The sequence below is a fragment of the Rossellomorea sp. NRS-1567 genome, from assembly GCF_050467885.1.
Classification (GTDB): domain Bacteria; phylum Bacillota; class Bacilli; order Bacillales; family Bacillaceae_B; genus Rossellomorea; species Rossellomorea aquimaris_C.
The window spans coordinates 1-55,764 of record NZ_JBITPL010000013.1; the positions used below are offsets into that span (position 1 = coordinate 1).

Annotated in this window: 67 protein-coding genes and 1 pseudogene (1 of these 68 only partly in view); 40 read left to right on the top strand and 28 right to left on the bottom strand. The window is 40.0% G+C overall.

Going from position 1 to position 55,764, the window contains the following annotated elements:
- Positions 1-699 precede the first annotated feature (699 nt).
- On the top strand, positions 700-1,026 hold the full coding sequence (locus tag ACIFOD_RS07410) for a YuzD family protein (protein WP_430314098.1): 327 nt from the start codon (positions 700-702) through the stop codon (positions 1,024-1,026).
- Between the two features lie 82 nt (positions 1,027-1,108).
- On the opposite strand, the gene ACIFOD_RS07415 is transcribed toward ACIFOD_RS07410, so the two are convergent.
- Positions 1,109-2,176 carry an NAD(P)/FAD-dependent oxidoreductase gene (locus ACIFOD_RS07415; protein ID WP_430314099.1) on the bottom strand — a complete coding sequence of 356 codons (1,068 nt, stop codon included), beginning with the start codon at positions 2,174-2,176 and terminating at the stop codon, positions 1,109-1,111.
- A gap of 309 nt (positions 2,177-2,485) precedes the next feature.
- On the opposite strand from ACIFOD_RS07415, the gene ACIFOD_RS07420 reads away from it, so the two are divergent.
- On the top strand, positions 2,486-2,743 hold the full coding sequence (locus ACIFOD_RS07420; protein WP_113969157.1) for a YuzB family protein: 258 nt from the start codon (positions 2,486-2,488) through the stop codon (positions 2,741-2,743).
- Between the two features lie 87 nt (positions 2,744-2,830).
- On the opposite strand, the gene ACIFOD_RS07425 is transcribed toward ACIFOD_RS07420, so the two are convergent.
- Positions 2,831-3,529, bottom strand: coding sequence for a DUF2225 domain-containing protein (locus tag ACIFOD_RS07425; RefSeq protein ID WP_430314100.1), 699 nt, complete (start codon positions 3,527-3,529; stop codon positions 2,831-2,833).
- Between the two features lie 218 nt (positions 3,530-3,747).
- Here ACIFOD_RS07425 and ACIFOD_RS07430 point away from each other — a divergent pair, with 218 nt between their 5' ends.
- The 4 genes from ACIFOD_RS07430 to ACIFOD_RS07445 all read left to right on the top strand — a co-directional run bounded on the left by ACIFOD_RS07430 (position 3,748) and on the right by ACIFOD_RS07445 (position 6,614).
- Entirely contained in the window at positions 3,748-4,110 is a 363-nt protein-coding gene (locus ACIFOD_RS07430) for a HesB/IscA family protein (protein ID WP_113968972.1), read from the top strand.
- Between the two features lie 230 nt (positions 4,111-4,340).
- The gene (locus tag ACIFOD_RS07435; protein ID WP_430314101.1) at positions 4,341-5,378 is read left to right on the top strand and encodes a tyrosine-type recombinase/integrase; all 1,038 of its coding nucleotides are present in this window, start codon (positions 4,341-4,343) and stop codon (positions 5,376-5,378) included.
- Position 5,379: 1 nt separating this feature from the next.
- On the top strand, positions 5,380-5,586 hold the full coding sequence (locus ACIFOD_RS07440) for a hypothetical protein (protein ID WP_430314102.1): 207 nt from the start codon (positions 5,380-5,382) through the stop codon (positions 5,584-5,586).
- Between the two features lie 209 nt (positions 5,587-5,795).
- On the top strand, positions 5,796-6,614 hold the full coding sequence (locus tag ACIFOD_RS07445) for a hypothetical protein (protein ID WP_430314103.1): 819 nt from the start codon (positions 5,796-5,798) through the stop codon (positions 6,612-6,614).
- A gap of 99 nt (positions 6,615-6,713) precedes the next feature.
- Here ACIFOD_RS07445 and ACIFOD_RS07450 read toward each other — a convergent pair whose 3' ends face one another.
- Complete coding sequence (locus ACIFOD_RS07450) at positions 6,714-7,412, bottom strand: hypothetical protein (protein WP_430314104.1); 699 nt, start codon at positions 7,410-7,412, stop codon at positions 6,714-6,716.
- 83 nt (positions 7,413-7,495) lie between these two features.
- On the opposite strand from ACIFOD_RS07450, the gene ACIFOD_RS07455 reads away from it, so the two are divergent.
- The gene (locus ACIFOD_RS07455) at positions 7,496-7,909 is read left to right on the top strand and encodes a hypothetical protein (RefSeq protein ID WP_430314105.1); all 414 of its coding nucleotides are present in this window, start codon (positions 7,496-7,498) and stop codon (positions 7,907-7,909) included.
- Between the two features lie 32 nt (positions 7,910-7,941).
- Complete coding sequence (locus tag ACIFOD_RS07460; protein ID WP_430314106.1) at positions 7,942-8,775, top strand: hypothetical protein; 834 nt, start codon at positions 7,942-7,944, stop codon at positions 8,773-8,775.
- A 128-nt stretch (positions 8,776-8,903) separates the two neighbouring features.
- On the opposite strand, the gene ACIFOD_RS07465 is transcribed toward ACIFOD_RS07460, so the two are convergent.
- The gene (locus ACIFOD_RS07465; RefSeq protein WP_430314107.1) at positions 8,904-9,215 is read right to left on the bottom strand and encodes a hypothetical protein; all 312 of its coding nucleotides are present in this window, start codon (positions 9,213-9,215) and stop codon (positions 8,904-8,906) included.
- 138 nt (positions 9,216-9,353) lie between these two features.
- Between ACIFOD_RS07465 and ACIFOD_RS07470 the strand changes: the two genes are divergently transcribed.
- Positions 9,354-9,647 (top strand): YjcQ family protein, encoded by a 294-nt coding sequence (locus tag ACIFOD_RS07470; protein WP_430314108.1) that lies wholly within the window; start codon positions 9,354-9,356, stop codon positions 9,645-9,647.
- A 22-nt stretch (positions 9,648-9,669) separates the two neighbouring features.
- Positions 9,670-10,347, top strand: coding sequence for a hypothetical protein (locus ACIFOD_RS07475; RefSeq protein ID WP_430314109.1), 678 nt, complete (start codon positions 9,670-9,672; stop codon positions 10,345-10,347).
- Between the two features lie 55 nt (positions 10,348-10,402).
- Here ACIFOD_RS07475 and ACIFOD_RS07480 read toward each other — a convergent pair whose 3' ends face one another.
- The 4 genes from ACIFOD_RS07480 to ACIFOD_RS07495 form a co-directional block, all read right to left on the bottom strand.
- A complete protein-coding gene (locus ACIFOD_RS07480) occupies positions 10,403-11,662 on the bottom strand; it encodes a hypothetical protein (protein WP_430314110.1) in 1,260 nt (419 codons plus the stop codon).
- 631 nt (positions 11,663-12,293) lie between these two features.
- Positions 12,294-12,563 (bottom strand): hypothetical protein, encoded by a 270-nt coding sequence (locus tag ACIFOD_RS07485; protein WP_430314111.1) that lies wholly within the window; start codon positions 12,561-12,563, stop codon positions 12,294-12,296.
- A gap of 81 nt (positions 12,564-12,644) precedes the next feature.
- Positions 12,645-13,196 carry a recombinase family protein gene (locus tag ACIFOD_RS07490; RefSeq protein ID WP_430314112.1) on the bottom strand — a complete coding sequence of 184 codons (552 nt, stop codon included), beginning with the start codon at positions 13,194-13,196 and terminating at the stop codon, positions 12,645-12,647.
- Positions 13,197-14,169: 973 nt separating this feature from the next.
- Complete coding sequence (locus ACIFOD_RS07495) at positions 14,170-14,343, bottom strand: hypothetical protein (RefSeq protein WP_430314113.1); 174 nt, start codon at positions 14,341-14,343, stop codon at positions 14,170-14,172.
- Positions 14,344-14,610: 267 nt separating this feature from the next.
- Here ACIFOD_RS07495 and ACIFOD_RS07500 point away from each other — a divergent pair, with 267 nt between their 5' ends.
- The 8 genes and pseudogenes from ACIFOD_RS07500 to ACIFOD_RS07535 form a co-directional block, all read left to right on the top strand.
- Entirely contained in the window at positions 14,611-14,853 is a 243-nt protein-coding gene (locus ACIFOD_RS07500; protein WP_430314114.1) for a helix-turn-helix domain-containing protein, read from the top strand.
- A gap of 118 nt (positions 14,854-14,971) precedes the next feature.
- Positions 14,972-15,283 carry a hypothetical protein gene (locus ACIFOD_RS07505; RefSeq protein WP_430314115.1) on the top strand — a complete coding sequence of 104 codons (312 nt, stop codon included), beginning with the start codon at positions 14,972-14,974 and terminating at the stop codon, positions 15,281-15,283.
- A gap of 18 nt (positions 15,284-15,301) precedes the next feature.
- A complete protein-coding gene (locus ACIFOD_RS07510) occupies positions 15,302-15,760 on the top strand; it encodes a phBC6A51 family helix-turn-helix protein (RefSeq protein WP_430314116.1) in 459 nt (152 codons plus the stop codon).
- 14 nt (positions 15,761-15,774) lie between these two features.
- On the top strand, positions 15,775-15,960 hold the full coding sequence (locus tag ACIFOD_RS07515; protein WP_430314117.1) for a hypothetical protein: 186 nt from the start codon (positions 15,775-15,777) through the stop codon (positions 15,958-15,960).
- A complete protein-coding gene (locus tag ACIFOD_RS07520; RefSeq protein ID WP_430314118.1) occupies positions 15,953-16,570 on the top strand; it encodes a hypothetical protein in 618 nt (205 codons plus the stop codon). Before ACIFOD_RS07515 ends, ACIFOD_RS07520 begins: the two co-directional genes overlap by 8 nt.
- Positions 16,571-16,666: 96 nt before the next feature.
- Positions 16,667-17,362, top strand: a complete 696-nt coding sequence (locus tag ACIFOD_RS07525) for a hypothetical protein (protein WP_430314119.1) — start codon at positions 16,667-16,669, stop codon at positions 17,360-17,362.
- 131 nt (positions 17,363-17,493) lie between these two features.
- The gene (locus tag ACIFOD_RS07530; protein ID WP_430314120.1) at positions 17,494-17,826 is read left to right on the top strand and encodes a hypothetical protein; all 333 of its coding nucleotides are present in this window, start codon (positions 17,494-17,496) and stop codon (positions 17,824-17,826) included.
- A gap of 199 nt (positions 17,827-18,025) precedes the next feature.
- Positions 18,026-18,121, top strand: a pseudogene (locus tag ACIFOD_RS07535) (iron-sulfur cluster assembly accessory protein); the annotation flags it as partial.
- A 50-nt stretch (positions 18,122-18,171) separates the two neighbouring features.
- Here ACIFOD_RS07535 and ACIFOD_RS07540 read toward each other — a convergent pair.
- Positions 18,172-18,816, bottom strand: a complete 645-nt coding sequence (locus ACIFOD_RS07540; RefSeq protein WP_430314121.1) for an SDR family oxidoreductase — start codon at positions 18,814-18,816, stop codon at positions 18,172-18,174.
- A gap of 545 nt (positions 18,817-19,361) precedes the next feature.
- A complete protein-coding gene (locus tag ACIFOD_RS07545) occupies positions 19,362-20,360 on the bottom strand; it encodes an NAD(P)/FAD-dependent oxidoreductase (RefSeq protein WP_430314122.1) in 999 nt (332 codons plus the stop codon).
- 881 nt (positions 20,361-21,241) lie between these two features.
- Here ACIFOD_RS07545 and ACIFOD_RS07550 point away from each other — a divergent pair.
- The 4 genes from ACIFOD_RS07550 to ACIFOD_RS07565 all read left to right on the top strand — a co-directional run bounded on the left by ACIFOD_RS07550 (position 21,242) and on the right by ACIFOD_RS07565 (position 24,351).
- Positions 21,242-22,459, top strand: a complete 1,218-nt coding sequence (locus ACIFOD_RS07550) for an NAD(P)/FAD-dependent oxidoreductase (RefSeq protein ID WP_428976300.1) — start codon at positions 21,242-21,244, stop codon at positions 22,457-22,459.
- Positions 22,460-22,727: 268 nt separating this feature from the next.
- Entirely contained in the window at positions 22,728-22,853 is a 126-nt protein-coding gene (locus ACIFOD_RS07555; RefSeq protein ID WP_172655674.1) for a YuiA family protein, read from the top strand.
- Positions 22,854-23,062: 209 nt separating this feature from the next.
- The gene (locus ACIFOD_RS07560; RefSeq protein WP_262371868.1) at positions 23,063-23,380 is read left to right on the top strand and encodes a YuiB family protein; all 318 of its coding nucleotides are present in this window, start codon (positions 23,063-23,065) and stop codon (positions 23,378-23,380) included.
- Positions 23,381-23,646: 266 nt separating this feature from the next.
- Positions 23,647-24,351, top strand: coding sequence for a 3D domain-containing protein (locus ACIFOD_RS07565; protein WP_430314123.1), 705 nt, complete (start codon positions 23,647-23,649; stop codon positions 24,349-24,351).
- Positions 24,352-24,392: 41 nt separating this feature from the next.
- Here ACIFOD_RS07565 and ACIFOD_RS07570 read toward each other — a convergent pair whose 3' ends face one another.
- Both ACIFOD_RS07570 and ACIFOD_RS07575 read right to left on the bottom strand, forming a co-directional pair.
- Entirely contained in the window at positions 24,393-25,187 is a 795-nt protein-coding gene (locus tag ACIFOD_RS07570; protein ID WP_430314124.1) for a cobalamin-binding protein, read from the bottom strand.
- A gap of 10 nt (positions 25,188-25,197) precedes the next feature.
- Complete coding sequence (locus ACIFOD_RS07575; RefSeq protein ID WP_149157587.1) at positions 25,198-25,677, bottom strand: divergent PAP2 family protein; 480 nt, start codon at positions 25,675-25,677, stop codon at positions 25,198-25,200.
- A gap of 157 nt (positions 25,678-25,834) precedes the next feature.
- Between ACIFOD_RS07575 and ACIFOD_RS07580 the strand changes: the two genes are divergently transcribed.
- Positions 25,835-27,340, top strand: a complete 1,506-nt coding sequence (locus ACIFOD_RS07580; RefSeq protein ID WP_430314125.1) for a leucyl aminopeptidase — start codon at positions 25,835-25,837, stop codon at positions 27,338-27,340.
- Positions 27,341-27,364: 24 nt separating this feature from the next.
- Here ACIFOD_RS07580 and ACIFOD_RS07585 read toward each other — a convergent pair whose 3' ends face one another.
- Entirely contained in the window at positions 27,365-27,730 is a 366-nt protein-coding gene (locus ACIFOD_RS07585) for a hypothetical protein (protein ID WP_430314126.1), read from the bottom strand.
- A 226-nt stretch (positions 27,731-27,956) separates the two neighbouring features.
- Between ACIFOD_RS07585 and ACIFOD_RS07590 the strand changes: the two genes are divergently transcribed.
- Complete coding sequence (locus ACIFOD_RS07590) at positions 27,957-29,273, top strand: Na+/H+ antiporter family protein (RefSeq protein WP_430314127.1); 1,317 nt, start codon at positions 27,957-27,959, stop codon at positions 29,271-29,273.
- A 246-nt stretch (positions 29,274-29,519) separates the two neighbouring features.
- Here the strand turns inward: ACIFOD_RS07590 and ACIFOD_RS07595 are convergent, their stop codons facing one another.
- The gene (locus tag ACIFOD_RS07595) at positions 29,520-29,900 is read right to left on the bottom strand and encodes a hypothetical protein (RefSeq protein ID WP_397554218.1); all 381 of its coding nucleotides are present in this window, start codon (positions 29,898-29,900) and stop codon (positions 29,520-29,522) included.
- Positions 29,901-30,074: 174 nt separating this feature from the next.
- On the opposite strand from ACIFOD_RS07595, the gene ACIFOD_RS07600 reads away from it, so the two are divergent.
- A complete protein-coding gene (locus ACIFOD_RS07600) occupies positions 30,075-30,458 on the top strand; it encodes a PaaI family thioesterase (RefSeq protein ID WP_044338131.1) in 384 nt (127 codons plus the stop codon).
- Positions 30,459-30,542: 84 nt separating this feature from the next.
- Positions 30,543-30,911, top strand: a complete 369-nt coding sequence (locus ACIFOD_RS07605; protein ID WP_430314128.1) for a DUF2188 domain-containing protein — start codon at positions 30,543-30,545, stop codon at positions 30,909-30,911.
- Between the two features lie 66 nt (positions 30,912-30,977).
- Here ACIFOD_RS07605 and mnhG read toward each other — a convergent pair whose 3' ends face one another.
- From mnhG to ACIFOD_RS07640, 7 genes are read right to left on the bottom strand one after another with little or no spacing between them, the layout of a single operon-like run.
- The gene (gene mnhG, locus ACIFOD_RS07610) at positions 30,978-31,340 is read right to left on the bottom strand and encodes a monovalent cation/H(+) antiporter subunit G (protein ID WP_428976223.1); all 363 of its coding nucleotides are present in this window, start codon (positions 31,338-31,340) and stop codon (positions 30,978-30,980) included.
- Positions 31,324-31,608, bottom strand: a complete 285-nt coding sequence (locus ACIFOD_RS07615; protein WP_113968950.1) for a Na(+)/H(+) antiporter subunit F1 — start codon at positions 31,606-31,608, stop codon at positions 31,324-31,326. Before ACIFOD_RS07615 ends, mnhG begins: the two co-directional genes overlap by 17 nt.
- Positions 31,608-32,084: a Na+/H+ antiporter subunit E gene (locus ACIFOD_RS07620; protein WP_113968948.1), complete on the bottom strand. Its 477-nt coding sequence runs from the start codon at positions 32,082-32,084 to the stop codon at positions 31,608-31,610. Before ACIFOD_RS07620 ends, ACIFOD_RS07615 begins: the two co-directional genes overlap by 1 nt.
- Before the next feature lie 6 nt (positions 32,085-32,090).
- On the bottom strand, positions 32,091-33,572 hold the full coding sequence (locus tag ACIFOD_RS07625) for a Na+/H+ antiporter subunit D (protein WP_430314129.1): 1,482 nt from the start codon (positions 33,570-33,572) through the stop codon (positions 32,091-32,093).
- Positions 33,565-33,906: a Na(+)/H(+) antiporter subunit C gene (locus tag ACIFOD_RS07630; RefSeq protein ID WP_044338125.1), complete on the bottom strand. Its 342-nt coding sequence runs from the start codon at positions 33,904-33,906 to the stop codon at positions 33,565-33,567. Before ACIFOD_RS07630 ends, ACIFOD_RS07625 begins: the two co-directional genes overlap by 8 nt.
- Positions 33,906-34,334, bottom strand: a complete 429-nt coding sequence (locus ACIFOD_RS07635) for a Na(+)/H(+) antiporter subunit B (RefSeq protein WP_324745210.1) — start codon at positions 34,332-34,334, stop codon at positions 33,906-33,908. The genes ACIFOD_RS07630 and ACIFOD_RS07635 overlap by 1 nt, the downstream gene beginning before the upstream one ends.
- Positions 34,331-36,736 (bottom strand): Na+/H+ antiporter subunit A, encoded by a 2,406-nt coding sequence (locus ACIFOD_RS07640; RefSeq protein WP_430314130.1) that lies wholly within the window; start codon positions 36,734-36,736, stop codon positions 34,331-34,333. Before ACIFOD_RS07640 ends, ACIFOD_RS07635 begins: the two co-directional genes overlap by 4 nt.
- 303 nt (positions 36,737-37,039) lie before the next feature.
- On the opposite strand from ACIFOD_RS07640, the gene ACIFOD_RS07645 reads away from it, so the two are divergent.
- Both ACIFOD_RS07645 and ACIFOD_RS07650 read left to right on the top strand, forming a co-directional pair.
- Positions 37,040-37,297, top strand: coding sequence for a hypothetical protein (locus tag ACIFOD_RS07645; protein WP_397554223.1), 258 nt, complete (start codon positions 37,040-37,042; stop codon positions 37,295-37,297).
- Positions 37,298-37,461: 164 nt separating this feature from the next.
- Complete coding sequence (locus tag ACIFOD_RS07650; RefSeq protein ID WP_430314131.1) at positions 37,462-38,037, top strand: DUF5366 family protein; 576 nt, start codon at positions 37,462-37,464, stop codon at positions 38,035-38,037.
- Between the two features lie 35 nt (positions 38,038-38,072).
- Here ACIFOD_RS07650 and ACIFOD_RS07655 read toward each other — a convergent pair whose 3' ends face one another.
- Positions 38,073-39,881: a transglycosylase domain-containing protein gene (locus ACIFOD_RS07655; RefSeq protein WP_430314132.1), complete on the bottom strand. Its 1,809-nt coding sequence runs from the start codon at positions 39,879-39,881 to the stop codon at positions 38,073-38,075.
- Positions 39,882-39,936: 55 nt separating this feature from the next.
- A complete protein-coding gene (locus ACIFOD_RS07660) occupies positions 39,937-41,148 on the bottom strand; it encodes an MFS transporter (RefSeq protein ID WP_430314178.1) in 1,212 nt (403 codons plus the stop codon).
- Between the two features lie 253 nt (positions 41,149-41,401).
- Here ACIFOD_RS07660 and kapD point away from each other — a divergent pair, with 253 nt between their 5' ends.
- On the top strand, positions 41,402-42,022 hold the full coding sequence (kapD, locus tag ACIFOD_RS07665) for a 3'-5' exonuclease KapD (protein ID WP_428976229.1): 621 nt from the start codon (positions 41,402-41,404) through the stop codon (positions 42,020-42,022).
- 45 nt (positions 42,023-42,067) lie between these two features.
- Here the strand turns inward: kapD and ACIFOD_RS07670 are convergent, their stop codons facing one another.
- Positions 42,068-42,466 carry a kinase-associated lipoprotein B gene (locus tag ACIFOD_RS07670; RefSeq protein ID WP_430314133.1) on the bottom strand — a complete coding sequence of 133 codons (399 nt, stop codon included), beginning with the start codon at positions 42,464-42,466 and terminating at the stop codon, positions 42,068-42,070.
- A 95-nt stretch (positions 42,467-42,561) separates the two neighbouring features.
- On the opposite strand from ACIFOD_RS07670, the gene ACIFOD_RS07675 reads away from it, so the two are divergent.
- The 3 genes from ACIFOD_RS07675 to ACIFOD_RS07685 all read left to right on the top strand — a co-directional run bounded on the left by ACIFOD_RS07675 (position 42,562) and on the right by ACIFOD_RS07685 (position 44,411).
- Complete coding sequence (locus ACIFOD_RS07675) at positions 42,562-43,302, top strand: peptidylprolyl isomerase (protein WP_430314134.1); 741 nt, start codon at positions 42,562-42,564, stop codon at positions 43,300-43,302.
- Positions 43,303-43,516: 214 nt separating this feature from the next.
- Positions 43,517-43,720 (top strand): hypothetical protein, encoded by a 204-nt coding sequence (locus ACIFOD_RS07680; protein ID WP_428976232.1) that lies wholly within the window; start codon positions 43,517-43,519, stop codon positions 43,718-43,720.
- 160 nt (positions 43,721-43,880) lie between these two features.
- The gene (locus tag ACIFOD_RS07685) at positions 43,881-44,411 is read left to right on the top strand and encodes a superoxide dismutase family protein (protein ID WP_430314135.1); all 531 of its coding nucleotides are present in this window, start codon (positions 43,881-43,883) and stop codon (positions 44,409-44,411) included.
- Between the two features lie 111 nt (positions 44,412-44,522).
- Here ACIFOD_RS07685 and ACIFOD_RS07690 read toward each other — a convergent pair whose 3' ends face one another.
- Both ACIFOD_RS07690 and ACIFOD_RS07695 read right to left on the bottom strand, forming a co-directional pair.
- The gene (locus ACIFOD_RS07690) at positions 44,523-45,686 is read right to left on the bottom strand and encodes a MalY/PatB family protein (RefSeq protein WP_430314136.1); all 1,164 of its coding nucleotides are present in this window, start codon (positions 45,684-45,686) and stop codon (positions 44,523-44,525) included.
- A 183-nt stretch (positions 45,687-45,869) separates the two neighbouring features.
- On the bottom strand, positions 45,870-46,778 hold the full coding sequence (locus tag ACIFOD_RS07695; protein WP_430314137.1) for an alpha/beta fold hydrolase: 909 nt from the start codon (positions 46,776-46,778) through the stop codon (positions 45,870-45,872).
- A 188-nt stretch (positions 46,779-46,966) separates the two neighbouring features.
- Between ACIFOD_RS07695 and ACIFOD_RS07700 the strand changes: the two genes are divergently transcribed.
- Positions 46,967-47,467, top strand: coding sequence for an Lrp/AsnC family transcriptional regulator (locus ACIFOD_RS07700; RefSeq protein WP_397554233.1), 501 nt, complete (start codon positions 46,967-46,969; stop codon positions 47,465-47,467).
- Positions 47,464-48,633, top strand: coding sequence for an aminotransferase (locus tag ACIFOD_RS07705; RefSeq protein ID WP_430314138.1), 1,170 nt, complete (start codon positions 47,464-47,466; stop codon positions 48,631-48,633). Before ACIFOD_RS07700 ends, ACIFOD_RS07705 begins: the two co-directional genes overlap by 4 nt.
- Before the next feature lie 180 nt (positions 48,634-48,813).
- Here ACIFOD_RS07705 and ACIFOD_RS07710 read toward each other — a convergent pair whose 3' ends face one another.
- Both ACIFOD_RS07710 and ACIFOD_RS07715 read right to left on the bottom strand, forming a co-directional pair.
- Entirely contained in the window at positions 48,814-49,185 is a 372-nt protein-coding gene (locus tag ACIFOD_RS07710; protein ID WP_430314139.1) for a helix-turn-helix domain-containing protein, read from the bottom strand.
- A gap of 130 nt (positions 49,186-49,315) precedes the next feature.
- Positions 49,316-50,644, bottom strand: coding sequence for a sodium-dependent transporter (locus tag ACIFOD_RS07715; protein ID WP_430314140.1), 1,329 nt, complete (start codon positions 50,642-50,644; stop codon positions 49,316-49,318).
- A gap of 344 nt (positions 50,645-50,988) precedes the next feature.
- Between ACIFOD_RS07715 and ACIFOD_RS07720 the strand changes: the two genes are divergently transcribed.
- The 6 genes from ACIFOD_RS07720 to adh all read left to right on the top strand — a co-directional run.
- Entirely contained in the window at positions 50,989-51,276 is a 288-nt protein-coding gene (locus ACIFOD_RS07720; RefSeq protein ID WP_428976239.1) for a spore morphogenesis/germination protein YwcE, read from the top strand.
- Between the two features lie 141 nt (positions 51,277-51,417).
- Positions 51,418-51,975 carry an RNA polymerase sigma factor gene (locus tag ACIFOD_RS07725; protein ID WP_430314141.1) on the top strand — a complete coding sequence of 186 codons (558 nt, stop codon included), beginning with the start codon at positions 51,418-51,420 and terminating at the stop codon, positions 51,973-51,975.
- Positions 51,968-53,221, top strand: a complete 1,254-nt coding sequence (locus ACIFOD_RS07730; protein WP_430314142.1) for a hypothetical protein — start codon at positions 51,968-51,970, stop codon at positions 53,219-53,221. Before ACIFOD_RS07725 ends, ACIFOD_RS07730 begins: the two co-directional genes overlap by 8 nt.
- Positions 53,222-53,430: 209 nt before the next feature.
- On the top strand, positions 53,431-53,847 hold the full coding sequence (gene yugI / locus ACIFOD_RS07735; protein ID WP_113968910.1) for a S1 domain-containing post-transcriptional regulator GSP13: 417 nt from the start codon (positions 53,431-53,433) through the stop codon (positions 53,845-53,847).
- Between the two features lie 103 nt (positions 53,848-53,950).
- Positions 53,951-54,544, top strand: coding sequence for an MEDS domain-containing protein (locus ACIFOD_RS07740; RefSeq protein ID WP_430314143.1), 594 nt, complete (start codon positions 53,951-53,953; stop codon positions 54,542-54,544).
- Between the two features lie 220 nt (positions 54,545-54,764).
- A protein-coding gene (gene adh, locus ACIFOD_RS07745; protein WP_113968905.1) for an aldehyde dehydrogenase crosses the window boundary here: on the top strand, positions 54,765-55,764 show its 5' portion. The gene runs 521 nt beyond the window's last position; the window shows 1,000 of its 1,521 coding nt (coding positions 1-1,000); it begins with the start codon at positions 54,765-54,767; the stop codon falls past the right edge of the window.

A 55,764-nucleotide genomic window follows, 5' to 3' on the forward strand; every position in this document is an offset into this window, starting at 1 on the left:
CTTTCCCCGGGGAGGAAGTCGAGCCTCCTCGGGCTTTGCCCTGCGGGGTCTCGACTTTTCCTCTACATCCCGCAGGAGTCAAGTGCCTTCCGCTACAATCCACTCTGTGCTTCTATTTCAGCCAATTTCAATCTCGGAAAACTTCACATCAAGCTTCCGCCAGTGTTACCCCAATAGATCTATGACATTCAATTCTCATCAGGGAAAAAAATCAATTTTTTAAACATGGGTTTGTACTTACTAACGAAATGAAAACTGAAATACATTTCCACGATTTTATAAGGGAGCAGTGTTGGATTTCCCCTTTGGTTCTAGAGAGGTGTAAAAAGCACTTGGAGAGAATTTTAATTAGACTGTTTTCTCTCTTATAAGCTCTGTCACAAAATCTTCAATAGATGGTGAGGGGAACTGCGGAGACTCCGGCGGATTTTGGGCGTGCCGAGATCCCGTTCGGCAAAAGCTGAGGAGGCTCGGCCGAACGCTAGCTGCATGCGGAGCGGTTCCCCTCACCATCTAGCACACACTGAATGACAGAGCTTAAAGCAGTTCTCATGATATAAAAAGGACAAACTTTATGAACATTGCATAAGAAATTTTCAAAATGTAATTTCCAGTACAGAAATTCACATATTATCGTTCCAACCCGGCTGCTTTTTTTGTAAAATAAACAAGAGAGGGAAACAAAGGGGAGAGAGTGACATGGAGAGAAAACCTGTTGAACTTTACGTATATGGGGCAGAAATACTTTGTCCAAGCTGCGTGAACTTACCGTCAGCGAAAGAAACGTACGAATGGCTTGAGGCTGCTGTCAGTCGGAAGTATCCAAACCAGCCCTTCGTGATTAAATATGTAGATATTCACAATCCTCCTGAAGATGAAGTCGTAAAGCAGTTTGCTTTAAGAGTGATTGAAGAGGATATGTTTTACCCAATTGTTCTGTTAGAAGGAAATATTGTAGGCGAAGGGAATCCCCGTTTAAAAACGATTTACTCTGAGCTTGAAAAGTATGGGTATAAAGCGGTTTAGTTCGTGGGGATGGTTAGCCTTTATGAATGGATCATTAGAGCTGAATCGAAAAAAAGAACCGCACATCGCGGTTCTTTTTTCATCATCCATTATGATACTTATACATCCACAACACACCGGATTTCAATAATCGAGCGACACGACCTGTGATAGAGCGCTCGTTTACCAGGCCGAAACCATGTTTCTTTCCGAGTGAACCGAGAATTCCTTTTAGTTTGATCTTAGGTAATTCTGCAGGGAGTTCCTCGTTTTTCCAACGTTTAAGTAGAACGGTCACGATTTGTTCTGCTTGCCCCTCAGCAAGCTGGGCACTTGGAGCTTGAGGAAGGCTTGCGCAGTCACCAACCACGTACACATTCTCATCCTGAGGCAGGTTATGATACTTTGTCAGAATGACGCGACCGCTTGCATCTTTTTCAACATCCATATCACGTACGACCTTGCTTGGTTGTATACCCGCCGTCCAAACGATGGCATCGCAGAATATCTGTTCTTCATGGTTATGAAGGGTGTTTGGCTCCACTTTTGTAATATTCGAGCCATTGACGATGTCTACGTCATTCTCGTCGAACCACCCGTGAACATAAGAGCTTAGACGCTCAGGGAAGGCGTTGAGAATACGGGGACCGCGATCGAATAATTTAATTTTCAGATCAGAACGGCTTTCACGAAGCTCACTCGCAAGCTCAATCCCGCTTAAACCAGCTCCAACGATTCCTACGATCGAACCAGCTGGAAGATTACATAAGGTTTGGTATGTCTTACGGGATTTTTCAATTGTTTGAATGGAGTAAGTATGTTCGTCAGCACCAGGAACATTATGATATTTATCCTCACAACCGAGTCCAATCACAAGGTCGTCATAAGGAACTGAATCTTGATCTTTCATCTTTACGAGTTTGTTTTCCATGTCCACTCCGGAGATATCTCCATACACATAGGATAAACGGGCATGTTCCGGGAATGATACGCGTACATGTTGATCTGAAATCGTACCAGCGGCTAAAGCATAGTATTCCGTCTTGAGACAGTGGTAAGGATTTCGATCAATCAGGGTAATCGATACATCTTCAGGTAATTGGTTGGGTAATAAGCGAAGAAGGACGCGCATATTCCCATATCCTCCGCCAAGCAGCACTAATTGTTTCATGAAAAATTTCCCCTTTTTTGCACTCTACATTATGAATGAAATAGTGTGTTTGTATATGATTTATATCCCATAAATTGTATGGGACAGGATTGAAAGCACAGTCACGCCGAAACGGCTCCTGAAAAAGTAAGCATTTTCAATATGAAGCATAATTCGAGCAATTATCATATTAGTAAACCTATTAACATTAAAAGTATATCGAAATAGTGGCGTTTTCACAACAGAAATAAGCGAAAATGTTCACAATCTGTTATACCATTACATGGAATCAAATGATTGACGATAATGATAAAAAAAGATAGCATAACAATGAGTAGTGAGGTGATAGAATTGAAACCTATTATAGAATTTTGTATAAGCAATCTTGCCAGTGGTGCGCAAAAAGCGCTTGAGATATTAGAGAGAGACCCAAACCTTGATGTCATTGAGTATGGATGCCTGGGTTACTGCGGGAAATGCGCCCAATCCTTTTATGCTCTCGTCAATGGTGAAGTCGTAACAGGGGATACACCTGAAGAACTGGTGGATCATATCTATCAATTTCTAGAAGATAATCCGATGTTCTAAAGAAAAGCTGGTCTTGTGACTGGCTTATTTTTTTGTTTTTAGACTGAGTTAATGTAAAAAACTAGTGGACTCCCCACTAGTTTTCTTTTAAATGGACTTGGTTTCTTTATAGAGCTCACGAATTTCGTACCAGCTCTCTCTGGCCATTTCAACGATCTTCGGTTCGGTGGAGAGGTGCTGTTTACTGATCACTTTAGATAAATAAACGACCGATTCCTCGATTTTATCCTGTCTTCTCAATAATTCCGCTATGATATACAATAGCTTCGTTTCGGACATCAAAGAACCTGATACGCCATCTGTCAAATAGGCATCAATGTATTCATGAGTAGCAAGGTTGATGAATCGTCTTTCCTGTTCTTTTTCTTGGGTCTTTCGATAAAGCCAGGCTGTCCGGAGATATAACCCTGCTATTGTCACCTTTTTTTCCTTTTTAATAAGGGCACAGTAGGCGGCCAATTTATATGTATTGATTCCATCTTCATATGACCTCAGTTTTCCATAATCCTGTGGCTGCCAGTGAAGGCTGATTTTCTTTTCCAAATCAGCTTTGAGAACAGGAGGTATGTATGCTGTGAAATCATCTGTATACGAAAATCCACATTTTGGGCATACAGAAACATTATAAAGTAAAGGATTTACATCCATTGACTCATAAAGGGGACAAAAGTCACTGTCATAACCTGCTACCTTCACAAAGCGGGACCTGATCCTTGTTGTACTGTACGAGTGTTTACACGAAAGACACTGTGTTTTTTTATCATAAAAGGGCGTCACTACCGTCATGAATACCACCTCGTAATCGGGACTATTTTCCTTATTATACCTTGATGGAAGGATAAAGGACCAGTGTTTTCTTAAAAGATGATAAGTAAAAAGTCATGGTTGATTAATATGAATATAAAGTTTCCTTCGAATCATTCACCAAAGCCCCTTTGGTTGAGTAGTAAAATAGAAAGGAGTATACTAAGAAGTAAGAAATGTAAAGGTTGGGGGTGTAATGAATGAGTGAAGTAGTCATTCTGACAGAAGCCGCGGCCCTTCAGATTAAAGAAATGATGAAGGAACATGACGAAACAGATGCCATGTTACGAGTAGCGGTAAAAGGGGGAGGCTGTAGCGGCCTTTCTTACGGTATGGGATTTGAACATGAGCTTCAAGATGGAGATACAACACTGGAACAGCATGGAATCAAGCTTGTTGTAGCCAAAAATGATGCTGCCATTTTGAACGGTACCAAAATAGACTACAAGCAGTCCATGATGGGCGGCGGGTTCACCATCGATAATCCAAACGCCATCGCTTCATGCGGATGCGGATCATCGTTCGTGACGGCGACGAATAAGGGTACGCCGGAGAATTGCTAATGATGAAGCTTGATATATCAGCGTTTTCAATGGAAAGTCAGATAATAAACATCTAACTTTTTCGGTATTAACGTTGGTTGAACTGTTGGGTTGTTAATTGCTGGTTGTGTATTGTCCAGTCGTTTGACTGTAAAACAATCTACACAACCCAATATTTGTTCTTAAAGAGTTGTTTATTTCGACCTCTCTTGACGGTGAATTAAAGTTCACTGTTAAGGGGGGTTTTTATTTTGTCATTAAAACGAAAGAAAAGAAAGCAAGTTGGTCAATTAGTCAGCACAAGACAGTATCCAGATTTGTCACTTGATGAAGCATTGAATATCGTAATTACTGGTAAAAAAGCTGAAGGTATAAGAGAAAGGACACTAGTTGACTACGTTAAAACATGGGGCTACTTCAAAGACTGGCTTAAGGAAAATTACCAAGATGTTGAACATATAAGCCAAGTTACAACTGAAATGATAAGGAATTACGTGAATTACTTAAAGTATGATGCAGTTCGATACAGTGGACATACATTAATTGATTCTTCAAATCAACGTGTTGGATTAGCAGATACAACAATTAATATTCGACTTCGTGTATATCGTGCTTTGTTTAATTTCTTGGAAAGAGAAGAACTACTTGAAGTTAACCCAATGGATAAGGTCAAATTGCTTAAACAGGACATTGACCTAACGAATTGTTTATCAGAAAAAGAAGTAAAAGCTATTCTTCAACAACCGAACCAGCGTGATTATGTTGGTTATAGGGATTTTGTTGCAATCAATTTATTACTGGATAGTGGATTAAGAATAAGTGAATTAGTGAGTTTGTATGCCAAGGACATAGACTTTTCAACAAGGTTTATCACCTTAGATAGTAAAAAAAGTAAGAACAGGAATTCTAGAATTGTTCCAATTTCATCATATGTAATGAAATTACTCCTTCAATTAATAACGGAAAATCAGAAGCACTTTAGAACTGAAAGGGTATTTCTCTCAACATATGGTGAACCACTTTCAGCAAATCACCTGAACAAAAGGCTAAAATACCATGCAGAAAAAGCTGGTGTGGAAAAGAAGAAAGTAACTGCACACGTGTACAGACATACATGGGCGAAAAACATGATTTTAAATGGATGTGATGCATTTACTCTTCAAAAAATGGGTGGATGGTCAGATATTAGGACAATGAGAAGATACATACAAATGGATGTTTCTGATATGCGTTCTAGACATGATGACTTCTCTCCAATAAACAGTATTAGAAAGAAAAAGGAGATTTAAGATGAATTACGACTTTCCTGATTTAACCAAAGTAACAACTATAGAAGCTATATGCTGGTACACAAAACAAGTTGTGGTAATAAGTAAGGTGAAAAATCAAAGTGGTGGAACCTATTCAAAAGAGTACAGAGAAGCATTGTTGAGTTGGAAAGAAGAACTGAATGTAAAAGCATTGGAAGAAAGAAAAAGCTTCTACAACGCAATTTAAGACAAAAGAAAAAGCCACCTACTGCAATAGGTGACTAAGTAACACATATACGCTATACGACGCTTTACCACAAAATAAATACGGTACAACGTACTTCAACCTTAATTCTAATGAAAAAAATCCAGAATTGCAAGGTGTCTTTAGTGATGCCTTCTTTAGAGTGTTGGTTGTGTACCTTGTTCCAGTTGGAGACAGGGGAACAATACATAATGGAATCTACATACAAATCAGGGAACATAAACAACTTTAAGCATCTTTCTCAATTCAGCAATATAAAGGACTTCAACAATCACTTTGAACAGTGGATGATTGATGTAAAGAAAGAGTTCACTAAATCAGAGTTAATAGCACTTAAGCGTTTAGTACGTTTCTCTGCAAAGGTGTTTGGTGTTTGTAATGCTAAGATTGGAACCTTAACTAAAGCTACACATGAATTAGATGGTGCCGGAATTAGCAGAAGCACATTCAAACGCATGGTGACAAAAGCAAAGCAATTTGGCTTACTTACAGTACATGAAACTGAAAGAAAAAACGGCAGTAAATCAAGCAACATTTATGTATTTAATTCTTATTCGACAGGTTCTGAACCATCTGAAGTAGATAAATTGGACCATCCACAAACAGACAACCTTTCTAAAACCATTAACCATATTAAAGATATACGTACTGATGTTGCTGAAATTGAACAAGTCAGTAATGTAAAGGGGAGTCAACAATCAGCCAATGAGAATTTAGGTGCTTCCTTTGTTGGAGAACACGTACCTTCTGATTTTATAAAGTTTGTTAAGTGCTTCTTTGATGACGCTAAGACCATTGAAGAATACTGGAAGATAGTCCTGATATCAGCTAGTAAACACAAAGTAACAAGTGATGTTGTGGAAACCAGCATTCAAGCTTTTAAAATGCTTATGAGGAAAATGAAGCTAGGTAAGGTAAATAATCCTTTTGGCTTGTACTGGGGTATTCTTAACAAAAAGCTTAAGTCATTGCACCTAAAGGAGTCCTTCAATTTAATTTGGAACTCTTAAAATTTTCAGGAAAAATAATTACATTAAAAAGGAAAAATGTTTATATTTGTCGAATAAGTAAGTAACTTGGTGAAAAAAAACACTGCAATAATGCAGTGCTTAAGTCATGTAGAAGTAAGATTTTATTTTTGAAGAATGTACTTCATTTAAGTAATTTTCGTGACAGAAGCAGTTATTACAATTTCTGATAGTCTTTTTTACTTCGCTAAAGTCATAATTACTATCATTGATTGCTTCTTGTAAAGATTCCTTTGCTTTCTCAAGTACATTTTCTTTAGCGAGTAATATTTTGGGATTATCTAAAATTATTTCTTCAAGGTAAGATTCGAAGGGAAGTATATCATGTGTATTACGTAGAGTAATCATTTCCTTATATGCACCTGTCTCATAGTCTTGCTTTAGTGCTTCCACGCTTCCAAAGTACCTTTCACTTTCAGACAAACCAGCAGTCCATCTAGTGGGGTTATCTCTAGTTACCCAGAGTGGGGGTAAGGATGGGTAAAGGAGTATGTCAATATTGAATTTGAAAAGAACAGGACCATAGTGGTTTTGTCTTCTGAATTTCTTGTGTAAGTCGTTGCTATCAAGGAATATGTCATCCCACACGTCAAATTCTTTATCAAGGTCATCTGACATCTGTTCAGTTTGAGTTAAGCCCAAACTCTCTACTGCACCTCTAGACAAAAGACCTCCTTGTTTTATGAATGTGCAGGATGTGGTTACAGTATTAGCATGATATAAGTGATTTATGTCTTTTGATTTTAAAAAATGGTATACATCAACTTGGTTTAATTCCAAAACTGTCACACCTTCCAATCAGTATACCTAATTATACCATTTTAGTTAAAAACGGTAAAATAAATGAGATAGGGGTTTAGATTATGAAAGCAATTGAATACATAAAGAAATTTCGGGTTAAGCATCAAGAGAATTTTAATGAAACAGCTGAAATGATACATGGAAAAGTTAAAGGTATTGTGATTTTTAGCCATATGATTGATGAAAGGTCAATTCGTGGTGGTTTAGATGAGTGGGAAAGAAGAGAAGGTTTTGCTATAACATCTGATGGTTGGCTTGGATATACTGCTGAGTTAGAGACAAACACATACAAATACGCTGGTTATGAAACGACAGAGTTTAGCAGTAGAAAATTATCAGATGAATCCATGGAACAATACTTTAATTCTGAAAAGTGTAGTATTAACAAAATTTTCAGCTTTATTGAACAGTACAATGAACTTGCTAGTAATCACGAAGATATGGAATCTATTGAACCCAAAAAAATCACCTTATAAAAATATATTAATATTGCTAAGGAGTGAAAATATTGGCTGAAAAAGAAATTAAAAAGTGTGGAATCATCATGCCAATTGCAGCTATGCCAGGGTATACTTCAGACCATTGGACCGAAGTAAAAAGCATTATCATTGAATCAATGAAAAGTATCAAAGAATTTGAGTTTAAAACAGAAATCGTGAGTAACTCTGATGGGGAAATTGATGTTATACATAAAAGGATTATCCAGAATTTATACAATGCAGATATTGTCATTTGTGATATAAGTGGTAGAAATCCGAATGTATTATTTGAACTCGGAATGAGATTAACTTTTGATAAACCTACAATCCTTATAAAAGATGATGTGACAGATTTCATATTTGATACGGGAGTAATTGAACATATTCAATATCCAAAAGACTTGCGTTTTAATAAGGTGGTAAGCTTCAAGGAGGAGTTAGCTAGAAGAGTGAAGTTAACTTACGAAAAATCCCAATCGGACCCAGAGTTCTCTACATTCTTAAAAAATTTTGGAGAGTTTAAAGTGCCATCTTTGGACCAAACAACCGTGACAGATGCGAATCAATTACTTTTAGATGAAATGCAGGCAATAAGAAGCGAAATGTCACTCTTTAAAAAAGAAGCAGCTTCTACTAGAACTGATAACAACAAAAAAACTAGAATATTACCTGCTGGTTTAAAGAAGGCAGTATATGATTATATAGATGGTAATAGTGATACTGTTGATGAACCTGGTATTATTTTACTTAAAGAAGAGTTCATTAATAGTTTGAGAACAAAAGGAATTGATTCTTTTAAGGTAGATGAACAAATTCTTATAAAATATATTAAAGAAGCCCAAACTGAAGTATTGCCATTCTAAAAAACAGTTCCAATTGGAACTGTTTTTTTAGTTAGCTAATATTATTCTGGTAGTTTTCTATAAAAATTAATTACCGTAAACTTTCGATTACTATTTCTCAATTTTTGATTTTCTTAGCCACTCCCTTATTAAGATAATTTAATTGTCAATTCTTCATAACCATTATCACATTTTTCAATATTCAGCTTACTAATTACGTCATTAATAATGAAGAATAATGTAATTTCAATCTCTTCAGTTAATTTAAAGTTTTCACCTAATAAGTTCAAGGGAATGATGTATCTCATTTTGATTTGGTCAAAGTATGAAAATCTATCTTTTTTACATAGTTTTTTTAAATCATGGATTTCTTTAATTGTAATCCCAGTAAGTGCCTGTTCTACAATTTGGAAAAGTATTTTCTTGTGCTTTACCGATTCAAGATTAAATTGTTTTTTCATTTTAATTTCCACCTTTATTGTTTTTTGTTATTTACAACCCATAAACAACTATTGATGGAATTCAGACAAGCTGAATTTTTTCCAGAAAAAGGAGTATTATTGCTTGATGTCGAAATATAGGAATAAAGGAGTGTTAAGATGAATAGGAAAAAGTTGATATATAGCTTACTTACAGAAATAAATCAAGGTAATGAACCTAAAAGAAATGATTATGAATTAACTTTTGAACAATGGGGGGAACTTGCACTGTTGTTAAAAGATGAAGGATTAGCAAAGGGAATATCTGTTCAATACGCTGATGATACCGTTTATGCAGTATTCCTTTCTTCTTCTAAAATAACAATGAAGGGTATTGAGTTCTTAGAGAGTAATAGTGGTTGGGCTAAGACCTATAAAGGAATTAAAGAAGCGAGAGACTGGTTGAAGCTATAATAAAAAAACAAAGGTGAGTTAAATGCATACATTTCAATATCATAGGTTAAATAGTACTGATAAAGTAGTATATGGCTTTAGAATGGAAAAACTTCCAGAAAGTTGTCCCTTATGTAACACGGTACAGGAACCTAAGTTCGTTACTGCATATCAATTAAGCACTGATACAATTGAAGCGGTATTTCAATGTAATAAAAAGATTTGTAACCATTTATTCATAAGTGTTTTATCTCTTATACAGAATGGTAGTTCCATAAAATATATTGTTAAATATTCATATCCTAAGAAAGCTTCTAAGGTGATATTCGAAGATGAAATCATGGTTTTATCTCCACTTTTTGTTGAAATTTATAATCAGGCAAAGGAAGCTGAAGACCTTCAGTTAAATCATGTAGCTGGAATGGGGTATAGAAAGTCACTTGAATTCCTGATAAAAGATTTTTTAATAAACTTTCAAAATGAAGATGAAGAAAAGATTAAAAAAACGTTTCTTGGAAACTGTATAAAAGAATATCTTTCTGCAAATATCAGGCATGTGGCTGAACGTGCTACATGGCTTGGAAATGATGAAACTCATTATCATAGGGTATGGGAGAATAAAGATATTGGGGATTTAAAAATTTTGATTGGTTTAACCGTTAAGTGGATAGTATCAGAAATTCAAACAGATATGTACATTAAAGAAATGGATAGAAAATAATAGATAGCAAAAAACTCCTTAAGAAACGGAGTTTTTTATTTTATTAGTAGTTGAATTATAGTTCACTTTCTAAGTAGTTCAATAATAAAGAACGCATCCTTGCACTCGGTATGTAAATATTAATCTCCTGTCTTTCCCTTATCCGGCTTCTCCAAATCCACTGTATTAGTTCTGATAAAGCGTACATCTCTTCATTTACTTGAACCCCCCTTGACTTAAAGAACTTGCTTTTGTACGGGTGCATGAAGCGATTAATAACATAGGCAAGTGATTGCTTATCTTTAAAGTCATTAGTTGCACGTGCGTTATGCGATACAAACCCCTTTGTGTAGCCCTTGCCCTTCAATTCTGACTGATGGTCTTTAAAGCAAGTCCACATGTTTACTGGTGTAGGTGTTTTGACATTGTTTCTGAAGTATGAGTACAAATTCTTTTTCATCTTTTCAACTAGAGAAGCGTTTTTATCTTTGTCATACCATGATTTTGAGAGTGTATATGGTTGTGAACCAATGTCATTTAACTTCCCTTCATAAATGTTTATCAGGGACTTTAGAAGAGATTTATCATAAGGTTCTTTGCTTTCGTGGTCTACCAGTACATACTTGTCATTTACCTTCTGTACAGCCTTATAAGTATAGCTTAGGTGGTACATGTCATAGTAGTACTTCTGTTCTTGTGCTTGGAACAGGTACGTCAAAATATAAACTTCTTTGAAAGCCTTAAATACTGAAACAGGGAACGACCAAAACAGGATTGTATTCTCAAAGTAAATCAGGTTTTCGGTTTTGGATAACGTTTTAATTTCATTGTACTTGGTATGCTGATATTCACTATCTTCATTCCAGCGAATAACACCAGTTTCTTCTTCCACAAAAACCATATCACTGTTCATCAACAATTTAAAATCATCTTTGTTTAGTTTAAATTCTTCAATTACATTCATCACTTCATCCAGTATCAACGTGTAGTTGCTAACTTTCAAAAGGTCAATTATTTCTTCATCAGCGTTCTGAAAGAGTGCATGTGTTGAAACAATATCCCTTTCATTAAGTATCAGCTTCTTAAGGTTTTCCAGTTTTCCTTTCCCGTTGTTGGTAGGTTCCACAAACTTCCTACTGGTAACCGAAGTTTTGACACGCTGAACTTCTGATAAGAATGGTGTAATATATATAAACCTTTCTTCAGTGTTTGCTTCCTGCATATGTTGGATAGCCCAGGAAGTTTTACCACTTCCCATAATCGAATCAACTACATTAATTGGTGGCTGCTTTTCTTTCTCCTTTGAATAATGAGTTCCTTGAACTAATTTCTGCATCTGTATCTTCTCCTTGTCTATTAAACATTTACACCCCTTAAACAACTGAAAGAGAAGAAGCAGACACATAAAAGAGAAGTTGCTAAAGCAACGGGAAAGAAAACCACTTTCCCCATTAATTAAGAAATAAAGACTGAATTAATTGACTATGAACAATAACCAATAAATAATCAGCACAATAAAAGTGCTTATTTCCTTTAGAAAGTCAGTAATACCAAGGGTTTTAAGCCCTTTCCCTTAAAGAGAGATATAAAAAAGGAGTTATTCAGTTTTGGTTTATTAGAAGCTTGGAAGGGGTGGTTTTCCCCTGACAAGAATGGTTTTGGGTTTTAATCTTATAACGGTTAATACTATTTTCTTCAGAAAGATACAGTAAAGTAGTGAAAGGAATGAATGGACGCAGGTGGAAGAACTTATATGTGAATAAATTGTGAACGGTATAGTAGTAAAGGTGTAAATAGTTCTTGTTTAGAAGTGCTGATTTTACCCATGAAATGGACAAGGGAGACAGGGAAGGAAAAGATAGGGGCATTCTTTACAGTTACCTTCATTATCACTAGGAGATAAAGGCAAATAAAAAAGTGAACCAGTATGGACTGTTCACCTCAAAGTCGTTCCTATGTAGTTGATATCATGGTGTTAATTGTACGGGTAATTGAATATCAGATAAGGTAACATTCTTGAAGTTGAGAAAATACAGGTTGGATGTTCCTTTTCTAACGGTTGTATAATGGGAGAATTCTGCTTTCATGGTTCTGAATAAGCTATCAAAAATAAGTATTTCTTGTCCTTTTATCTTGGACATTGATTCAGCCATCTCCAGTGCTTTATTAGACTCGTCTATTGTTTCTTCTCTTAATACTTTCTTATTATCAAAATCCACAAAATGAACTCTATGCATGTAATCACCTCCTAATGGTTGGTAATTCCAATTATATTATATGTTAGCGGGGATGGGAATACCTTATATGAGACTTTTATCCTAATTGTTCTTTTTCTTAGCACGAATTAAAGTGCTTTTCGATATGCCTGTCATTTCTTCAACCTGTTTGTATGAGTTCGTTTCAAGTAGCATTAATGCATGTTCAATCTTCTTCTTACCGTATTTATTAGGTCTGCCTTCCCTGAAGTTTTCCTTCTGCCTTGCAATTGCCTTTCCTTCTTGTGTACGTTCCACTATCATATCTCTTTCAAATTCCGCGAATGAACTCATTATGTTAAAAATAAGCCTTCCAGTAGGTGTATCTTCAACAATACCCATATTTAGCACATGAACCCTTACACCTTTTTTGAATAGCTTCTTCACTGTCTCTATAGCATCTGAAGTGGAACGGGCGAACCTATCCATCTTAGTAACGATTAGTGTATCTCCTTCAGATAAAAGTGTGAGTAGTTCTTGGAATTTTGGTCTTTCAGATTTAGTACCAGTAAACTTTTCAGAGAAGATAATTTCACATCCTTCTGCCTTCAAAGTCTGTATTTGTGATTCTAAATCTTGTGATACCGTTGATACCCTTGCATATCCGTATTTCATGTTTTATATCCCCATTTCACCTATGTATTTATGGTCATAAGTTATGAAACCATTCAATACCTTGATATTACAGTACTACTAAAACGGTGTCAAATCTTTTAAGTTATGATACCGTATGGTAAACAATTCGGGGGAGATAAGAGTTTTAATATAGTGGATATAGGACACGATGGAGATTTGTTTTAAGACACTGTTGGGTGAGAGAATGTATGGATATCCCTTTGATAAATGTAAGTAAAATAGAACCGTATGTAGCTTGACATAGGGGTGAATATTGGAAGTTATTAATACAGTGCTATATTCAAGTAGGTTTCTGTTTTAATAAGCTTTAAACAATCAGCACTTAGTATGTATTTAGCTTTTAGTTCAGTATAAACTGAAGGGAACTGAAGGCACTGGTGGTTAGATAAGTTCAATGGATAAGTATAGATGATATCTATTGTTATTCAGCGAAAGCATTAAAGACTATTTGTATTTAATAAGCTTATTCAGTTGGACCTGATAAAGCTGAATATTAATATTCAAAAGCAGACATGTAGTTTTATGGTATGGGGGTAGCATGGGGGAACGGGGGGCTTAGTGAAAATGGTTACAATATCAGACATATACACTATATTTTTTGACTTAAATCTTTCCCTTAAAGCTTCTTTATTAATGTTTCTATAGAGTAAGCTTCTTGGGAAAGAGTAGATGACGAAATCTGTTGCTGCTATTCTGAAAACCAACCTGTTTTTATTTTTATATATTCAAATAGAAGCTTTGAACTTATATCCTTACCTACTCCATAAATTTCATTTAAAATCTTTTTCACTTTGGCAGGTTCGTTTTTAACTTCTTTTAATTCGTCTAGCTTTTGATTAATTTCATTAATTTCTTCTGAACTAAAATAGTTTTCTTTTGTTGATACAAAATCTTTTAAATCTTCAATTGTTTGATTATATTCTTTGATAGTAATTGATTCAGTTTTACATCCTTAAGAAGATAAGTCTTCTATTATAATTGAACTGCTTTTGCCTACATTCGCGTAAATATCTTTTTTATTGTTAATAGTTCTAAGCCCTTTAATTTCCACATCAACATTATCGCCTTCTAAATGTACCCCTGTACCACTATTAATGATAGTGCAATTAGTTATCTTTATGGTCAATTCAACATCCCCTTTTTGAATATTCTTATTTTATTATACTTTCTGTTTGAAAATAATGGAATGTATTATTGTGCCTGTCTTACTTTTTATCATTCTGGCGTACTTAGTAGTAGACAAAATTATAAATGGTTTAAATATTGTATTGTTATTTTATTTATCAATATCAACTCACTTAAGGAGGTTGGAATATTCCATCCCCTTTTTATTTTGTCAATGAGGAATAAATTATTCTCTATAACTACTAATTGAAAGGGATGAATGGAAGGTATGAACGGAATGTATATAAAACTACTCCGGTACTTTGCTGGACAACTAACGCAAGAAGAATTGGCTGAAAGGGTTGGAATTACACAATCAACTTTAAGTAAATATGAAGCCGGTGTTCTTAAAGTTTCGCCTGAAGCTGAACGGATTATCAGACAAACTTTTATTGATGCTGGACTAGATGAAAGTGAACAGATTTTCTTATTAGAAGTTATGAACAAACAGAAACGAAAAGGGGATAACTGAAATGGCTAGGAAGTCGAACATACAATGAATTGAAGATATTAAAGGGAATTTATTTACAGTAAAGAAGGCAATTGAAGGGGAAGGGGAACAGATTGAAAGTAAGGGTATTTTAGCCGTAATGATTTCAGAAACCATTGAAGAAGTAAGGGGTACTTCATTCTCCTATGAAGTCAAATTCACTCATAAAGATAACACCTTACACTGGAAGCATTATGAAGCACGTGCAAAGAAATATAAAGCAATGCTGATTTCAGACCTTTATGAGATTCATCAAGAACTTGGTAAGAGAAACACAAACGTGAATAGGGTTGTGAAGATGCTGAACAAGATGCTTCAAACGAATCTCTATAAGAGTTATACAGAAGCCTTCATTGGTAAATGGGTTTCTAAAAATCATCATTATAAACCGGATATGATTTCAATTAAATAGAAAGGGGAACTGGTAACAATGGCACAAGAAAAAACAATCCATGATATTCAAGTACCCTATGGGGCTACTGGTGAAATGGTTGCAGTAGCCAAATTCTATGTCGCTAACAAATTAAAAGACGGATTCACAAAAGAGAAGATGTTCAAACACTTTTCTATGAGTTCCAAAACCTATTACAAATGGCTAGAGAATAAAGATTATCAGAAATATATCAATGAAATGGAACACATTCTTCTTCCACAAGATGAGTTGGAAGCCGTGCAGAAGATGAAGAAAAAAGTTATGGCTTTTGCTGATAAACAAAGTGTTTCTTCAGCAGAAATGAAGATGTTTATGGATGTGTTTGGTTATGTGGTTGAAGCAGACAACCGTATTCAAGCAGAGAAGCTTGGAATAAGTAAAGACGGAACAGGCACTTCAGCACCTAAATCAGTTGAAGAAAAGAAAAGTCTACTATTAGAACGATTAAAAGGATAGGGTGGTTGATTATTATGAGTAAAGCAATGTTGGACATTATCGAAGGCACTAAAAGATTAGCTGAAGAAAGAGAGATAAGGGAGAAGGCCCGTATTCAGAAGGAAAGGACAGAACGTCAAACTGGACCTACTGTAACAGAAGAAATTGAAGCTGATACAGAAGAACAAACTAAACTTGAAGGGGAAGATAACCATGAGTAAAGCGACAGTAATTAAAGCATGTGAAGGGATTTTTGAAAAGGCTGAACAGATTAAAGAAAGCTATGCTTTAGCATTGGACCGTGCGAAGGAAGAACAGGCTGAACTGGTAAAAGCTATTGCAGAAGGTGAAATGCATCTTGAAGAAGTCTACCGAAATTACGTTCTAGGAATTGTAAGTCTTGATGCTTACCAGCAAGAACAGAAGCTTCTTCAGGATAAGAAAAGCGTATTGAATGTAACAGGTGAAAAAATTAAAGATGTGGACAAGCTGATGAAAGAAGAATTGGCTGGACTAGTGAAAAAGTTCAAAGAACTTGGTCCTGATTATGCCAAAGTGAACAATAAGAATAAGGCTGAAGGCTTTGCAGATATTCAGGAAGCAAAGAAAAATTATCTTCAGGCACTACATGAAGCACAATTAAAGATTAAGGAAACGGCACAATATTCAGTTATGATTGGTCATTTACAAGTAGATGCTGGATTAAAAGATTTCAATTATACAAGTCGTGAAGGTGAAAATACACAGATTCTTTCACGTGCCTATGATTCTTATAAAGGTGCAGATGTATCAGCAGAAGAAGTAAGAAATGCATATTGGAACGGTAAATAGTATTTAATGGGTGGTCTGCTTTAAGGCAGTTCCACCTTCTTTTTTTTATAGTCATTTTGAATATTAACTTTCAAAACAGAAAAGGGGAATTTATCAATGAAGGAATTAGTGAAAAAGGTTACTTCTTATATAAAAAATATGTTCAAAAGTGAAAAGCAGCGTTCACCAAAACCGACTAAAAAACACCGATATATTTTGAGAATGGATGCTTTAAAGATGGATTTGAAAAGAGTACTGGAAGCAACTGATGAACGTAAAAAGGAAGCAGAACCACGTGTAATAAAGTTATCTGATGAATATGAAACCGTGTTTAAAGCTTATGATTCAGCTTATAAGGAGAATGTAAAAGGTTACTTGTCTGATACGGACCTATTAGAGAAGAAGAAGGAAACGGAACCAGTAAAGGCTTCCTTAAATGAAGCAGTTGCTGAACTGGATAAACTGAAAGAGTTCGAGAAGGAACAGGTTATTAAAATCACTGGTGAAATGGCTTCTCTAAAACATAAGTTTGTTATAGCAATTGCTTCAGAATCTAGCCGTAAAATGAAGGAACTGGAAAGCATTAAAAAGGACTATATGCAGAAGCTTTCACAAGTGGGTGAAGAATTCCAGGAAGTAAAGAATACTGAAGGATTGATTGAAGGGTACCTTACCTATTACGGATTATCTTACAGTAAAAACATGATGGAAGAATATGAAGCACTTACAGAAGAAACACCAGTGACAGTTGAAGAACTAGCTTTCACTGAAAAAGAAGTTACTGAAATCTTAATCGGAAGAAAATTATATTAAACCACATAAAGAAACCCTGATTCAGTTGGTGAAATACCTTCTGTTTTCAGGGTGATTTTTTTTTGTTAAGCAAAATTGCTTACCCATAATTTTACAATTAATTCTGTTAAAATAAGTGTTGAGGTGATTAAATGGAAACTAAAATTATAAAACAAATTGAGAAAATCTGTAAAGCTGATGTTGATATTAAAGCCACTATTTTACTTGAGTTCTCTAAGGCACATTCAAAGGTACTAAAAAAGTTTGAAGAAACCCGTGATACTGTTGAACTATTTAACGAGTTAAAAATAGATGGGGTTTTCGACTTTGATTCAATGATATTAGAGTACTGGGGATTTGAAGATACTGATGACGCAGTAAGTGATATTATACAAACTTATATTAATTCCAGTAGGGAAGATAGAATGGATATCATGAAAAAAGAATTAATAGAAATCATTTTAGAAACTTGTGATAGTAACTAATAGAGTAAATAGGAAGAATAAAAATTGAAAAATGAACCAAAATAGGTTGCAGTTGGTTGACGGTTTGGGTAAAATTGAGTTACTGTAATTCACCGTCATGAACTGGTGAGATAAATAATCCCTATGAACAAAAACAATCCTTAAAAACTACAACAAACCTTAATATATCAACGTTTAGTAACTTTTCATCTCCGATTGCGGGTTCACCATCGATAATCCGAACGCCATCGCATCATGCGGATGTGGATCATCGTTCGTGACGGCGACGAATAAGGGTACGCCGGAGAATTGCTGATAAATTAAAGGGACGGACCTCCAATTTGGAGGTCCGTCCCTTTTTCGTGATTAATGGATATTTTTTAGCGCTTCTTCAATAGGTGTGTCACCACTCAGGATTTCGAATACTTTATGGTTCGTTTCTTCGATGGTCAGGGAGTCGACGAGTACTTTCGCGACATCTTCACGTGATATGTCTCTGCTTTTGTCTTCAATGGAGGTAGAAGCTTCAATCTTTCCTTTCCCTTCATCCAATGAAAGGGAGCCAGGTCGGACGATTGTGTAATTCAGACCGCTTTCTTTCAAATAGGCATCCGCTGCTCCTTTCGCTTTCAAGTAAAATTGCAGGGCATCCGGACCGCTTGACGGATTATCTGCACCCATTGAGCTAAGCATCACAAAGCGCTCAATCCCCATCTTCTTCGCATAATCCACTGCTTTCTTTGCACCTTCCTGATCGATCGCAAGTGTCTTATCGTCTCCTGTTGAACCACCGCTGCCAGCAGCAAAGATAACGGCATTCACATTTTCGAGTGCGTAGGAGAAGTCCTGTTCGAGATCTGCGACAATCGGTCTTGCCCCCAGGTCTTCCATATCCTTGGCCTGTTCTGTCTTTCGAATCATAGCTCTCACGAAATGTTGACTGCTGTTTGAAAGTTCTTTCACTATGTGTCGGCCAGTATGACCGTTTGCTCCAATAACTAGTACATTCATGCATCCATCATCCTTTATCTAAGTTTTTTATCTTATTATTGGTCTACCCATTCACTGTAAAAATAAACAATTTGATGGGTCGATGTGAAGAGGATGGATGTTTGACACATTTTTTCTGTAATTGGATATTCTGTTTCATAAGAGCGGGAATCTTTTTGCTTTTTTCACTTAGGGTGTTCTCAATATTCCCGCTAGTAGAGATAAAACGTGGACCGTTCCTTTCCGCTCCAGGCACTTGCTTTCCGCGGGGCGGGCGGTGAGCCTCCTCAGCTTCGCTTCCGGGGTCTCACCTGTCCCGCTTCTCCCGCAGGAGTCAAGTGCCTTCCGCTACAATCCACTCTGTGCGAAATTTTAAGCGCTTGTATCCCAAACAATCATCAAACGCTAGGCTAGCTCAAAGCGGGAGCGGTTCCCCTCACCATTCAGCACTTACTGATTGACAGAGCCAAAGCAGACCTTTAATTAAAAATCAACTATCTTTGTGAAGAGAGCTAATAAAAAAGAGGGTCAGGAATAGATATCCTGACCCTCTCTCATAGTGGTCTTTAGTCTGAAAACATGGATGTACTGTGCATTGGTTGGACTCTTGCTTTTGGATCCATATAAGCTTTGGCATTATTGACCGCTGTCGGTGCTTCGCCAAATCCGCTGGCAATGAGTTTGACTTTCCCGTCATAGGTACTGATATCACCTGCTGCATAAATGCCTGGAATATTCGTTTCCATTCTCGAGTTAACGACGATTGAATTCTTTTCGATTTCCAGTCCCCAATCCTTGATCGGACCAAGAGATGAAACAAAGCCAAAGTTCACGATCAGCTCATCTAGATCAATAATCTCCTTCTCGTCACCCTTTGTTTCTTCCAAAATCAGCTGATTGATTTTGGTCTCATCCACAACCAGCTCTGAAGGAACATAAGGTGTTTTCAGTTCTACTGTTGAGTTGTGCAAATTCTCGACACTATGTTCATGGGCTCTGAATTTATCTCTTCTGTGAACGAGGTAGACTTTTTCTGCAATCGGCTCAAGCATAAGGGCCCAGTCAACGGCAGAATCACCACCACCACAAATGACAACCTTCTTGCCTCTGAAGTGCTCCAGGTTATCAACAAAGTAATGAAGGTTCTTACCTTCAAATTCAGATGCATGCTGGAGTTCCAGGCGTCGAGGCTGGAATGCACCGTTCCCTGCTGTGATGATGATCGTTCTGGAAAAATGAATCTCTTTATCGGTTGTGAGCTTAAACATGCCATCAGCCTGTTTTTCTACACCTTCCACGGCTTGCTCAAGACAAATCGTCGTCTCAAACTTTGCCATCTGCTCTTTTAAATTATTGACAAGATCCTGGGCTTTCACTTTAGGAAAACCGGCAACATCATATATGTATTTCTCAGGATATAGAGTGGCTAGCTGCCCCCCGAGTTGTGGTAAACTTTCAATGATCTTAACTGATGCTTTTCTCATGCCGCCATAGAACGCCGTAAACAATCCTGTAGGACCGCCGCCTATGATTGTAATATCATACACTTTTTGATCTTCCTTCAACTAGATCCCTCCAACAATTAAGATGTATTACATTTTAATTTATTCTATCATAGAGCAATCGATTCTTCACAGTAATTGAAATTATAATTGGGAATAATCAGTCTTTTCGGGGAGTGGTTTTCATACATTTGGGGGAGATGGATGCTCATCCGCTTTTCGAGTTGTCCAGCTCCGGCGGCTAGTCCCTCGAGGTCATAAGTCAAGAACGCCAAAAAGGCAAAGTGCGCCTTTCCGGCGTTCTCGTCTTATGCTTGTCGGGCCTGAGCAAGCCGCCTCCGCTTTTCGATGATGTCCAGCTCCGGCGGCTAGAGGCTCGAGGTCATAAGTCAAACCAGCCAAAAAGGCAAAGAACGCCTTTCGGTCTGGTTCGTCTTATGCTTGTCGCCTCTGAGCAAGCCGCCTCCGCTTTTCGGTGATGTCCAGCTCCAGGGCTTAGAGGCTCGAGGTCATAAGTCAAACCTGCCAAAAAGGCAAAAAGCGCCTTTCCGGCAGGTTCGCCTTATGCTTGTCGCCTCTGGGCAAAGCCCTTCCGCTTTTCGGAATATTCTTAAGTTTTCAATTTCCTATATATATCTTGAAAATGCATTGTAAAAAGAATATTATGTAATGTAGGCATAATGTTAAGAATTTATGACAATTCTCGCATAAGTATGTAGTAGTTCGTGAAATAGGTCACATACTTTATTGTTTATCGTTTTTATTTATTTTTCATACAATACTTTCCTTTTAAATGAAGGAAAACTTCTCGTTTGATTTGTTTCAGTTTCTTTTCTATAGGGAAAAAGGTAATAGCGTCAGATTGAACGGGATAAAAAAGCATGATGTGGAGGACTCTAAGAGTATCCAAAGCAAATTTATCAAAAAAGGTGGATGTGATTCAGTTGAGAAAGCCCAGAATCGTTGTATTAGGTGCAGGTTATGGTGGATTAATGACGGTAACTCGTCTTCAAAAGCAGTTAGGTACAAATGAAGCAGAAATTATTTTAGTTAATAAAAATGATTATCACTACGAAACCACTTGGTTACACGAAGCTTCTGCAGGTACACTTCATCATGATCGTGTACGCTACAACATTAAAGATGTTGTCAACACAAGCAAAGTAAACTTCTTACAAGCTACTGTTGAAGATATTAAAGTAGAAGAAAAGAAAGTCATCACAAGTGACGGTGTAGTAGAATTCGATTACCTTGTTGTTGCATTAGGTGCAGAATCTGAGACATTCGGTATCCAGGGTCTTCATGAGCATGCATTCATGATTTCGAACATCAACTCTGCCCGTCAGATCCGTGAGCATATTGAATTACAATTTGCTACGTATAAAAACGAAGAAGAGAAAAAAGACGACCGCCTTACAATCGTTGTAGGTGGAGCAGGATTCACTGGAATCGAATTCTTGGGTGAATTAGGTAACCGTGTTCCTGAACTTTGTCATGAATATGATATCGATCGCAAGAAAGTACGCATTGTGTGCGTGGAAGCTGCACCGATGATTCTTCCTGGATTCGATCCTGAGCTAGTGAAATACGCGCGTGCCAAGCTTGAGAAAAAAGGTGTGGAATTCCACATCGGAACGCCGCTTAAAGAAGCGAAGGCTGACAGTGTCTTAATCGCTAAAGGTGAAGATGAAGTAGAAGAAATCAAGGCTGGTACGATCGTATGGGCTGCAGGTGTACGCGGAAACTCCATCATCGAAAGAGCTGGAATCGAAAACATGCGTGCCCGTGTGAAAATCAGCAAAGATCTTCGCGCTCCAGGCCATGATAACATCTTCATCATCGGTGACTGTTCACTAATGATCAATGAAGAAACTGAGCGTCCATACCCGCCTACTGCACAAATCGCGATGCAGCAAGGTGAAGTATGTGCCCGCAACATTGCTTCTTTACTGCACGGTAAGGATCATTTGGAAGAATTTACTCCAGACATCAAAGGAACAGTTTGTTCACTGGGTGAAGACGACGCAATCGGTGTCGTTTACGGTAAGAAAATCACTGGAACAAAAGCTTCGTTCATGAAGAAGGTAGTCGATAACCGTGCGCTTTACATGGTTGGTGGACCATCCCTTGTCTTCAAAAAAGGAAAGTTCAAATTCTTTTAAGCTCTAATGAATAAAAAATGAAAAAGCAGGGTGGATTCCGCTCTGCTTTTTTATTTGGGTAAAATCGAGGAAAACAATTCCCCTACACGAAGTGCAAAATGTTTTCTTAAAATTCTGTAAATTTTAAGAAAAAAAGAGATAATGAAAGAAAAACATAAATGTATTCGCTTTCTTAGAGGTACATCCCCTATAATGTCCCTTTTCTTTATTGGAGATAGATGATATATTATCAGAAAATTAAGAAATTAAAGAAAAGGGAGAGGGAATTATGAGAGCTACTGCAAGTACTAAAACGAAATACTGTCTATATTGTTCAGGAAAAGGATACTTTCAGTTAGTATTGGGTGGTTCTGAAACGTGTCCGTGCTGCGGAGGCAGTGGGAAGCAGAAATAAGCCCTAAGAGATAGATGAAAAGCAGACCTGATGAAGGTAGATACTTCTATTGGAGGTATGGATCCTGATTCGGGTCTGTTTTTTTTGTCACCTGATATGAAACATATGTTTATTTTGTGAATAAGCTACAAATCTTCTTGAAAATATTGACGCTTCATTACACTCGGGGTACACTAATCTTTAGTGTTTATGGAGGTGTAAACGGTAAAATGCCTATACATGTAATGTTAATTTCGATGCTTCTATTTTTTGTTTTATTTTTCGGAATAGGCTTTTTGTTAAATATGTTATTGCGTATGACGTGGATAATGGCGATCATTTATCCTATTGTTGTCATTTTTATTGTGGATGATGTTCGTTTTATAGATTATTTCCGAAATGCAGGAGAGTCGTTTTCTGAGTTAGGTACGAAAATCAGCCATCTGGCTGTAGCCGATCTTGTGATCTTAGGAAGTGGGCTGGCAGGAGCGATTCTTTCAGGAGTCGTAATGAGGATCTTAAGAGCAAAAGGATATCGAATGTTTTAACCGCATCCGTTTAACCGAGGGATCCTTCCCTAAGTTGAACGGTTTTTTTATTATAGTTTTTTTCGGGAATTGTACATACTAGTTGAAGTGGGAAATAGGTTAAATCTACTGCAAGGTCGCCTTTGAGCGATGAAATTCATCTATAAGGAACGCTTAAAACTATAACCTGAATAATTTCCAAATATTGAAACTATTCGATTTTTTTCTCAATTTATGCATATATCTCCTCCTGGTTGGGAAGTATTAAAGGTGGGAGGAGTGAATACATGAATTTGTTTAAAACATGGACGAAGAGATTCGTTATGGTCAGTTTGTTCATTCTGGCACTGGGAACTACTTTTCAATCAGTCTCCGGAGTAGAAGCCCAAACCTTTAAAACCTGGTTGATGGACAAGGGTGACCGTGATCAAACCAATTTGAATTATAAAGAGCATCAGACAAATCGTTTAGGATTGTCATTTAAATTTCTTAAGAGGCTAGCAGGCTTTGAAACTCAAATTTCTGCGAGTACCCCCGTTGAACCGAGGACGTTGGAAGAGTCGGTTGATTGGGATCAGTATACGAAGCATAAGGTTGTAGCCACAGGCTATACAGCCGGGATTGAATCGACCGGGAAGAATCCTGGGCATCCCCTGTACGGAATTACATATTCAGGAGTGAAAGTGAAACGTGATTTATATTCTACGATTGCAGCCGATCTTTCCGTTTATCCTATTGGTACCATTCTTTTTATCCCCCATTATGGATATGGGGTTGTAGCCGATAAAGGGAGCGCTATTAAGGGGAATAGACTGGACCTCTATTATGAGACAGTCGATGATGTGTATAATGAATGGGGTAAACAGACACTGGATGTGTATATGATCCAGATGGGTTCAGGAGAGTTATCCGAACAGCAATTAGTAGACCTTAATGAAAATAAATCCATGCAGGTGTTTAGACAGCAGATTTTATCGCCTAAAGAAGAATAATCAGGAAAAGCACGCAGTTCACATCATGAACTGCGTGCTTTTTAACGTAACTGTTCCTCTTTATACAATTCTGGATGAAGCATCCCGGCAAGCTTGACGGCTCCCTTTAATAGAAGAGGGGACGGCCTGCAATAGAGGGCTTCTTCCAGGACGAAAATTCGATCCTGTTGAACAGCTCTCATGTCGTTCCATCCTGGACGCTTCTTCACGATATCTGGGTTGACCCGTTTCTGCTGAACGCCGACCCAGGCAAGACAAATATAGTCGGGGTCACGCTTTTGTACATCTTCCCAATCCGTTTGAACACTCGCAAGATCCACATCTTCATATAGATTTCGTGCCCCGATCATCTCGCTCAACTCGGTCAACCAGTTGAGCTTACCAGGGGTGAACACTGGCTTTGGCCACCATTCCCAGTAGAGAGATGGAGGATGTTGAACCCCGGAACTAATCGTCTTTAAGCGTGTTACGGTTTGCAGAAATTCACTCTGACGATTCATGGCATGTTCTTCCATTCCACACGCTTTCCCAACCGTTAAAAGATCGTCTGCTATATCAGAAAAGCTCTGAGGATTTAACGTAATGTGGGGGATGTTCCGCTTATCCAGATTTTCTATGTTTTTTTCCATACCGGGTACACTTAATGAAGAAAACACTAAATCAGGCTCCAAGGACTCCAGCTTATCCATATTAATGGAGAGATCCGGTCCGAGCCTGGGAAGTGATTGGACCTCTTCAGGATAATCGGAGTAATCATCGACTCCTACGAGGAGTGGAGTTAATCCGAGGTAATCGATTATTTCTGTATTACTTGGACAGATCGAAACAATTCTCATCGTGCCACTCCTATGCATAAAAGAAATAATGAAGAAGAAGGGTCAGAATAATCCCGGAAAGTCCACCAAAGAACACTTCAATGGGTTTGTGTCCGAGTAATTCCTTTAACTCCTTGCGCTTTTCCTGTTCAGGCTTGTTCTGCCAGCCTTTTGCTTCTGACATGAACCTTTGGAAATCCACCATCAATCGATTCAGGACAATGGCTTGTTCTCCTGCCTGCCTTCTCACACCCGTTGCGTCAAACATCGTAATGATGGCAAACATGGCGGAAACAGCAAAGATTGGTGAATCGACGCCTACTTCCAGGGCTACTCCCGTAGATAATGCCGTTACGGCAGCTGAATGGGAACTCGGCATCCCGCCTGTTGAGGTGATTAATGACCAATTTAATTCCCTGGTCGCGATAAACTGTATGGGAACCTTAACAAACTGAGCAAAAAAGATTGAAAATAAAGATGCCCATAATGGAAAATTAAAAAATACTTCCATGCTGTGAAATGCCACCCTTTCAATTGTTTGAATACAAATAATGTTCTCATTATATCATACCCTATTTACCTCTTTAATTAACTTTGTGGATCGGTTTGTTAGAAAGTCGAAATAATGGGACATTTTCGCTATAATAGAGGGTGGAGGTGTCGGATAAATGAAATTTTCAATTAATCAAAATGAATTGACAGCTGCTGATCAGGAGTGCCTGGTTGTTGGGATTTACAATCAGCCAACATTTGAAGGGAAGCTGAAAGAGCTTGACCACAAGTTCGAAGGCTATCTTACACAGCTGGTAAAAGACGGGGACATATCTACAAAAGCAAAGAAAGTAACCAAAGTACATACATTTGGTAAGCTCGAAACGAAGAGAGTAGTGTTCGTTGGACTTGGAAAACAAAAAGAGCTTACGTTTGATTCTTTAAAAGAATCGTTAGGGGTAGCCTCAAAAGCATTAAAGGGGATGAAAGTTTCTTCTTTTTCAGTAGCACTGGATACGTTTATTTCTGAAGAAATGGTAGCGACAGATGCAGCTCATGCATTTATGGAAGCCTTTACGATGTCTACATATGAGTTCCACGGCTATAAGAAGAAATCAAATCAACGGGAAGTACACGTAGACTCGATCGAGTTCTTTACAAGCGAAGACTCTAAAGAAGTAGAGACGGCTTTACATATCGGCTCCGCTTTTGGGAATGGAGTCAATTCAGCTCGTACGCTGGTGAACACTCCTGGTAATCTATTAACCTCTACTAAATTAGCCGAATACGCCCTTGAATTAGCGAAGCGATATAACTTTGAAGTGGAAATTTTGGATAAAGAAGAGATGGAACATCTGGGCATGGGCGCACTGCTCGCAGTAAACCAGGGATCCGTTGAACCTCCCAAAATGATCGTTCTGAAGTACAACGGGAAAGATGAGTGGCAAGATGTCATCGGTTTGGTTGGAAAAGGAATCACCTTTGATACAGGCGGTTATTCTATTAAGCCGAAAGATGGAATCGTCGGAATGAAAGCCGATATGGGGGGAGCAGCAGCGGTTCTGGGTGCGATGGAAATCATCGGTGAAATCAAACCGGAACAAAACGTAGTTGCCGTCATTCCTTCAACAGACAATATGGTAAGCGGCTCTGCCTTCAAGCCTGACGATGTGATTACATCAATGAGCGGTAAAACCATAGAAGTGTTAAATACAGACGCTGAGGGCCGTCTCGCACTAGCTGACGGTATGACCTATGCGAAGCATCAAGGAGCAAATTATTTAGTGGACGTTGCAACTCTAACCGGTGGAGTCATCATTGCTCTGGGTGAAGACAAAACGGGGGCACTCACGAATAATGAAGCGTTCTTCGAGCAAGTGCTGGAAGCGTCAGGGGAATCTGGCGAATACATCTGGCAGCTTCCTTATACGGAAAACGACAAGAAGCGTGTTCGTGGAAGTGATATTGCCGACTTGAACAACTCACCGGGACGAGCAGGTCATGCCATCATGGGTGGGGCCTTTGTCGGGGAGTTCGCTGAAGGTCTTCCTTGGGTACATCTTGATATCGCCGGTACGGCAACGACGAAAGGCAGCTATGAACTGGGTCCGAAAGGCGGAACTGGTGTCATGGCAAGAACGCTTGCACTATTAGTTGAGCGCTTTGTACCTTTGGAAAAATAATGTAACGGAATGAAGAGTCTTTTTTCAGTGTTTAAGCACGATGACACTGAAAGAAGGCTTTTTTTGTGATATACATAATTTGGATTGAATGCGGCAGCTGAAATTGCAGGAGACATAAGATTCTAGTTTGGGATAAGCGGGTAATCCGGCCGATAGGGGAGGAAATGCCGCCGTTTTTGTCAGGATTCGGCCGTTTTTAATCGAATGGGAGCAGGTTTTTTCAGGGTCCGGTAAAATTTCGTAAGTAGGCCGGTCGTTTTTGACTGCAATCCAGCCGTTTTCGATTAAAATCCGGCCACTTTCACGAAAAATCCAGCCGTTATTAAACAGAATCCGGCCAAAATGTGAGAAAATCCAGCAGTTTTTGACCATAATCCAACCGATTGACATTTAATGGAACTTCAGTCTGGCAGATCCGGCCCGACCAACTCAATCTTCGAAATGAACCCAATATTATTTTGAAAAATTCACCACTCCTCTTTTACTCTGCTAAAGTGTTGACAATCTCTCTTTATCTTGTTAAAGTTGAAATCGTGATTTTATTACTCTACCAATTTAGCATACTAAAGCAAAACGATATATCGTTGCATGGAGAATTATGAGGAGGAAGGTAGTTATGAACGCAGTTGTTATAGCGGTTCTTGTCATGCTTGTACTAAGCTTGGTACGCGTGAATGTTGTATTCGCTCTGATCACTGGTGCGTTAGTCGGAGGATTGACTGGTGGGCTGGGATTAAACGAGACGATATCCGTATTTACTGAAGGAATCAGCGGCGGGGCAAGTATCGCCCTAAGTTATGCATTACTGGGTGGATTTGCGGTGGCGATCTCTTACACGGGAATCCCCAATCTACTTGTTGACTGGGTACTTAAAGTAGTTGGAAAAAAAGGCGATTCCAGAAAAACAGCGCTTTCGAAAGCACTTATTGTTTTATCTATATTAATTATGGCTTGTTTTTCACAAAATGTGATTCCGATTCACATTGCTTTTATTCCTATTTTGATTCCACCTTTATTGAAGGTGATGACAGAGTTACGGATAGACCGACGTTTAATCGCATCTGTGATTACGTTTGGTTTAACGGCTCCGTATATTCTATTACCTGTAGGATTTGGCTTGCAGTTCCATGAAATCATCGCTCAAAACATGGGCTCAAGCGGCATGGGAATTGCGTTAGGTGATATTCCGAAAGCGATGCTTCTCCCTGTAGGGGGAATGGTGATCGGGTTACTCATCGCCGTGTTTGTGAGCTACCGTAAACCACGGGACTACAATGAAGCAGAAGAAGTGATCGCTGAAGAGAAGATCGTTTATAATAAAAGAGCGATGATTTTTGCTCTCGTTTCCATCGTAGTCGCCCTATATGTTCAGCTTCAGCTGGAATCAATGATCTTTGGTGCATTAGCCGGTATTGCTGTTCTTTATATTTCCGGGTCGGTTAAATGGAAAGAGGCCGACGGGTTACTGAATGAAGGAATGAAAATGATGGCTTTCATAGGCTTTGTGATGATTACGGCATCAGGCTTTGCTGAAGTGGTAAAAGCAACAGGCGATGTCGAAACATTGGTTGAAACGACTGCTGACGTGATCGGCGGAAACCAGGCATTGGCTGCACTTATCATGTTGATTGTAGGCCTTATTGTGACAATGGGCATCGGATCATCATTTGCTACGATTCCAATCATTGCAGCCATCTTCGTACCACTTGCCATGGAGCTTGGATTCAGCCCCCTCGCAACGATTGCGATTGTCGGGACCTCTGGGGCACTTGGTGACGCAGGTTCCCCGGCATCGGACAGTACGCTTGGACCGACAGCCGGATTGAATGCGGATGGTCAGCATAATCACATTTGGGACACGTGTGTACCAACATTCTTACACTACAATATTCCACTGATACTATTCGGCTGGATTGCAGCCATTATTCTATAAAAAAAGCAAGGGACATGTGCCCTTGCTTTTTGTTCTTTCACAGCCGGTTCACCACTCATAAAGTGAATGACCGCCGATGGGAACTCGGCGGGTTATTAGGTTCGGCACTCTTAGGTCCAAGACCTTATGATTATCGGAACTATCCACCATACGGCAAATAGAATAATGAGAATAGCAGTGTCATCTATGACACTGCTATTCTTGCGTAATAATAAAAAAAGCGATGCCGTTCACTACATCGCTGCCCTACATCCACCGGACAATCACAATCAAATGACAGCAATCCACCTGGCCAAGTTTCTCATCGAAGACTAAACGCACACCGTCAGGATTAAATGAGACGACGGGCTGTACTTTTGTGCCGATGGTTTGAAGTAGCTTATGTACTTCAGGAAGGTTCGATTGCTGTGCAGCCCTCATAAATTTTGATGAAAAATCATCTGAGGTTTTAATTCTTTGGAGCACTTTTTGGGCATCCTCCATCAAGCTCAATGTTTTACCTGCTGAAGACATAAACGTTTTGGTTTCAACAGGGGGATAGTTGCGGTTGTAAGAAGGCTGTGCCCTTGAATAAATAGGAGGATAGGGGCGTTGAATGGGCGGATAAAAAGGATGGTACCGATACATAACATAACCCCTTTCTTAGGAATGCTCTAAGGAAATGTATGAAAATGAAGAGGGAATTATTCATGAAACAAAAGGTGGAAGGGGAGAGCGGCCAAGCCCTTTTAGGCAAAATAAAGGATTTTCACAGCCACTATAGAACAGATAATAGAGAAGAAAATATTATGAGGTGATCACATGAACATGGAAAATACATTAATCAGCACGTTAGGAATTGAGTTTGTCGAACTGGGAAAAGGAAAAGTAATTGCGACGATGCCCGTAAATGAAAACACGAGACAGCCATTCGGATTCCTTCATGGAGGAGCATCAGTGGCACTTGCAGAAACGGTTGCGAGTGTTGGGGCGGTGCAATTAATTGATCTGGATAAGGAGATCTGCTTCGGTTTGGAGATCAACGCCAATCATATTAAAGCGAAGCGTGAAGGCCTTGTTACTGCTACAGGAACGGTGATGCATCAAGGGAGAACCACAATGGTTTGGGAGATTAAGATCACGGATGAGGACGATCAATTGATCTGTGTTTCAAGATGTACGATGGCAGTTGTGCCAAAACGCTAAACGGAATTCTTACATATCCAAATGTTTTAAAAGTGAATAAATGGGAAATCAATAACTAACCATTTGATTAGGAGGCTATATTTAATGAGTTGGACAAAAAATGATTATCCTGATTCACTGAAAAACCTGCCTGCGGATGTTCGGAACAAAGCCATTGAGATTGCCAACGCCCTTCTCGATGAAGGGTATGAAGAGGGACGAGCGATTGCGATTGCCACCGACCAGGCCCATAAGTCTGAAGAAGGAAATGCTTCGGATAAAACCGAATATCATGTCAGTCCACATGACAACGGCTGGCAGTTAAAGAAAGCAGACGGACAACGTGCCATCCTGGTAGAAGAGACAAAGGATAAGCTGTTATCAAAGGCGAAGGACTATGTGACGGATCATTCCGGCACGCTTGTTGTACACAAACAGGATGGAAGTGTAGAGAATCACTTGTATCAACAATAAGGAAAAAGGCTTGACCACTCGAGGAGATCCTCATGAGGTCAAGCCTTTTTGTTTCGCATAAGCTTGTTATTGACTGTTTTGGCGGTCATATTCTTTTTTATCTTTTAAGTCATCCCGAACGCTTTTATCCCAAAGCTTAACCCCGGAATTATAGGCAGCTCTTGAGATGAGGTGTCCAGCAACAGGTGCCGTCACAAAGATGAAGAAGATCGTCAGAATCAGTCTCGAATTAAAGTGTCCATGCTCCAAATAAAAGTAAAGGAATGTTGCCAAAAGAATCGACATCACGCCCAGTGTCGCACTTTTAGAAGCAGCATGATTTCTCGTATATACATCCGGGAGTCTCAGCAAACCAAAGGCAGTGACCAGGCTGAGAAACCCTCCTACTACTAAAAAGAACCCGATGAAAAATCTAATGATCTCGCTCACGTTCGATGATCTCCCCTTTCTCTAAGAACTTTGAAAAGGCAACGGTTCCTAAGAAAGCCAGAATCCCAAGAAGGAGAATAACTTCCAGAAAGGCGTAAGTATCGAGCATCATGGATACGAGGGCGATGATGGCAATCAGATTGATACCGATTGCATCTAGGGCTACCACACGGTCAGGGGTGGTTGGCCCTTTCACAACCCTGTATACAAGCCCCAGCATGGATAGGGAGACGCATAGCAGTGTGATTTGAAAAATCGTGTGTAACATTAGCGACTCACCTCCATAATGGCTTTTTCAAAGGAATTTTTAATCTCATCAATGGCTTGATCCACATCAGGGATATCGATGGCATGGACATAAAGAATCTTATTATCATACGATACATCCATGACGAGTGTCCCGGGTGTCAGGGTAATGAGATTAGCTAATAAGGTAATCTCCCAATCTGTTTTTAAATCTGTCGGTAAAGCAAAGATTCCCGGTTGGAAATCAAGCTTCGGTCTCAGGATCGTTTTTAAGACCGAGATGTTAGCAAGGATCAGTTCTTTTAAAAACAGGAAGAATAACTTGATTACGGCAGCCACGCGTAATAAATAAAACCGTGAGCCGAAAAACCTTCTGAATGCAAAAATCACAAGCAATCCTAGCAAATAGCCAATAATAAATGACTGAGAAGTAAAGGACACCGAAAGAAACATCCAGACAAAGGCCAGGAAAAAGTTTAATAAAATTTGAAATGCCATTCTACATTACTCCTTTAACACTGCGTCTATATAAAGATTCGGATTCACCAGTACTTCTGCTGCTTGTGAGAATAGAGGACGGACCGCCTCGGCACCAAAGCCGTAACATACAGCTAACAAGACGAGTATTGCGGAAGTCATCCATAAGTAACGAGCGTGACCTTTTGAAATTCCGTTGTATTCTTTCGGAGTTCCCCATATACCATTCAGGAATATTTTCACAACAGAATACAGTACCAATAGACTTGATGCCAGAATGACACCAGCACCTACATAGGCTTCTGCAGCAAAGCTTCCTCTTAGAATTAATAGTTTCCCTATAAATCCACTCAAAGGAGGGATCCCTGCCAAGGAGAAGGCTGCCACGAGGAACGTCCAGCCGAGCCACGGGTACTCTTTAATGAGTCCGCCCATTTTCTTGAGGTTGGTTGTCCCGGTTATGGCAATCATCACTCCGACCAGGAGGAACAGAGCCGCTTTAATAATCATGTCATGAACGAGATAGTAAACCGCCCCTTCTAATGCTTCAGGGTTCATGGTCGACACCCCGAACAATATCACACCAACTGCAATGATGATGTTGTAGATGATGATCTTTTTAACATCCCAATACGCGATGGCCCCGATACAGCCAAGGATGATTGTCAGGATGGCTAACATGCTAAGGATTTCATGAGTAAACCCAGTATCATGATAGAAAAATAATGTATACGTACGTAGAATCGAATAGATCCCTACTTTTGTCAGTAAGGCTCCGAACAAAGCAAGCACCGGTGTTGGTGGTGCATAATAAGAGCCAGGCAGCCAAAAGTAAAGCGGGAAAATCGCTCCTTTTAATCCGAAGACCAGCAGGAACATGATAGCGATCGCGGTAAGTATTCCCGGTTGATTTACTTCAGCAATCTTTCTCGAAATATCTGCCATATTCAATGTACCGACTACAGAATATAAATACGCGACAGTAATAACGAATAAAGCAGAGGAGATGACATTCACGAGAATGTACTTGATCCCCTCACGCAATTGAGCCTTTGTTCCACCGAGAACTAATAGTACATAAGAACTCATCAGCATCACTTCGAAAAAGACGAAGAGGTTAAAGATATCCCCGGTTGTAAATGCCCCGTTCACTCCCACCAACAGGAACTGAACAACAGGGTAGTAGTAGAATCGTTCTCTGTCTGCCCCTATGGACTTAAAGGAGTACAGTAACACGACCAATGTGATGATGCTAGTCGTCGTCACCAGTAGAGCAGAGAGCATATCAGAAACGAGTGTAATCCCAAAGGGAGCCACCCAGCTTCCTAAGTTAATCGTTTGTATTCCATCATTATTGATGGTGTTGATGAGTACAAGGGATGCTGCAATGGTAGCCAGAGTCGATAGGCTTGAAATTCCTCGTTGTACCTTCACATATTTGCTGATAAACATTAAGATAATCGCCGTAAATAACGGGATTAAAATAGGTAATATTAATAAGTTAGTCATTTCCTTCGTTTCCTCTCATCTGATCCATATTATCCGTTCCAAGCTCTTGATATGCCCGATAAGCAAGAACAAGGAAGAAAGCTGTCACTCCAAAGCTGATAACAATCGCTGTTAAAATCAATGCTTGTGGTAACGGATCGACATAAGATTTTGCGTGTTCTCCAAGAAGAGGTGCAGCTCCTCCTTTTAGGCCACTAATGGAAAGAAGTAAAAGATGCGCGCCGTGACTCAACAATGCTGTTCCAATAATGATTCGGAGCAAGCTTTTGGATAACATTAAGTAAACGGCGATCGTAATAAGAATTCCGACAACAATGGCCATTAATATTTCCATTATTCGCTCACCCCAATCGTTTGAATAATGGTCATCGTGACACCGATCACAACCAGATACACTCCCGTATCAAATAAGACGGCTGTATGCAGAGATGTCTTTCCTAACAGTGGAAGATGGAAATAATCGTACGCATGAGTCAGGAAAGGCACATCAAACAGAAGTGCCCCCGCAGAAGTTGCTACTGCCAGGAGTAAACCAATCGCAGTAACGATTTTATAATCCACCGGCAGGATAGTAGCTACTGTTTTGATATCATACGCCAACAACAGTAATACAATCGCTGCCGAAGTCATCAAGCCTCCAATAAAGCCTCCACCCGGGGTATAGTGCCCGGCGAAGAAAAGTCTCAGAGAAAACAGGATAATGATGAATGCGACAACGTTCGTTACGGTTTGTAAGATGACGTCATTCGTTTTTGTTTTCATCCTTCTTTCCCCCTTGTCAGACGCAATTTAATCATGGAGAAAATACCAAGTGCGGCTATCGCCAATACACAAATTTCAAATAATGTATCAAATCCACGGAAGTCAACGAGGATAACGTTTACCATGTTCTTACCGCCAGCTTCTTCATACACATTCTTGATGTAATAGCTTGAAATCGAATCGGAAAGTTTTGTACTGTATGCAGAAATTGCAAATAAAGTAACGACCAGTCCCACACCTATCGCAATCAATGCATTTCCAAGCTTAAATCTCATTCGTTCTTCATGCCTGCTTAATGGAGGCAGATGATAGAAGCAGAGTAAGAATAGAGCAACAGACACGGTCTCGATCACAAGCTGTGTCAGAGCAAGGTCCGGAGCACGGAATAATACGAAGAATAGAGAAACCGTATATCCGGCAGCTCCCAGCGAAATGATGGACGTTAATCGGGATTTTGCAAACAAGATGGTAACCGAGCTGATAACAAGTAAAAGCGCTATGGCCACCTCATAGACTCCAATCGGAGCCAAATCATCCGTATTGATCGCAAATGCTCCTTTAAACCACAAACTAAACAGTAATACGGCAATTAAGAAGGAGAAAATATATACGAGATACGTACGGATAAACCCTGTCATATAGCCTTTTGTAAAGTTGTAAGCTCCGCGTTCGGTTCCGATTAATCCACCATCATAAAATGAATTCAACGTGAAACGTTCCGGTATCCAAGAGTATATTTTTCTCCATCTTGGAAGTAGGAGATATAACAGAATTCCAAATAGGATGACTCCAAAGGTCATAAACAGTTCAGGCGTAAAACCATGCCAGAATGAAATATGGGTTTCGACTGCATGTCCTTCTTGTATCAGGCTGGGAGTAATGGAAGCTACTGCCGGAGCGATAATACGTTCGGACAGGATATTTGGAAAGAAACCAAAAATAATCACAAGTGAAGCCAGGATAATGGGAGAAATCAGCATTCCAAGTGGAGCTTCATGTGGTTTCTTTTCCAGTTTCTCCGGTTGATGCTTACCGGTAAAGGTTTTAAACACCAGAATCATGCTGTAAATAAACGTGAACACACTACCAACCCAGGCAAGGATCGGGAAAATCATACCCACTGTATCCAGGTTGAATATATCCATTTCAAGGACCCTTACCATCCCGGTAAAGAACATTTCTTTACTGAGGAAGCCATTGAATGGAGGAAGTCCTGCCATGGAAAATGCTCCGATCATCGCAATGGTGAAGGTGATCGGCATGAAATTCATCAACCCCCCAAGCTTACGGATATCCCTTGTTCCTGTTTCATGATCAATAATTCCGACCACCATGAACAAGCTTCCTTTGAAGGTGGCGTGATTGATCAAATGGAAAACGGCAGCAAGGGTAGCAACCATATAAATATTTTCATCTAATTGACTGTAGTGGAGAGCAGCCGCGCCGACTCCCAATAAAGACATGATAAGACCAAGTTGACTGACGGTTGAAAATGCGAGTATTCCTTTAAGGTCTGTTTGTTTCACCGCATTAAAGGAACCCCAGAATAGTGTAAAGATACCGAATCCACCCACAAGCCACAGCCATACACTTGATTCAGCAAATACAGGACTCATGCGGGCAACAAGGTAAATTCCGGCTTTAACCATTGTGGCAGAATGCAGGTACGCACTGACCGGTGTCGGTGCCTCCATGGCATCCGGTAACCAAATGTGGAACGGGAATTGAGCGGACTTCGTGAAAGCCCCCAACAGGACAAGAAGTAATGCTGGAAGGAAAAGTGCTTCTGTCATCAGCTGATCGGATTGCATGACTAATTCCCTGATGCTGAAGGTCCCGCTCATCAGATAGAGAAGTAAGAATCCCCCAAGCATGCTCAGTCCACCAAAGACGGTAATGAGCATGGATTTCTGGGCTCCATATCTTGACCGCTCACGGTGATACCAGTAACCGATCAATAAGAACGAGGAAATGGATGTGAATTCCCAGAACATATAAAGAACGATCAAGTTATCCGATAGGACAACCCCTAACATCGCTCCCATGAACATCATTAAATATACATAAAAGTTATGTAGCTGTTCTTTCTTCTTATCTAAGTAATAAATCGAGTACAGGACAACCAGTGAACCGATCCCTGTGATAAGCAGGGCGAACAGTAATCCCAGTCCGTCAACGTAGGCGATGAAGTTGATACCAAAGGACGGCATCCACTCCAAGGTTTCCTTGACGGTATCTCCATTCTTAGTAATGGAGATGAATTGAAAAAAGTAAGTAAATAAGGCGACTGGCAATAACAAAACGAACCAACCGGTATGTACATTCCGAAATGCCTTATAAAGAAATGGAATGAGTATGGCAAATAAAAAAGGCGAAACAATAGCCCAGTGTAACAAAGTCATATAAAACCCCCCTCATGTGAAATTATTTATTCTAAGCATGGTCTAATGTCTTTCCTGTTTTTAAATATGGATCTTCTTTCAAAAACCTCGACCGAAGCTGAACCTCAAAGAGCATTATAACGTAAAAAATAAATGCGTGCATTACTCAGGATTCCATTCGTATCAGATTGTTCATGAAGTATTAAATATGTAGATAGACGGAAAATACCACCCGGAAATTTGTTGGTTTTTTTCCGGCAATCCGACCGATTACAGAATAGTTTCGGTCAAATTGGAGAATCCTATCCATAAGGTGGTGAAGTTATGAAAAAGAAAACGGTAGCGGTTACGACCATATTCTTTACTTTTTTTGGCTTTGCGTGGTTAATTGAATCACAAGATCGGTTTAATAGAGGCATGATCGAAATGGAAGACCCGACCAGTATGAACATCAGGCCTGTTCAATACGGTGAAACGGAAGAAGTGGAAGAAGAAATAACGAAAGACCCCATTCGCCAAAGACAACCATTTGGATCGAGAGAATATATCCGAGTCGTACCACATTCCAATCCTCAGCAATAAATGACTGTCCTTTCTGCACTCATAGAAGGGCGGTCTTTTTATCCTTGCAGTGAAACAAGTGATAGGCAAATAGTCACTGTTCCTTCTGTTTCTATACCCTTTTCAAGATACTCATAAACGATTATGATGAGAGTGGTCGAAGAATCGTTATGGGAGAGTTTTTAGTGAAAAATACATACTTAACAAGTTATTTGCCTCTTTTTTCAATATTATTATTTAGCCTTACATTTTCCGTGTATGGTGTAGAAGTATTCGTAGACATCTTTAAGAAAATTGGTGTCTATCCCGGAATGAGGGAATTTTTATCGGATATGCAATTAAAGCTCGCGATTTTGATCTTGTTAATGGTTGCTTTTTTTATGGTATTTGCTGCTTTGAAGCTGATAGCGGAGACGATCAATGGTATTTCGATGTTGTTTTTCTCCTTGGATTCAGATGGTGAATTGTATAACCGTGTTCGAACAGGCTCGATGATTTATTTTATTGGTGGTCTGGTGTCAGTTCTGAGTCTGAAATCCTTCCTGGGGCTGTTGAGTATCTTTGCTTTGAGCTCTGTCGTTTATTTTATTTATTTTGTATATAAAATAAGTCCGTCCCTCTCGAAAATGGGGCTCTTCGGAGTCGTGGGTTTACAGGTGTTTTCATGGTCATCCTTATTTTTAACGATATTCTTTGTGTGCTTGAAATTATACAATGGCGTGATGGCCAGTTTGCCGGTTATGTCGAAGGTGAAGTTATAGACAAAGAGTCTGCAGCACGTGCTGCAGACTCTTTGTCATTCCATGATCTGCTTCCAAATCTTATGACTTGGTCGCTGCTGTTCTATCTGACTCATGTTACGGGGAATGTCATGCCCGACCCATACACCGGTAGTGAAGGTATCGGTCATTCCCATAACCCAGTAGTCATGATAGTTATTGGTGGTGCCTGTCTTAATCCCAACATAGGGCTTTGATACATAAGCTGCTCTTCCAGTTCCGGAAGTAGCGGCTTCCTCCAGCATCTTTCTCATTTTAGAGGTTGTATCCGCGGACCAAACCTTCTTCGGCTTATTCTTCCATTGATATAGGATGTTTCCTTTATTGTCCTTCACATGAATGATCGCATGACTTTCCTGGTACTTCCCATCAATAAAGGACGTATAAGCATCGGTCATTTCAAGTGGGCTCATCCCATAGGTGAATCCCCCTACGGACGACGCATAGGTTTGATCCTCGCTGATCACCTTCTCAAATGAGAAAGAGGATAAGGATTTAAAGGCTTCTTCAATGCCCACTTTTTCCATCAAGCGCAATGCAGGGGCGTTATACGATTGAGCCAGCGATTGTTTTAACGTCACGGTTCCGGGATTAACCCCTCCATAGTTAATGGGGCAATAGTCGCCGATACAGTACCGGTTCCCATTTACCTTTTCAGTGATGGAAGCCTGGTACCTCTCGATATATGGACCATAAACGAGAAGTGGCTTAATCACTGATCCAGGCTGTCTGAAAGCTTGAAATGCGTGATGGAAGTTATATTTCTGGTAGTTCCTGCCCCCGGTCATAGCCGAGATGGTCCTTGTCTTGTTGTCGATGGTGACAGTGGCTCCTTGTAACTCTTGCTGAAGCTGTTCATTTAAAGCCTTCACACTTTTTTGTTGCAGCTCCGGGTTCAGTCCGGTTTGAATGTGAACCCCTGAGGAAATCACTTCCTGGAAACGTTCATCGAGCTTCTGTGCCACTTTCTCCTTTTCCTTTGGAGAGGAGGCATGTGCCAGTTCCACTTTGTAGCCTTCGTGAATTGAAATCAGCTCTTTTAATTCACTTTCCACATAAAAAGCATAATCAGGATATAAATCGATCTTTTTGCGAACGTTTAAGCTAATCGGTACTTTTTTCATTTTTTCTGCTTCTTCTTTTGATAGCTTAGCCGTACTGACGAGAATATCCAGAAGCCGTTCCTGACGAACTTTCGTTTGATCGAAATGATCGATGGGATCATATTTTCCCGGATTATTGGGAATCGATGCAATGAATGCCATCTCTGCCTGATTGAGTTCCGTCACACTCTTCTGAAAGTAATACTGTGACGCTGTTTCAATTCCGTAAACTCCATTACTGAAGTAAATGACATTGAGGTAAAGCTCTAATATTTCATCTTTAGATAATGATTTTTCAATTTCATGGGCATAAAATAACTCGGTCAATTTACGATTGTACGTTTTTTCCTGCCCCAGATACAGGTTTCTTGCAAGCTGCTGTGTAATCGTGCTCCCACCCTGTTGAATGTGGGTGAACACCAGGTTTTTCACGACAGCCCGAAGAATCGCTCCGGCATCGAATCCGACATGCTCATAAAAATGCTGATCCTCTGAAGCGACAAGAATGTCCTTCATAAAAGGGGGAATCTGTTCATCCGAAATATATAACCGGAATGGACGATTCACTTCGGAAAACACTTTCCCGTTCTGATCCAGCAGTAAGCTGGTGCGATTGAGATTTAAGGTATCCGTACTTACCGAGTGTTCTAATTCATTTTGAAAGCTTTGTACTTTGTTCCATTCATCCGTCGCAAAAAATAATGTGGTAAAAAAGATGAGCATAAAACTTATAACCGTTATATAACCTGCGAAAACTCTCATTTCTCACTCTACTTTTCTAGTAATCTTTCACATGGCTCGTTGTTTCAGAATGACGCATACTCCACCATAATAATCCAAATGCGCCTAAGAATAAAGCACCTGTTATATAAAAAACGGAAGAAATACCAATATATCCTGACACGATCCCGCCAAAAGCAGGGCCGACCACGTTCCCGAGAAAACGAAAGCTTTGATTATACCCGAGCACTTCCCCTTGCATACTTAATGGAGCTTCCTGACGGATATAAGCGGTCACACACGGAATCATTCCTCCGATCGCGATGCCGAATAAGAATCGGAACAGGACAAGCTGCCACAGTTCTACAGCCAGCGCTTGGGGCACAATGAAAAAGGAGGCCAGAACAAGAAGGATCGATAAAACTTTTTCATAACCAATTTCATCACCCAGCTGGCCCCATCGTCTCGTCGCAAGTAAATTACCAAATCCGGTAGCAGAGAAAGCAATTCCAGCCAAAAATGCCAGATTCGCAGAAGAGGTAAGCTCATCTACATAGAGGGCGAGAAGAGGCTGAATGCTGAAGTTTGCTACTTGAATAAGGAATGACAGTAAGAGAACGGTCACTAATAATTTGTGACTGAAAATATGCTGCAGCACTTCAATACTTGAATACTTGTTTCGTTGATTCCGTTGCTCTTTGCTCCGTTGCTCGTCAATGCCAAGTAAAACAACGGTAGCTGCTATGGCAATGGCAATGGAGGTGAAAATGAATGTGTAGGAAAACCCTACATTATCAGCGAGTAACCCACCGATGACTGGACCGAATAGCCCCCCTGAAACAGTTCCCATTTGCAGGGTGCCAAGCGTACGTCCTGCTTCTTCCTTTGGAGTCTGAGCGGAAATAAGGGCCATCGAAGTGGGAATGAAACCTGTCACCGCACCCATGATCATGCGAAGGACGAAAAGCCCCCAAACGGAATCCATAAAGCCCATTAGAAAAATCGACGTGGCAATTCCGTACCCTGTAATAAGAAGGATCGGTTTATAGCCGAAGCGGTCTCCGATCCGTCCCCATAAAGGAGAAATAAAGAAAGCCGTTAAGAATGTAACCCCGAACACAAATCCTGACCAGCGTTGAACGTATTCATGACTGTACGTACCAAAGGTTTCAATATAAAGAGACAAAAACGGCAAAACCATCGTCGCACTGGCCGCAACCAGGAAATTGGCCATGAACATAATCGTCAAATTCTTTTTTTTGATTGAAATGGTTAACACCTTCTGTATGAATTTATTTCGTATACCTAAATATTCATTTTATTAAAGATGGAGACTCCAGTCCACCCAATAACATTTATTCACGGGGAAAACCGGGAATTAGTCATAATTTAAAGGTTCATCATGATATAATGTAAGAATAAGAAGTGTGGGAAATTGGAGTAAGTACCAATTTTATTTTTAGTATGAATTTTTTTATTATATATAAATTGGGGTCTTATCTAGATTTTGAGGAGGGAGTATAGTGGCGAAAGCGGAACAGCTTGTGTTCATAGATTTTGAGTTTTCTATGCCGGAACGACATAGAGTCCCCAAAGGTTTTTTTCCTGAGATTATTGAAGCCGGTGTCGTGGTGGTTGAGAAAGGGAAAGTGTCCAATTCGTTTTCATCTTATGTGAAACCGACTGCGTTTCCCAAACTGACCAACCGCTGTAAACGGTTCTTATCGATTAACCAGCAGGAAGTCGATTCGGGAATCTCATTTCAATGTTTGATTGACTATTTTTCCGGGTTGAATGCACGAGGGATCGACAAAGTAGTGACGTGGGGAAACATGGATATGAAGGTACTGCGTGATAACTGTGCACAGTCCGGCATTCCATTTCCTTTCCAAGCTCAATTCGTCGACTTGTCCATGGAATACAAACGATTCTTTGGTGATCAAAATCAAACGGGGCTATGGAAAGCAGTCCAGGAATACGGGAGGGAAGGAGTCGGAAAGCATCATAAAGCTTTAGATGATGCCCTCACCACCCACCATATCTACAACCTGGTCGAAAAAGACAAAAAATACCTTGATAAAGCTGAACCAACCACTATCGGGGAAAGAATAGACCTGTCCAAATTTTACAATCAGCTTGCCTAACGAGAAGAGGGACGGACCTTCCTAAGGTCCGTCCCTCTTCTCTGTTTAAAATGACAGGCTATACATCAGTTCGTATTCTCTTTGGATCGATTGGAGCGTTTCAAGGCTCTTTTGGGCGTGAGGGGTTGGATTTTCTTCCAGTTCTTTCTTCAGTGTAAGGTACGCAGAGACCAGTGATTCATTATAATCTGGAATGTTCCCGTCATACGGCTTCACCATCTTCTCCGGCATATTCGCCTGCTCGCGGTGTGCAAGGGCTTTTCGTTCGTGAAACAGAGGAACGTCCACTTCCTGGGGATTATGTAAATCACCTTGCCGTGGATGCTTCACGACGGAGAGAATCTTCACCACGTAGGCACCTGGACGCTCTCCGGTCACTTCCCCGATATACTTGCCCGTTTTATAAAATGCTGTGACATAATCACCAATTTGTATGTTTTTCATAAAAAAACCTCCTCTAATCCTTCAATCTTTATTATAATGAAAGCGGAATGAATGGTGAAAGAACTACTATAAAGGTAACATGTGGAGGTACATATATGAAGCGTCTGATGATCGTGATCCTGTGTTTATTAGGTTTAGTACTTGCCTCTTGTGGACAAACAGAGAAGGAAGATTCGGCTAAAGAAGGAACGCAACAAACAGAAGAAAAGAAGAATACGGCAGAAGAATCCAAAGGAGATGACACAATGACTTACCCTCAGCTTACAACAGAAGTTGCTGAAAACGAAAAATTAGTAGAAATGAAAACCTCGATGGGGACGATTAAAATCAAGCTTTTCCCTGAGCAGGCACCTAAAACCGTTGAAAACTTTATCACTCATAGTGAAAACGGCTATTATGACGGACTTAAATTCCATCGCGTGATCAAAGACTTCATGATCCAGGGGGGAGACCCGAATGGAAACGGCACGGGTGGAGAAAGTATATATGGTGAGTCCTTTGAAGATGAACTTTCACCTGAATTATTCAACCTTCGTGGAGCCCTGTCCATGGCCAATGCCGGACCGGATTCGAATGGAAGTCAATTCTTCATCGTACAAAAGGATGACATCGATCCACAATTTGAAGAGCAAATGAAGTCAGCTGGTTTCCCTGCAGAAATCACCGAAGCTTATATGAAGAATGGTGGAACCCCTTGGCTAGACCAAAAACATACGGTCTTTGGACAAGTGGTTGAAGGAATGGACATCGTCGATGAAATGGCCGATGTAGAAGTTGGTGAGAACGATCTTCCAAAAGAAGATATTGTGATTGAAACTATTAAGGTTGTAAAATAGTAGTGAGAGAGCTATAAACCCAAATTGGGGGTTTAGGGCTCTTTTTTTGGGATGAAGGCTCTAAAAGGGTAAACGAATATTTCCTCGGAAATTGTCGAGGAATGTTTCAGAGCCTGTTCATTAAATCGTTAAAAACGTGGGGATTTCAAGTTGGTTTGTCCTTTACAGTGTTGGTATAATAGACGAAGAGTTTGTTTTTTGAAAGGAGCTTACGATGCTTTCTTCTTATGTATTAAATTTATTTCTATACTTTCCTGAAGATAAGTCGGAATATATCCCTGCAAGCATTACGATGGCCATCTTCTTAATAGCTGCCTTATTGACGTTCCGTTTAATTATAAAGGTTTCAAAACGTGAAGAATTGAAAACGAAGAAGATGGAAGAGGAAGCGGGGCAGCATAAAAGGGAAAGAGAATAAAAAGAGTGGAACACGCTTAAATGTATGGGCGTGTTTTTTTGTTGTGTTCATACAACGCGCTTCACCAGATCTGCAGTGGTTTTTCGTGAAAATAGGGAATACTTTTCTACCTCAACGTCAACAATGGTGAAAGAGTATGCAGATTTGGAGGAAGTGCGAAATGAAAAAAATATCCCTATTATATATGATCATGATGAGTGTAGTACTTGGGGCATGTGCCATTGAAAACCCGAAAAAGGTTGAAGTGGATATAAAAAATGAGAACGGGGATTCACTTGGAAAAGCCACCCTGCAAGAGAAATCAGATGGAGTGGAAGTCGGATTGGACCTAGAAGGTTTGCCGCCTGGTGAACATGGGATTCACATCCACGAAAAAGGAGTATGTGAACGACCCGATTTTGTATCTGCAGGGAATCACTTCAATCCTGATGATAAAAAACATGGACTTCTTCATCCTGAGGGATCACATGGAGGAGATCTTCCTAACATTATCGTTGAGGATGATGGCATAGCAAAAGTCAAGCTGATGGCAGGTGGTGTCACCTTGACGAAAGGGAAGACGTCCCTTTTCACTAAAGAGGGGACTTCTTTGATCATTGATGAAAACAAAGACGATGGAATGACCCAGCCTTCAGGCGATTCCGGTAAACGTATTGCTTGCGGGGAAATTGTAAGTGATAAGAAGAAGTAGAATAAGGCGTGGGTTTGCAACAAAGTTCGTACCTGGTACAAATGACTTGAAATGTACCAGGTACAAAAAAGTTGAAAATAATAGTGCAGAAGTTGAAAATAAACCCCTCGATTAGCCCAAAGCTTTTCGCAATCTTTCCAACCCATCCATCAACGTCTCTCGTGGACAGGCAATATTCATACGTACAAAGCCTTCCCCGCCTGGTCCGTATTTCGTTCCGGGTTCCAATGCGAGTTTTCCTTTGTCCAATAGGCGTTCCTTCAGCTCTTCATCAGAGAGTTCCATCTTTGTACAATCTATCCAGAGCAAATAGGTTCCTTCAGGGTCCACCAATTGGACATCAGGCAGGTGCTGTCCAATGAATTCCTTCGTGACTTTCACGTTTTCCTGCAGGTACGCAAGTATTTCTTCCAGCCATGCCCCGCCAAAGCGATAGGCTGCTTCCATTCCGACAATCCCAAACGTATTGAGAGTAAAGAAGCCCTGTTTTTTATGAATTGCGGCGATTTTTTCCCGGAGATCCGGATTGGGAGTGATCATGGCTGAAGCCTGTAATCCTGCAAGGTTGAAGGTTTTGCTTGGTGCGATGCACGTGATCGTGATATCTCTGAACGAGTCATTAAGAGATGCCAGTGGAATATGGGTATGAGTTTCATAAACCAGATCTGAATGAATTTCATCCGACACGATCACGACATTGTACCGATGGCATAATTCAGCTATTTTCATTAGCTCATCTTTCCTCCATACACGACCGCTCGGATTATGTGGATTACATAATAAGAAGAGCTTCACACCAGATTTTAAAGATTCCTCAAACGCACTAAAATCGATAGAATAGCTTCCGTCATCATAATCCAGTTGAGCATTGACAATTTCCCGGTCATTGTCCTCCACCAGGCTGAAAAAGGGTGTATAGACAGGGGATTGTACGAGCACTTTATCTCCCGGAACAGTAAGTGCCTGAATAACGGTGGAAATCGCCGGTACGACTCCTGGACTGTATTGGAGCCACGTTTTCTCAATTTCCCACCCGTGACGTTTTTGGAGCCATTCCTTAATGCTTTGTGTCGTTTCATCCCCAACAAAGGTGTAACCAAATATCCCGTGTTTCAGTCGATCCTGCAGGGCATCCAACACATTTTGTGGCGGAAGGAAATCCATATCTGCCACCCACATGGGCAGAACATCGTCTCTCCCAAACACCGTCTTCGTCAGGTCCCACTTAACGGAGGATGACCCTTTTCGGTTGATGATTTCTTCAAATTTACTCACGAATTTGTCCCCTTTCTAAATATGTATTGGTTAATGTAATCATATGATGTAATCGAAAAAGATGAAAATTATTTGTTTATCGTTTTTCCTTTTTAACAGAAATATAGGTAATACAAGCTGATTCAAATCAAAAATAGCGGATCGTGTTCGATTTAAATATCAACATAAAAAAGGGACTTCTCCCTACGTTTCAGATATGAGCGTTTGGGAAAGTCCTTTTTTGTATAGCGACTGTGTCTGAGAGTCCTCTGTAATTCCTTCCAGAGGGGCGGATACAAATTGCTGAATGTGTTCCAATACTTCTTCAGGCTTCTCTTCAGGAACGAGGTGGCCGGTTTCTTCTAAAATCACGAGCCTTGAGTTCGGGATATCCTGTTCAAGCTTATGCCCCGTGGATAAGGGGACCACTCTGTCATGTTCTCCCCAGACAAGAAGGCAAGGTGTTTGAATGTTGCGCAAATCGCTTACCGTTAAATCCCCTTCACGATCTCGAATCATCCTCGTCAATGCCTTGAAAATATCATCCTCAAGAAATGGCTTCAAATACCCGAACATCATTTCATCATCAATCATGTTTGAATCATGTACGACATTTTCAAGATTATTCCGTATCCCGGATCGTGTAAGCCACAGTTTGACATACAGATGGAAAAAAGGAATATGACTTAGCATTGTGACAGGCCACTTCATTTTCTTGAGATAGCCGGAACTGCACAGGAGTACACCCTTTTCGACTAGGGAAGGTGCTTTTTTCATCACGTTCAGAGCGATCTGCCCACCCATTGAATGGCCCGTTAAGTGGACATTGCTAACATTCAAGTGGTCTAATAAGGCGATAACCGTGTTGGCCAGATTGTCGTAAGAATAGATGAATCGATTGTTTTTCTCGCTGTTCCCAAAGGGTGGGAGATCGATGGAAATGACATTATAATTTTCTTTCAAAAGAGGCGTTAGACGTCTAAAGCTAAAGGTTGATGATAGAAATCCATGAAGAAGGACGAAGGTTTCCGTGGCTGCAGGATGCTGATGATGTTCAAAGTAAACATTGGCACCATTCACCTGTACCACCTTTGCAAAATCTTGTTCTTGCATACTTCGTCACTCCTCTCAACTTAGTTTACAGATATTTTACCCCTATTTCTGCATTTAACACCCCGAGTCGAAAGTTGTTTCATATCCAATTGTAATTATGGAGGTAATGGGGAAAATAGACTTAAAGTGATGATCCCAGCGATTTCTGATATAATAAAATCATTTAGTGGTGATGAGGAGGAAGCAGAATGCAACTAAGAGAAATGGAGCTTGATTTGGTAAGGATTTTACAAAAGGATGCCAGGATTTCCACAGAGAATATAGCGAAAATGCTTCAAGTAACAACAGAGGAAATAGAGAATGCGATCGAAAAGCTTGAAAAAGACAATGTTCTTGTCAGATACAGTTCCGTTGTGGATTGGTCCAAAGTAGAAGGTCATGAAGGGGTAACGGCGATGATCGATGTGAAAGTCGCTCCGAAAAGGGGAGTGGGATTCGATGAAGTGGCCCATCGTATTTATCGTTACAAAGAAGTGAAAAGCGTTTATCTAATGTCCGGGGCATACGACCTTTCTGTAACGGTGGAGGGCCGAACCATGCATGAAGTAGCAACGTTCGTTTCTGAAAAGCTGTCTACTCTGGATTCCGTTTTATCTACAACAACTCATTTTCAATTGAAGAAATACAAACATGATGGCACCATTTTTGGTGATCATGGTGAAGATAAACGAATTGTGGTGTCTCCATGAAGACTAAGACATCTTACATATCTCAATCTGTGAAGAACTTAAAGCCTTCCGGTATCCGGAAATTCTTTGATTTGGCAGCAAATATGGAAGGGGTCATATCGCTCGGGGTCGGGGAACCGGATTTCATTACCTCCTGGACGGTGCGGGAAGCCGCTATTCTTTCCTTGGAGCAAGGCTATACCTCCTATACAGCGAACGCTGGCCTATTGGAGCTGAGGGAGAAGATTGCCGCGTATATGAAAGAGGGCTACTCCGTAGACTACGATCCTAAAGATGAGATCATTGTGACAGTCGGTGCCTCTCAAGCCCTTGATATCAGTATGCGTGCAATCATTGACCAGGGAGATGAGGTCATTGTGGTGGAACCTGGCTTTGTTTCCTATGTACCCCTTGTTCAATTGGCAGGTGGAGTAGCCGTTACGGTCGGAACCAAGGCGGAAAATGACTTCAAAGTCACAGCCGAAGAACTAGAAGCAGCCATCACTCCCCGTACAAAAGCCGTCTTACTTTGTTCGCCCAATAATCCAACGGGGACGGTCCTTGAAAGAGAGAACCTGGAAGAATTAGCAGAGGTGATTCGGAAGCATGATCTAGTTGTCCTATCAGATGAGATATACTCTGAGCTTGCTTATGATCATCGCCACGTTTCCATTGCTTCTTTACAGGACATGAGAAAAAGAACCATCGTAATCAATGGTTTCTCAAAAGGATTTGCCATGACGGGCTGGAGACTGGGGTTTATTTGTGCTCCTGAAGAGATCGCTTCATCCTTACTTAAAATTCATCAATACGCCATGATGTGTGCGTCCACCCCTGCTCAGCATGCTGCGGTGGAGGCACTCGATAAAGGGATGGATGATGTGATGGAAATGAAGCGAAGCTATCGTCAGCGACGACACTATTTTGTTGACTCCCTCAATGAGTTCGGATTAACCTGCCATACCCCGGGAGGAGCATTCTATGCCTTTCCTTCCATTAAAAAAACGGGAATGACTTCAGAGGAATTCGCAGAAAAGCTTCTTATGGAAGAGAAAGTTGCGGTCGTACCCGGTAATGTGTTCGGTAAAGGGGGAGAAGGATATATTCGTTGTTCTTATGCCTCCAGTATGGAGCAGCTGCAGGAAGCCGTGAAACGGATGAAGCGTTTTGTTGAGAATCACAGTTAGGAAATGAGGGTGCCAGGCACAAAAGAACACAATTGTGCCTGGCCCCTTTTTTATTTTGGCAAAAAAAATAGGACGATAAAATATCGTCCGACAAATGAAAACAAAAGGGGGAATACTTAGAAAGCTTATTTTCAGTATGAACCCTTTTTTCACTATCTATACATCATTTAATAAAATTTTTCAGGTTTCGCTCTTCTCATATTTCAGATCATACAACATTTGCATCACACGCAGGAAATCTTCTTCAGAGAATTCCTTCGCCTTGCGGAGGATCAGCTTTGTTCGTTTTGGCCCCAATTCTTTGATCAGCTGTTCCATTTCAGCGTCAACGCCTGTTGAAGGATGATCTTTCACTTCCCGTTCCATCAGTTCAGAAGCGGGTATATCAAGTACAGTTGACAGCTTAAGTATCGTTTGTGTATCAGGAATCTGTAGATCGGATTCATACTTTTCAATCGTTTTTGTGCCTAATCTGGCCCTTAAAGCAAGCTCCTGTTGAGATAGTTTACGCTCTTCGCGTACCCGTTTTAAATTCTCACCAAAGTGTGACATGCTAAAGTCCCTCCCCATAGAATACCTTCCTTATATCTATAGTTTATCATCATTTGGAAAAAAATAGCCCGCATTCTCGTGAACAAAATGTTAAAAATAAAAAGCCCGCCTCCAGGGACGGACCTCTCATTCAGGTTAAAAATACAAGTAGAATGGCTACTGGTACGATATAGCGGAGAAGGAAGATCCAGCTGTTGAATAATGCCGGTGATATGGAAGATCCTGATTTAAGTTCGTTCCATACGTCTTCCCGTTTCAGTCTATAAGATACAAATATGCTTATTAATAATGCACCGATCGGCAATCCGAAATTACTCGTTATATAATCTGCAAAGTCAAAGAAGTTCTTTCCTTGGATGAGGAAATCACCGAATACTCCAAATGAAAGGGCGCTTGGAATCCCTGCAAAGAAAACCAGTATTCCGATCAACCATGTAAATGGCTTACGTTTAGATTGATTCCCTTTTGACAGGGCTGCGACTCCAATTTCAAGTATGGAGAAAGCCGAAGTCAGGGTTGCAAACAATAGTAAAATCAGGAACACTGTTAAGAAAATGCCACCGAATGCAATTTCATTAAACACGGCTGGCAGAACGACAAAGGCAATTCCCGGTCCTTCATCCGGTTGGAAACCAAGGGCGTACACAGCAGGGAAAATGACCAATCCTGCCAATAATGAGATAAAGATATTTAACCCCGATACACTGATGGCGGATCTTGGCATGCTGTCCTCTTTTGAAAGATAAGATGCATACGTCACCATGACAGAAAGTCCGACCGTAAGTGCAAAGAACGCTTGTCCTAACGCAAGTAATACCGTTTCTCCATTCAAATAGCTCCAGTCAGGCAATAACAGGAAGCGGACACCCTCCATCGCACCTTCCAAGGTAAGGGACCTGATCACTAAAATAATAAATAAAATAAATAATGCCGGCATCATATAACGACTTGCCCGTTCAATCCCTTTTTGGATCCCGCCTTGTACGACAAGGATTGTGATGACAATAAAAATGAACTGTGCAATCAGCACTTCTTTTGGATTGGCAATGATGCTTTCGAATAAGGCTCCGTACCCCTCTTGAGTTTTCCCGATTAAAGAGCCCGTCACACTCCGGGCCAAATAAGAAAGGATCCATCCGCCCACAACACTGTAAAAGGATAATATGATAAAAGAAACAACCGTTCCTAAATAGCCGATCCAATGCCAATAAGAATGAGGCGCCAACTTTTTGTAGGAAGTAACGGCGTCGGCTCCCGCCCGTCTTCCGATGACAAACTCTGCGAGGAGAATGGGGGCACCGATCAAAACGGTGAAAAGGATAAAGAGTAAGAAGAAGACACCCCCTCCATTTGCACCTGCCATATAAGGGAATTTCCAAATGGCACCGAGCCCTATAGCAGAACCGGCAGCCGCCAGAATGAATCCAATCTTAGAAGTCCATTGTTCTTTTTTGGCCAAAATTAAGATCCTCCTTTCGAAAAAATAAGATTTTTCAATCGTACTATGTTTTACACCCTCTGTACACCGGATTTTTAAATTTTCAATATATAAGAAATATGGGGGTGAATGCCATCAAATAAGTGTTAGCGAACAATATGGCCACATGTATTTCCATTTATTATGTGTGAAAACGTTTGAAAACATTACAATTAACCTAATTTCTAGAAAAGTAGTTAAAAACATGATGAATGGGCTGGAAATTTCTCTAAAATGTAGTATACTAATTGTAACAAAACGTTCACAAATTATTTTTTTTTTCGCCATAATTGAAAGCGTTTACTACCGGATTGGAGGGATTTAGTATGGATGTATTTCTTGTTTATCTTTTTATCGCCACCGCTACTCCGTTATTTCTTTGGGTAGAACATCGTAAATGGGCGGTTCTTCATATCCCATTTGTTATAGCCTTATGGGCAGCGTTTATTTATTACGTAGCCGTTCCGGAGCTTGGAGGATGGGGACATGTGACGCTGTGGAGCCTGTTTGTTGCAAACCTTGCATTCGCCCACATTGCAGCCTTCATGTTATATGCCTTGCCGTTCATCCAAAAGCAGAAAAAGAAAAAAGCAATCACCATCAAGAATCTATAGTCTGATCCGATGTTCATTGGATCAGGCTTTTTTTTGTGGTCAATTTTAAAAGAATGGATTCAATTGTAAATAAATGAAACATAATCCACTTCATAATCGTTACATAAATGAGAGCTTCAAAGAGAAAGGGGGAAGGTGAGAGTGGAAAATGAGCACTTGATCGAGCGTGCAAAAAAAGGAGACCTGCAGGCATATAGTCATTTAATCACCTATTATTCTCCCATCGTTGAACGGTTTGCCTATCAGATTGGGAATTCTTCTGCGGATATACCAGATATTACCCAGGAAGTGTTCATTCGTGTATATCGGTTTCTGGACGGGTTTTCTTATGCGAAGTTTACAACCTGGCTTTATAAAATCACTTTAAATGTGTCGAGGGACTTTAAACGAAAGGAAAATCAGCACAACAATCGAGTGAAAAAAATCGGGAATGAACCCTCAGAAAACGTCATTACTCCTCAAGAACGTATCCTGAGACAGGAAGAGGATCGTATGCTCCACGAATGTATTCAAAAGCTGGATGGTAAATATCAAATACCAATCATCCTTTACTATTTTCATGAAAAGAAGTATGAAGAAATGGCTGAAATACTTTCAATCAATTTGTCTACTGTCAAAACAAGGTTATTAAGAGGAAAAAACCTTTTAAAAAAAGAACTGGAAGAGGCTGAAAAGAGGGAGGGGAGATTGAATGGATGACAAGATGCTCGAAAAACGCATGGAATTATTGAATCAATCGTATAAGAAAATTCCGGATCAGACCAATCCCTCAGACATCATACAAGCCATAAAACAAGAAGGGAAATCCCAAAAGAAGCGATCACTTATTCATTGGCCATACGTTGCAAGTTTCATTGGTGTACTTCTGATCGGTGCGGTTCTCATCCTGCAGCTTACGATGGATGAACCTGGAAGACAGAATGGGAATCAAGCTGATTTTGCACGTGAGTCAGACCAACGACTTCAAAGGGAAATAGAAGATGCGAAAGCTCAATATGAGTTAAGGAAAACTCAAGCAATGGAGCGGCTCGGGTTTACGGAAGGTATATTTAATTCGACTGTGATCGCCAGGGAGGCAGGGCGGCATCTCACATATATCGAGTCCATTCCAAAGCGGGACTTCTCAAATGAAAGGAAAGTGGAGTGGGTCAAGAGAGCGAGTGAGGAGTTGGATCAGATATTGGCAACTCCTGATGTGATGATGAAAAATCTGAAAGCTCCTTTATCGAAGGAAGAAGTAGAAGTATGGATGGATGATTTTATTAAAAAGGAACAAGACGTCCTCCCTCGATATGAGGACGTGCTGAATGATTATAAAGAATATTGGAAGCCTCATGTTGAGAATGGAAAGTTCAATATGAAGGAGTTCAATCATATGAAAAATGACTATCCCCCAAAACTATGGTTGTTACGGGATGGAATATTCAATAATGCTGTTAAGCTAACGTATAACAGTGAGACGGACCGGCTTGAAACTACATTGGATGTGGAGTACTTCAGGATGATCACGAATCGTGAAGCCTTACCGGAAGGCTATGAATTGTATTTGATCACCCGTTTTGATCCAGTCATTCAAGCAGGTGAATTGACAGGAACATGGAAAGAAGCAGCTGATCGCTTGATGGACTACGAAAAGATGTTAAAGGAATTGCCGGATAACTCAAGATTCAGGGTAGAAGTGAAGCATGAATACAATCTTCTCTATCAATACTTTACAAATGGAAATGTGTATCAGCCCATCTTTGACGAAAGGAATGAATTGAAATCACATGTAGAAGAAACCTACCGATATATACTGAAAGAGTATCCAGATTACACAACATCCCTTCATCTGAAAGAAGTATATGAGGAGTTAAGACGTGTGAATTTCGTTAAGCCAGATCGTTGGGTTCAGACGACACCGGTCATTTTGTCTTCTGAGGCAGAAGAAATCTATAAAGACTAATAAAGAGTGCTAAATTTACACTGTTTTAATAATTTTAATTATTGGGAAGCATAACTAGTGAGAAAGCAATTATAGATGGGAAATCGAAGAAAAATGGGGTTTGTTTCATAGGTCTGACAGAATAAAATTTTGCCGAATCCCTGATTCTATGATATAATCTACAATTGCGTGTAAAGACGAAAAATAATATATATACTAGGAGTGTTACCATGACTACAAAATTCGAAACAGGAACTGTTGTAACAGGTAAAGTTACAGGCATTCAACCATACGGTGCGTTCGTTGCACTTGACGAAGAAACACAAGGGTTAGTTCATATCTCTGAAATCACTCACGGCTTTGTTAAAGACGTTAGCGAGCACCTTTCAGTAGGCGACGAAGTAAAGGTTAAAGTATTATCAGTGGACGAAAAAGCTGGTAAAATCAGCCTTTCTATCCGTGCTACAGAAGAAGCTCCTGCAGCACCACAAGCAAAACCTGCAGCAGCGAAAAAACCTCGCCGTCAAGGTCAAGGAAGTGTAAAGCAAGCAAACGAAGAAACAACTCCAGCTGGCTTCAACACTCTTAAAGACAAGCTTGAAGAGTGGATCGAGCAATCAGAACGTCAAGATCTAATCAAGAAATAATACGATTTTTAAGAAGACTGCCTTTCTTGGAGGGCGGTCTTTTTTTAAATCCTGTTTTTGAAAAAGAGGAATTCTGATCTATCTTAGAGAATCCATACTATAATTGGAAAACCCAGTTGAAAGGCGGGATGAATTGAAAGAGAAAATAGGGAGTCTATTAAATGAAAATCAATGTACTCATATCCTCTATTCGTATCATGATCGAAACCGATATCTAGAAAATGCCGTTGCGTATGTTCTCGAGGGGATCGAAAAGGGGGATTCCGTTGTTCTGATTGAGAACGAGAGGAACCTGAATATATTGCTTAAACAGTTTAACAATCATTTAACCAGCGACCAATTAAAGAAAATACACGTTATCAGTAACTTTGATTTCTATCAATCGAGTGGAAGTTACCACCCGCCAGCCATTTATGAACAATTAACGAAATCCATTACCCCATTTTTAGAGAACGATATACCTTTTCGCTCCTGGACAAATGTGGAATGGGGCACATTGGAAGACCCGGCTTCCATCATCGAGTGGTTCGAAAAAGAAACGGATCGTGCTATTCATGAGCATGACCTGACCATCGTCTGTGCGTACGAATCGGAGAAAATGCCTGACCATCTGGAGGATGCACTAAAGAAAAGTCATGGGCACATTATGACGGATGAAGATATAGTGATCTCGAAAGTATACAGTAATACTAATTAGTCTAAGAACAGGGCGATGATCCTCATGAAGAGGGTTGTCGTCTTTTTTTGGTTCTTTTCGTAAAGTTTGTTGCTACTATCTCTGTCAAAAAAATTATCGTAAATTAACGAAAAATAAAGAATTTTTAAACAACATACTTGTCCGTACCTCATAAATGGCATATAATGATAATGAAAGCGCTTTACATATAGAAAAATACATAAATACAGGAGGATCTTAGATGCTTTATAATAATCCGAATACTGAAGGTTCATTGGTACAATTCAAAGACAAGTATGAGAACTTTATTGGTGGCGAATATGTGCCGCCGGCAAGTGGAGAATATTTTGAAAATGTATCACCTGTTACGGGGAAAGTTTTCACAAAAATTGCCCGGTCGAATAAAGAAGATGTCGAAAAGGCATTAGATGCAGCGCATGCAGCAAAAGACGCATGGGGTAAAACCTCTGTTACGGAAAGATCCATTATCTTAAATAAAATCGCCGATCGTATGGAAGAAAACTTAGAAATGCTTGCTGTAGCCGAAACATGGGATAATGGTAAGCCGGTTCGTGAAACACTGGCGGCTGATTTACCACTTGCCATTGATCACTTCCGTTATTTCGCCGGATGTATCAGAGGCCAGGAAGGATCTCTTGGTGAAATCGATAATGATACGGTCTCTTATCATTTCCATGAGCCGATCGGGGTTGTAGCCCAGATCATTCCTTGGAACTTCCCGATTCTGATGGGTGTATGGAAGATTGCCCCTGCACTTGCTGCGGGTAACTGTGTAGTCTTGAAACCTGCTGAGCAAACACCTGCTTCCATCATGGTTCTGGTTGAACTGATTAAAGACCTGCTGCCTAAAGGTGTACTGAATGTTGTTCAAGGATTTGGAGTGGAAGCAGGGAAACCTCTTGCTCAAAGTAAGCGTGTTGGTAAGGTAGCCTTCACAGGTGAAACGACAACAGGTCGCCTGATCATGCAATATGCTTCTCAAAACATTATCCCTGTCACATTAGAGCTTGGTGGTAAATCCCCTAATATCTTCTTTGAAGATGTCATGGATCAGGATGATGATTTCCTGGATAAAGCAGTGGAAGGTTTCGTCATGTTTGCACTGAATCAAGGAGAAGTGTGTACATGTCCTTCAAGAGCGCTAATCCAGGAATCGATCTACGATAAGTTCATGGAGCGTGCGATCGAACGCGTGAAACAAATCAAGCAGGGGAACCCGT

Bases quoted from the DNA above. Each gene is read 5' to 3' on its own strand.
- ACIFOD_RS07695 (WP_430314137.1), bottom strand. From the start codon at position 46,778: ATGCAAGAACAAGATTTTGCAAAGGTGGTACAGGTGAATGGTGCCAAT.
- ACIFOD_RS07500 (WP_430314114.1), top strand. From the start codon at position 14,611: ATGAACGGAATGTATATAAAACTACTCCGGTACTTTGCTGGACAACTA.
- ACIFOD_RS07475 (WP_430314109.1), top strand. From the start codon at position 9,670: ATGCATACATTTCAATATCATAGGTTAAATAGTACTGATAAAGTAGTA.
- ACIFOD_RS07620 (WP_113968948.1), bottom strand. From the start codon at position 32,084: ATGGCATTTCAAATTTTATTAAACTTTTTCCTGGCCTTTGTCTGGATG.
- yugI (WP_113968910.1), top strand. From the start codon at position 53,431: ATGACTACAAAATTCGAAACAGGAACTGTTGTAACAGGTAAAGTTACA.
- ACIFOD_RS07465 (WP_430314107.1), bottom strand. From the start codon at position 9,215: ATGAAAAAACAATTTAATCTTGAATCGGTAAAGCACAAGAAAATACTT.
- ACIFOD_RS07480 (WP_430314110.1), bottom strand. From the start codon at position 11,662: ATGCAGAAATTAGTTCAAGGAACTCATTATTCAAAGGAGAAAGAAAAG.
- ACIFOD_RS07680 (WP_428976232.1), top strand. From the start codon at position 43,517: ATGCTTTCTTCTTATGTATTAAATTTATTTCTATACTTTCCTGAAGAT.
- ACIFOD_RS07705 (WP_430314138.1), top strand. From the start codon at position 47,464: ATGAAGACTAAGACATCTTACATATCTCAATCTGTGAAGAACTTAAAG.
- ACIFOD_RS07605 (WP_430314128.1), top strand. From the start codon at position 30,543: ATGAGTTGGACAAAAAATGATTATCCTGATTCACTGAAAAACCTGCCT.
- ACIFOD_RS07670 (WP_430314133.1), bottom strand. From the start codon at position 42,466: ATGAAAAACATACAAATTGGTGATTATGTCACAGCATTTTATAAAACG.
- ACIFOD_RS07530 (WP_430314120.1), top strand. From the start codon at position 17,494: ATGGAAACTAAAATTATAAAACAAATTGAGAAAATCTGTAAAGCTGAT.
- ACIFOD_RS07440 (WP_430314102.1), top strand. From the start codon at position 5,380: ATGAATTACGACTTTCCTGATTTAACCAAAGTAACAACTATAGAAGCT.
- ACIFOD_RS07490 (WP_430314112.1), bottom strand. From the start codon at position 13,196: ATGAAATACGGATATGCAAGGGTATCAACGGTATCACAAGATTTAGAA.
- ACIFOD_RS07520 (WP_430314118.1), top strand. From the start codon at position 15,953: ATGAGTAAAGCGACAGTAATTAAAGCATGTGAAGGGATTTTTGAAAAG.
- ACIFOD_RS07645 (WP_397554223.1), top strand. From the start codon at position 37,040: ATGAAAAAGAAAACGGTAGCGGTTACGACCATATTCTTTACTTTTTTT.
- ACIFOD_RS07470 (WP_430314108.1), top strand. From the start codon at position 9,354: ATGAATAGGAAAAAGTTGATATATAGCTTACTTACAGAAATAAATCAA.
- ACIFOD_RS07600 (WP_044338131.1), top strand. From the start codon at position 30,075: ATGAACATGGAAAATACATTAATCAGCACGTTAGGAATTGAGTTTGTC.
- ACIFOD_RS07585 (WP_430314126.1), bottom strand. From the start codon at position 27,730: ATGTCAATCGGTTGGATTATGGTCAAAAACTGCTGGATTTTCTCACAT.
- ACIFOD_RS07525 (WP_430314119.1), top strand. From the start codon at position 16,667: ATGAAGGAATTAGTGAAAAAGGTTACTTCTTATATAAAAAATATGTTC.
- ACIFOD_RS07720 (WP_428976239.1), top strand. From the start codon at position 50,989: ATGGATGTATTTCTTGTTTATCTTTTTATCGCCACCGCTACTCCGTTA.
- ACIFOD_RS07455 (WP_430314105.1), top strand. From the start codon at position 7,496: ATGAAAGCAATTGAATACATAAAGAAATTTCGGGTTAAGCATCAAGAG.
- ACIFOD_RS07430 (WP_113968972.1), top strand. From the start codon at position 3,748: ATGAGTGAAGTAGTCATTCTGACAGAAGCCGCGGCCCTTCAGATTAAA.
- ACIFOD_RS07625 (WP_430314129.1), bottom strand. From the start codon at position 33,572: ATGACTAACTTATTAATATTACCTATTTTAATCCCGTTATTTACGGCG.
- ACIFOD_RS07540 (WP_430314121.1), bottom strand. From the start codon at position 18,816: ATGAATGTACTAGTTATTGGAGCAAACGGTCATACTGGCCGACACATA.
- ACIFOD_RS07675 (WP_430314134.1), top strand. From the start codon at position 42,562: ATGAAGCGTCTGATGATCGTGATCCTGTGTTTATTAGGTTTAGTACTT.
- ACIFOD_RS07580 (WP_430314125.1), top strand. From the start codon at position 25,835: ATGAAATTTTCAATTAATCAAAATGAATTGACAGCTGCTGATCAGGAG.
- ACIFOD_RS07700 (WP_397554233.1), top strand. From the start codon at position 46,967: ATGCAACTAAGAGAAATGGAGCTTGATTTGGTAAGGATTTTACAAAAG.
- ACIFOD_RS07640 (WP_430314130.1), bottom strand. From the start codon at position 36,736: ATGACTTTGTTACACTGGGCTATTGTTTCGCCTTTTTTATTTGCCATA.
- ACIFOD_RS07565 (WP_430314123.1), top strand. From the start codon at position 23,647: ATGAATTTGTTTAAAACATGGACGAAGAGATTCGTTATGGTCAGTTTG.
- ACIFOD_RS07515 (WP_430314117.1), top strand. From the start codon at position 15,775: ATGAGTAAAGCAATGTTGGACATTATCGAAGGCACTAAAAGATTAGCT.
- ACIFOD_RS07415 (WP_430314099.1), bottom strand. From the start codon at position 2,176: ATGAAACAATTAGTGCTGCTTGGCGGAGGATATGGGAATATGCGCGTC.
- ACIFOD_RS07425 (WP_430314100.1), bottom strand. From the start codon at position 3,529: ATGACGGTAGTGACGCCCTTTTATGATAAAAAAACACAGTGTCTTTCG.
- ACIFOD_RS07420 (WP_113969157.1), top strand. From the start codon at position 2,486: ATGAGTAGTGAGGTGATAGAATTGAAACCTATTATAGAATTTTGTATA.
- ACIFOD_RS07510 (WP_430314116.1), top strand. From the start codon at position 15,302: ATGGCACAAGAAAAAACAATCCATGATATTCAAGTACCCTATGGGGCT.
- ACIFOD_RS07570 (WP_430314124.1), bottom strand. From the start codon at position 25,187: ATGAGAATTGTTTCGATCTGTCCAAGTAATACAGAAATAATCGATTAC.
- ACIFOD_RS07615 (WP_113968950.1), bottom strand. From the start codon at position 31,608: ATGTTACACACGATTTTTCAAATCACACTGCTATGCGTCTCCCTATCC.
- ACIFOD_RS07485 (WP_430314111.1), bottom strand. From the start codon at position 12,563: ATGCATAGAGTTCATTTTGTGGATTTTGATAATAAGAAAGTATTAAGA.
- ACIFOD_RS07730 (WP_430314142.1), top strand. From the start codon at position 51,968: ATGGATGACAAGATGCTCGAAAAACGCATGGAATTATTGAATCAATCG.
- ACIFOD_RS07445 (WP_430314103.1), top strand. From the start codon at position 5,796: ATGGAATCTACATACAAATCAGGGAACATAAACAACTTTAAGCATCTT.
- ACIFOD_RS07410 (WP_430314098.1), top strand. From the start codon at position 700: ATGGAGAGAAAACCTGTTGAACTTTACGTATATGGGGCAGAAATACTT.
- ACIFOD_RS07505 (WP_430314115.1), top strand. From the start codon at position 14,972: ATGATTTCAGAAACCATTGAAGAAGTAAGGGGTACTTCATTCTCCTAT.
- ACIFOD_RS07635 (WP_324745210.1), bottom strand. From the start codon at position 34,334: ATGAAAACAAAAACGAATGACGTCATCTTACAAACCGTAACGAACGTT.
- ACIFOD_RS07710 (WP_430314139.1), bottom strand. From the start codon at position 49,185: ATGTCACACTTTGGTGAGAATTTAAAACGGGTACGCGAAGAGCGTAAA.
- ACIFOD_RS07560 (WP_262371868.1), top strand. From the start codon at position 23,063: ATGCCTATACATGTAATGTTAATTTCGATGCTTCTATTTTTTGTTTTA.
- ACIFOD_RS07590 (WP_430314127.1), top strand. From the start codon at position 27,957: ATGAACGCAGTTGTTATAGCGGTTCTTGTCATGCTTGTACTAAGCTTG.
- ACIFOD_RS07555 (WP_172655674.1), top strand. From the start codon at position 22,728: ATGAGAGCTACTGCAAGTACTAAAACGAAATACTGTCTATATTGTTCA.
- ACIFOD_RS07595 (WP_397554218.1), bottom strand. From the start codon at position 29,900: ATGTATCGGTACCATCCTTTTTATCCGCCCATTCAACGCCCCTATCCT.
- ACIFOD_RS07630 (WP_044338125.1), bottom strand. From the start codon at position 33,906: ATGGAAATATTAATGGCCATTGTTGTCGGAATTCTTATTACGATCGCC.
- ACIFOD_RS07655 (WP_430314132.1), bottom strand. From the start codon at position 39,881: ATGCTCATCTTTTTTACCACATTATTTTTTGCGACGGATGAATGGAAC.
- ACIFOD_RS07575 (WP_149157587.1), bottom strand. From the start codon at position 25,677: ATGGAAGTATTTTTTAATTTTCCATTATGGGCATCTTTATTTTCAATC.
- ACIFOD_RS07685 (WP_430314135.1), top strand. From the start codon at position 43,881: ATGAAAAAAATATCCCTATTATATATGATCATGATGAGTGTAGTACTT.